This is a genomic window from Flavobacterium sp., assembly GCF_043722275.1.
Taxonomy (GTDB): domain Bacteria; phylum Bacteroidota; class Bacteroidia; order Flavobacteriales; family Flavobacteriaceae; genus Flavobacterium.
Map to the genome: position 1 here is coordinate 1 of NZ_JAYSPC010000134.1, position 57,671 is coordinate 57,671.

Annotated in this window: 33 protein-coding genes and 1 pseudogene (1 of these 34 running past the window's edge); 8 read left to right on the forward strand and 26 right to left on the reverse strand. The window is 34.2% G+C overall.

Features of this window, described 5'->3' with window-relative positions:
* Positions 1-33: 33 nt before the first annotated feature.
* From ACHZDT_RS16380 to rhaT, 4 genes are all read right to left on the reverse strand, one after another.
* Positions 34-1,395: an FGGY-family carbohydrate kinase gene (locus ACHZDT_RS16380; RefSeq protein ID WP_394775698.1), complete on the reverse strand. Its 1,362-nt coding sequence runs from the start codon at positions 1,393-1,395 to the stop codon at positions 34-36.
* 175 nt (positions 1,396-1,570) lie between these two features.
* The gene (locus ACHZDT_RS16385; RefSeq protein ID WP_394775699.1) at positions 1,571-2,845 is read right to left on the reverse strand and encodes a TIM barrel protein; all 1,275 of its coding nucleotides are present in this window, start codon (positions 2,843-2,845) and stop codon (positions 1,571-1,573) included.
* A 199-nt stretch (positions 2,846-3,044) separates the two neighbouring features.
* Positions 3,045-5,186 (reverse strand): bifunctional aldolase/short-chain dehydrogenase, encoded by a 2,142-nt coding sequence (locus ACHZDT_RS16390; protein ID WP_394775700.1) that lies wholly within the window; start codon positions 5,184-5,186, stop codon positions 3,045-3,047.
* A 24-nt stretch (positions 5,187-5,210) separates the two neighbouring features.
* The gene (gene rhaT, locus ACHZDT_RS16395) at positions 5,211-6,260 is read right to left on the reverse strand and encodes an L-rhamnose/proton symporter RhaT (RefSeq protein WP_394775701.1); all 1,050 of its coding nucleotides are present in this window, start codon (positions 6,258-6,260) and stop codon (positions 5,211-5,213) included.
* 387 nt (positions 6,261-6,647) lie between these two features.
* Here rhaT and ACHZDT_RS16400 point away from each other — a divergent pair, with 387 nt between their 5' ends.
* The 3 genes and pseudogenes from ACHZDT_RS16400 to ACHZDT_RS16410 form a co-directional block, all read left to right on the forward strand.
* Positions 6,648-7,688: a GntR family transcriptional regulator gene (locus ACHZDT_RS16400; protein ID WP_394775702.1), complete on the forward strand. Its 1,041-nt coding sequence runs from the start codon at positions 6,648-6,650 to the stop codon at positions 7,686-7,688.
* Positions 7,689-7,988: 300 nt separating this feature from the next.
* Positions 7,989-8,366 (forward strand): hypothetical protein, encoded by a 378-nt coding sequence (locus tag ACHZDT_RS16405; RefSeq protein WP_394775703.1) that lies wholly within the window; start codon positions 7,989-7,991, stop codon positions 8,364-8,366.
* A 106-nt stretch (positions 8,367-8,472) separates the two neighbouring features.
* Positions 8,473-8,928 (forward strand): annotated as a pseudogene (locus tag ACHZDT_RS16410) (transposase); the annotation flags it as partial.
* Positions 8,929-8,970: 42 nt separating this feature from the next.
* On the opposite strand, the gene ACHZDT_RS16415 reads toward ACHZDT_RS16410, so the two are convergent.
* From ACHZDT_RS16415 to ACHZDT_RS16425, 3 genes are all read right to left on the reverse strand, one after another.
* Entirely contained in the window at positions 8,971-10,821 is a 1,851-nt protein-coding gene (locus ACHZDT_RS16415) for a rhamnogalacturonan lyase (RefSeq protein ID WP_394775704.1), read from the reverse strand.
* 306 nt (positions 10,822-11,127) lie between these two features.
* A complete protein-coding gene (locus ACHZDT_RS16420; RefSeq protein WP_394775705.1) occupies positions 11,128-13,257 on the reverse strand; it encodes a hypothetical protein in 2,130 nt (709 codons plus the stop codon).
* A gap of 372 nt (positions 13,258-13,629) precedes the next feature.
* Entirely contained in the window at positions 13,630-16,983 is a 3,354-nt protein-coding gene (locus ACHZDT_RS16425) for a DUF4450 domain-containing protein (protein WP_394775707.1), read from the reverse strand.
* 458 nt (positions 16,984-17,441) lie between these two features.
* On the opposite strand from ACHZDT_RS16425, the gene ACHZDT_RS16430 reads away from it, so the two are divergent.
* A complete protein-coding gene (locus ACHZDT_RS16430; RefSeq protein WP_394775708.1) occupies positions 17,442-20,303 on the forward strand; it encodes a glycoside hydrolase family 2 TIM barrel-domain containing protein in 2,862 nt (953 codons plus the stop codon).
* A 316-nt stretch (positions 20,304-20,619) separates the two neighbouring features.
* Positions 20,620-22,116 (forward strand): rhamnogalacturonan acetylesterase, encoded by a 1,497-nt coding sequence (locus ACHZDT_RS16435; protein ID WP_394775709.1) that lies wholly within the window; start codon positions 20,620-20,622, stop codon positions 22,114-22,116.
* A 140-nt stretch (positions 22,117-22,256) separates the two neighbouring features.
* On the opposite strand, the gene ACHZDT_RS16440 is transcribed toward ACHZDT_RS16435, so the two are convergent.
* The 7 genes from ACHZDT_RS16440 to ACHZDT_RS16470 all read right to left on the reverse strand — a co-directional run bounded on the left by ACHZDT_RS16440 (position 22,257) and on the right by ACHZDT_RS16470 (position 33,274).
* On the reverse strand, positions 22,257-22,433 hold the full coding sequence (locus ACHZDT_RS16440; protein WP_213294129.1) for a histone H1: 177 nt from the start codon (positions 22,431-22,433) through the stop codon (positions 22,257-22,259).
* A gap of 317 nt (positions 22,434-22,750) precedes the next feature.
* Positions 22,751-24,079, reverse strand: a complete 1,329-nt coding sequence (locus ACHZDT_RS16445; protein WP_394775710.1) for a glycoside hydrolase family 28 protein — start codon at positions 24,077-24,079, stop codon at positions 22,751-22,753.
* A gap of 564 nt (positions 24,080-24,643) precedes the next feature.
* Positions 24,644-24,973, reverse strand: a complete 330-nt coding sequence (gene rhaM / locus ACHZDT_RS16450; protein ID WP_394775711.1) for an L-rhamnose mutarotase — start codon at positions 24,971-24,973, stop codon at positions 24,644-24,646.
* Between the two features lie 175 nt (positions 24,974-25,148).
* Positions 25,149-26,219 carry a glycoside hydrolase family protein gene (locus tag ACHZDT_RS16455; protein ID WP_394775712.1) on the reverse strand — a complete coding sequence of 357 codons (1,071 nt, stop codon included), beginning with the start codon at positions 26,217-26,219 and terminating at the stop codon, positions 25,149-25,151.
* Between the two features lie 544 nt (positions 26,220-26,763).
* Positions 26,764-28,296: a sialate O-acetylesterase gene (locus ACHZDT_RS16460; RefSeq protein WP_394775713.1), complete on the reverse strand. Its 1,533-nt coding sequence runs from the start codon at positions 28,294-28,296 to the stop codon at positions 26,764-26,766.
* Positions 28,297-28,597: 301 nt separating this feature from the next.
* Positions 28,598-30,124, reverse strand: a complete 1,527-nt coding sequence (locus ACHZDT_RS16465; RefSeq protein WP_394775715.1) for a RagB/SusD family nutrient uptake outer membrane protein — start codon at positions 30,122-30,124, stop codon at positions 28,598-28,600.
* A 6-nt stretch (positions 30,125-30,130) separates the two neighbouring features.
* Positions 30,131-33,274 (reverse strand): SusC/RagA family TonB-linked outer membrane protein, encoded by a 3,144-nt coding sequence (locus ACHZDT_RS16470; RefSeq protein WP_394775716.1) that lies wholly within the window; start codon positions 33,272-33,274, stop codon positions 30,131-30,133.
* A 590-nt stretch (positions 33,275-33,864) separates the two neighbouring features.
* Here ACHZDT_RS16470 and ACHZDT_RS16475 point away from each other — a divergent pair.
* Together ACHZDT_RS16475 and ACHZDT_RS16480 are read left to right on the forward strand one after the other, a co-directional pair.
* Positions 33,865-36,663 carry a glycosyl hydrolase gene (locus ACHZDT_RS16475; protein WP_394775717.1) on the forward strand — a complete coding sequence of 933 codons (2,799 nt, stop codon included), beginning with the start codon at positions 33,865-33,867 and terminating at the stop codon, positions 36,661-36,663.
* A 23-nt stretch (positions 36,664-36,686) separates the two neighbouring features.
* Positions 36,687-37,808: a glycoside hydrolase family 88 protein gene (locus ACHZDT_RS16480; protein WP_394775718.1), complete on the forward strand. Its 1,122-nt coding sequence runs from the start codon at positions 36,687-36,689 to the stop codon at positions 37,806-37,808.
* An 85-nt stretch (positions 37,809-37,893) separates the two neighbouring features.
* Here the strand turns inward: ACHZDT_RS16480 and ACHZDT_RS16485 are convergent, their stop codons facing one another.
* Together ACHZDT_RS16485 and ACHZDT_RS16490 are read right to left on the reverse strand one after the other, a co-directional pair.
* Entirely contained in the window at positions 37,894-38,340 is a 447-nt protein-coding gene (locus ACHZDT_RS16485; RefSeq protein ID WP_394775719.1) for a hypothetical protein, read from the reverse strand.
* A gap of 182 nt (positions 38,341-38,522) precedes the next feature.
* A complete protein-coding gene (locus tag ACHZDT_RS16490) occupies positions 38,523-39,065 on the reverse strand; it encodes a YcxB family protein (RefSeq protein ID WP_394775720.1) in 543 nt (180 codons plus the stop codon).
* Positions 39,066-39,470: 405 nt separating this feature from the next.
* Between ACHZDT_RS16490 and ACHZDT_RS16495 the strand changes: the two genes are divergently transcribed.
* A complete protein-coding gene (locus ACHZDT_RS16495) occupies positions 39,471-40,562 on the forward strand; it encodes a sensor histidine kinase (protein ID WP_394775721.1) in 1,092 nt (363 codons plus the stop codon).
* A 971-nt stretch (positions 40,563-41,533) separates the two neighbouring features.
* Here ACHZDT_RS16495 and ACHZDT_RS16500 read toward each other — a convergent pair.
* The 10 genes from ACHZDT_RS16500 to ACHZDT_RS16545 all read right to left on the reverse strand — a co-directional run.
* A complete protein-coding gene (locus tag ACHZDT_RS16500; RefSeq protein WP_394775722.1) occupies positions 41,534-42,277 on the reverse strand; it encodes a rhamnogalacturonan acetylesterase in 744 nt (247 codons plus the stop codon).
* Positions 42,278-42,702: 425 nt separating this feature from the next.
* A complete protein-coding gene (locus ACHZDT_RS16505) occupies positions 42,703-44,052 on the reverse strand; it encodes a glycoside hydrolase family 28 protein (protein ID WP_394775723.1) in 1,350 nt (449 codons plus the stop codon).
* Between the two features lie 234 nt (positions 44,053-44,286).
* Positions 44,287-46,293: a pectate lyase gene (pelA, locus tag ACHZDT_RS16510; RefSeq protein WP_394775724.1), complete on the reverse strand. Its 2,007-nt coding sequence runs from the start codon at positions 46,291-46,293 to the stop codon at positions 44,287-44,289.
* A gap of 401 nt (positions 46,294-46,694) precedes the next feature.
* Complete coding sequence (locus ACHZDT_RS16515) at positions 46,695-48,293, reverse strand: glycoside hydrolase 43 family protein (protein ID WP_394775725.1); 1,599 nt, start codon at positions 48,291-48,293, stop codon at positions 46,695-46,697.
* Between the two features lie 73 nt (positions 48,294-48,366).
* Positions 48,367-49,593 (reverse strand): glycoside hydrolase family 105 protein, encoded by a 1,227-nt coding sequence (locus tag ACHZDT_RS16520; protein ID WP_394775726.1) that lies wholly within the window; start codon positions 49,591-49,593, stop codon positions 48,367-48,369.
* A gap of 22 nt (positions 49,594-49,615) precedes the next feature.
* Positions 49,616-50,851, reverse strand: a complete 1,236-nt coding sequence (locus ACHZDT_RS16525) for a glycoside hydrolase family 105 protein (RefSeq protein WP_394775727.1) — start codon at positions 50,849-50,851, stop codon at positions 49,616-49,618.
* 298 nt (positions 50,852-51,149) lie between these two features.
* Positions 51,150-52,115 (reverse strand): DUF4861 family protein, encoded by a 966-nt coding sequence (locus ACHZDT_RS16530; protein ID WP_394775729.1) that lies wholly within the window; start codon positions 52,113-52,115, stop codon positions 51,150-51,152.
* Positions 52,116-52,125: 10 nt separating this feature from the next.
* A complete protein-coding gene (locus tag ACHZDT_RS16535) occupies positions 52,126-53,061 on the reverse strand; it encodes an alpha/beta hydrolase fold domain-containing protein (protein ID WP_394775730.1) in 936 nt (311 codons plus the stop codon).
* A 96-nt stretch (positions 53,062-53,157) separates the two neighbouring features.
* The gene (locus tag ACHZDT_RS16540; RefSeq protein ID WP_394775731.1) at positions 53,158-54,795 is read right to left on the reverse strand and encodes a RagB/SusD family nutrient uptake outer membrane protein; all 1,638 of its coding nucleotides are present in this window, start codon (positions 54,793-54,795) and stop codon (positions 53,158-53,160) included.
* An 11-nt stretch (positions 54,796-54,806) separates the two neighbouring features.
* Positions 54,807-57,671, reverse strand: partial view of a SusC/RagA family TonB-linked outer membrane protein gene (locus tag ACHZDT_RS16545; RefSeq protein WP_394775732.1) — the 3' portion only. Its footprint extends 255 nt past the window's final position; the window shows 2,865 of its 3,120 coding nt (coding positions 256-3,120); the start codon falls outside the window, past its right edge; the stop codon is at positions 54,807-54,809.

Sequence of the window (57,671 nt, forward strand, 5' to 3'; positions counted from 1 at the left end):
TTTAATTTTTAATTCTAAATTTTTAATTCAAACCTAGTGTTTGTAAAATTTCAAATCGATCAAATCATTCTGGATTGGTTTAGGGTTCCAGTTTTGATGAATTGCTAATGCGGCGCCTAAAGCACTTGCTTGTGCCATTGATGCGGCGTAAACTTCTATGTCCGGAAAGGCTTCGGCTAATAAATTCATGAAAATAGAATTTTTACTAAAACCACCGTCGACAAAAATTTTCTTTACCGGACTATTATGAATTACTAAATTAGTCGAAAAAAACTGTTGTTCTACGATGTCGAGCATCAATTGATGATAGGCAATTTCGTAGCTTTTGAAATTATTGAGATCTCTTTTTTGAAATGGACATTCTTTCAGAATATCAAAATCATATTTCTTTGGATAAATAATCTGAAAATTTAAGGCTCGTAGATTTGAAATTATCTTTTTATCAAAATAAACTTCTTTATAGGTATCAAACAGAACTTTAAAATGTTCTGCTAATCTTTTGGTTTGTATTTCGTGCTCATTGCCTGAAAACAATCGGGCTGCTTTTACGGGTTTTTCTGTGTATTGCATGTAACACAAACAATCGTGTTGCAACTCTTCAAAAGTCAATTGTTTATTATTGAACGGATTGAGCGAAATGCTCCATGTCCCTGTAGATAATAAAACAAAAGGTTCTGTAAAGTTTATCGTGTACGGAATTATTGCCGATGAACTGTCGTGTAAACCAACGCCAATGGCTAATTCATCTTGTTGTTTGATGATGTTTTTTCCGTAATGAAGCGGTGGAATTTTAGCCGAAATATTTTCGTTTTTGAGCCATTTATGATACTTCATCTTTTTGAAATTCCAAAGATTGGTATGGCATCCAATACTTGTAATGTCTGAAAAAGCTTCGTTTGTTAATAGAAAACTCAAATATTGCGGTAAATGTAAACAGTATTTTACCTGATTGAATAATTCCGGCTGTTCTTCTTTGAGTCTGTAAATTTGCATTCCTGAATTCAGACTTCCTAAAACGGGTGAAGCGGTTTTGACTGCAAAAGCTTCCTTCCCTTTGTATTTATTATAAAAGTCGTTTTTTAATTCCTCCGAATATTCTTTTAAATAATTATAAAGAGGCGTTAAAACTTTTCCTTTCTCATCAATGTAAACAAAACTGGCGCCATAAGTACTAAAATTGATGGCTTTTAAAACGTAATCTGTCAGGCTTTTTATTTCTGATAATCGTTCGAAAATCCAGTTTTTGAGGACTTCTATATCTTCGCAGGGAAAACCATCTTCATCGACGGTTTCGTCAAGATTTACTGATTTTTCCCAAACAATTTTATAGTTTTCATCAAATAAAAATACCTTTTTGTTTGTTTTACCAATGTCAAAAATTGCAACTACGTTCATTTCTTTAATTATGAGTTTTGAATTATGAATTATGAGTTGTGAGTTGTGAGTTATGATTTTTGCTTACGGATTCAAAATGTTATTATGCTGTGCTTTTTTGTTTTCACATCAAACACCATTATAACAACAATAGTTTATGAACTTATAACTCATAATTCATAACTAATAACTCAATTTATAGTCCTGTTGCCATTGTTTTTAAACCTCTTTCGCCTATTAGATTTTTTCTGACACTCAGACTGCGATACAATTCAACCGGATTTAATGCCGCGCCGGAACGCAAACGAGCTTCGGCAACTAAGGCACGAACATCTGTACGGAAAGCGTCCTGCAAAATTTCCTGCGCTTTTACTACATCATTTTCCTGCTGTGCAATTTCTAATGCTTTTCTGTTTACTAAAAGTGCCTGAGCATATGCAATCATAATCGCTTCTACAGATTGTAATAAATCTTCTAAAGGATCTTTTATGTTGTGCGATGCATCGATCATCCAGCCTAAATCTTTGGCGTGATTCATTCCGCGAGCGTCCATTCCTTCAACTAATTCATTAAAAATCAGGAACAATTGATATGGTTTTAAGGCTCCGGCGGTTAAATCGTCGTCTCCGTATTTTGAATCATTAAAGTGAAAACCTCCCAATTTTTCTTCCATTAATAATAAGGAAACAATTTGCTCGATATTAGCATTTGGCAAATGATGTCCTAAATCAACTAATGTTTGCGCTTTGTCGCCTAACTTTTTAACGTACGAATACGATTGTCCCCAATCTGCTACAGTTGTCGAATAAAAGTTAGGTTCAGCACATTTATATTCTAAAAATAATTTCCAGTTTGAAGGTAATGCATCATAGATTTCTTCGAGACTTTCTAATGTATTTTGGTATGCTTTTCGAAAGTTTAATTGTCCCGGAAAAGATGATCCATCTGCTAACCAAACCGTTAATGATTCAGATCCTAATTCGATTCCGTGTTGAATTACTTCTATATTATGAGCAATTGCCTGTTTGCGAACTGCTTTGTTTACGTTTTGTAATGATCCGAATTTATATGAATTTTCCTGACCTGCCTGATCCTGAAATGTATTTGAATTCATGGCATTAAATCTTAAATTGTGTTGTGCGGCAAGGAATTTTATTGCTTTATAATCCTGTGGAATATCCCACGGAATATGCAATGAAATCGCGCCCGAAGCATTGTTTAAAGCATGAAGCAAACCTACATCTTCGATTTTTTCTTCGATAGAACGTGGTTCTCCACCTCCGGCAAAACGTCCGAATCTGGTTCCGCCTGTTCCTAAAGCCCAGGATGGAATGGCGATTTGAAAATCGATTAATTTTTGAATAATCGATTCTGTTTCACCAATTTCTGATACTGTAAAAGCAAATTTATTTTGATGTTTTTTTAATAAATCTTCGTTGTGAGATGCTATATTATTTGATCCGATTAACATATTATTTATATTTTAATAGAGATTACAATATATATATAATTTATATAAACTGAACTCTGGTTTAACTTTACTATTTTATGCTATTATGCGCTTATTATGCGATTTGGAATGTCTAAAAAAATCTAACGTCCGAATGATATCGAACGTTAGACCACAAAAAACCACTTTTGCTTTAAACAAACTTAAAAACTTAACAATTCTATCTGTAAAAGCCCATTGATACGCCGCCATCTACGTTTAAGGCGTTTCCTGTTGATTTATCGAGTAAACCACCAACAAAGGCAAAACATGCGTTTGCAATATCATCCGGCAATATAATTTCATTCAATAATGTGCGTTTTGCATAATAAGCCGGTAACTCTTCAACAGTTATTCCGTATGCTTTTGCACGACCTTCTGCCCAACCTCCTGACCAAATATTTGAATCTGAGATTACTGCGTCAGGATTTACAGTGTTTACACGAATTTTATCGGCCCCTAATTCGGCAGCCATTAATCGTGTTAAATGTGCCTGAGCTGCTTTTGCTGAACCATAACCAGGATTATTTGGTCCTGCAACAACTGCATTTTTAGAAACAATGTTTACAATATCTCCGCCAAATCCCTGTTTGCGCATTACTTCAATTCCGGCTTTTGAAACAATAAATTGCCCTTTTACCAAAATATTGTATAATCTGTCCCATTCTTCAAGCGTGTGTTCTGCAATAGATTTAGAAATACTAATTCCTGCATTATTCACGATAATATCTGCACCTCCAAAAGCCAAACAAGCTTCGTCTAATGCTTTTTCTGTGCTTTTTTCATCTGTAACATTTAATAAAGTACTTGTAACAGCATCTTTACCAAATAATTTAATAAACTCAGTTGTAGCTTGTTCTAAACGCTCTTCGTTAATGTCGTTGATGACAATACAAGCGCCTTCCTGAGCAAATTTTTTCGCAATAGCTTTACCAATTCCGCCTGCAGAACCTGTAATTACAGCAATTCTTCCTGACAAAGCTTTTGGTTTAGGCATACGTTGCAATTTTGCTTCTTCCAATAACCAATATTCAATATCAAAAGCTTCCTGACGGGGCAATGAAGTATATTCTGAAACTGCTTCGGCGCCTTTCATCACATTTACTGCATTGATATAATATTCTGATGCCAATCTTGCCATTGTTTTGTCTTTGGCAAACGTAAACATACCAACTCCCGGATATAAAATCACAACCGGATTTGGGTCGCGCATTGCCGGCGAATTTGACTTTTTACAAGTGTTGTAATAGTCTTTGTACATGGCGCGATATGCCTCAAAAGCTGGTGTTAATTTTGCTTTGATTGCGACAACATCTGATAAATCTTCGTTTGGTTCTAAGGTTAAAACCAAAGGACTGATTTTGGTACGTAAAAAGTGATCCGGACATGAAGTCCCCAGCGGAGCCAGTTTTGATAAATCATTAGAATTTGTGAATTCCAAAACCCTTGCATCATCTGTATAATGTCCAATCATTTGACGCTCTGATGAACAGAAACCTCTTAAAATTGGGGCTACTTTTGCTGCTTTTAATTTACGATCTTCGACAGGAAGACTTTCTATTTTTTTACCTCCAAAAACAGGGCGTTTTTTCCCGAAGTTATTTTCTAAATATTCTGCACATTTTTCGATTACTTCAAGCGTGTTAACATAACTTTCATATGCAGTATCTCCCCAAGTAAATAAACCGTGAGAACCTAACATGATTCCGCGTAGTTTTTTACCTTTTTTCTCGGCTTCTTCCAGACAAGTTCTTAATTGAAGTCCTAAGTCAAAACCCGGACGCTGCCATCCTACCCAGCCAATTTCGCCGTTGAATAATTCGTCGGTAATTTTAGCTCCGTCTTTTGCCGCTGCGATTGCAATTGCCGCATCAGGATGTAAGTGATCTATATGTTTAAAGGGTAAAAAACCATGTAAAGGCGTATCTATAGAAGGTGCTTTTGATGCTAAATCGAAGATACAATGATTGAATAATTCGACCATTTCATCCTCAAAATCAATTCCTTTGTACACATTTTCAAGATTGCGAAGTCGGTCAAGATAAAGGGCCGCACAACCTGATTTTGTCAATGTACCAATGTCTCCACCAGAGCCTTTGATCCACATCACCTCAGAGCTCGCTCCGGTTAGCGGATCTTTATCAGTAATTTTTACTGACGTGTTTCCACCGCCATAGTTAGTCAATCTTAAATCAGCTCCTAATAAATTAGAACGATAAATGAAAAGCCCCACTTCATCTCCTGCCAATGCTGCTGCCTGAGCCTCATCCCAAAGATAGCTTACATGCTTAAAAGTCATATTATTTATATTTATATTCGACATTGTTGTTATGTTATTTCTGTACGTTTATAATGAATTTCCAATTCCAACTAAAACAATTGACAGCATGATTAATGCAATTCCCCAGGCAAATGTTCTAAGGGTTCGTTTAGAAACTCCCGCCCATTCTTTCAAATAAAATCCCCAAAAATTTGCTGTCAGAATTATGGTTGCCATGTGTAAAATCCATGAACTTGCACCGTTTCCTAATTTGCTTTCTCCCATTCCGTAAAAGAAAAATTGTAAAAACCACATTGTTCCCGCTATTGCCGAAAAAAGAATGTTTTTTGAAATTGGTGTATTTTTATTGGTATAATCTGAGAAGGTTTTATTTTTGAAATTAAGATACATACACCAGATAAAATTGGTCGTTAAACCTCCCCACATCAAAACGATATAAGTAACATTATTTTGAAAAAGAGGATTGCAGCCGTAGTTTACTGCTGTTTCTGCCATTGGTTTTCCGGCTTCGATTCCGTAATTAAAAAAGGAACTCAAAATCCCTGAAATCACCGCGATAATTAGTCCTTTTGTTAAACTAAAATCCTTGTCTTTATCTTCGTGTCCTGTGGCGAAATCTCTTTCTTTAAGGATTCCGGCTTTTCCAGAAATGGCAATTCCTAAAAGGCAAACCGCAACTCCTGCTAAAACCAGTTGTCCGCCTGGATTTGAAAGCATATGACTGAATGAAATTTTTCCCGCTGTAGGATATAAATCATAATAAACAGAAGGAACTAAAGCTCCAAAAGCGGAACAAAATCCAAGAATAATGGAGTTTCCTAATGACATTCCTAAATAGCGAACGCCTAAACCGTATGTTAATCCGCCAATTCCCCAAATCAATCCCATTGAAAATGTGAATGCTTTTATTGATGGCGAAGCTGTGGCAATAATTTCAACAAAATTTGGAATCGTTAAATAAGCTGCGATTGGCGGCACTATTAACCAGGAAAAAAAACCTCCTACGATCCAGTAGCTTTCCCAAGCCCAATCTTTTACTTTTTTAAATGGCATATAAAAACTACCTGAAGAAAAGCCTCCGATAGAATGAAAAATAATCCCTAATAATGATTCCATTAATAATTTATTTTGTGGTTATTGTGATAGTTAATTTTGTTTTGTAAAATAATAGAATGTAAAAAAGAAAACTGTCCTGTACTATCCTTTATAGTTTTGTTATTTATGTTAAAACTGAAGATTATTAAGAAGAACTACCGAATAATATTAGAAATATAAATTTTAAATTTCTATTTTAGCAATCGATTTCGTAATTATTATATCCTCAATTTGCCAGAAACAAACAAATCAGCAAAAAATATAAAATAAGCCTTATTTAATTTTAAAGCTTTTGTGAGAAAAGTACCGAGCAGGTTCATTTTATAATTTTCAGATAAAACTTTTGATACAATTATGATTTAAAAATATATCGTAACCAACTGTCGCCTAATTTACAAGCCAAAAAAAATGATTAAACTTATTAAAATAGATGAAGATTCAAGGGTTCCTAAATACAAACAAATTGTAGACTCAATCCTGCAGAATATTGTAAACGGAAATTTAAAAATAAATCAAAAAATACCTTCCATAAACAGCTTTAGCGAAGAATTTTATATGTCGCGAGATACAGTTGAAAAGGCATATAATATTTTAAAAGAGCGAAAAATAATATCGTCCATTCGAGGAAAAGGATATTACATTACCCGAACAAAACTTGAATCTAAAGTAAATATTTTGTTTGTGCTTAATAAACTAAGTGCCTATAAAATGAAAACCTACAACTCATTTATTAATACCGTTGGCGCAAATGCTCATGTTGATTTGCATATTTATCATTGTGATGAAACATTGTTTCTCAACTTATTAGACAAATTTGAAGGCGCTTATGATTATTATGTAATTACAACGCATTTTAAAACCGATGAATTAAAACATTTAAGTTTTACTGATGAAGTTGCAAAGGCAATCCAGAAAATTCCTGATGAAAAACTGGTTTTGATGGATAATATAAAACTGGGAATGGATGGTGAAATCATCAAAATTTATCAGGATTTTGAAAATGATATTTACAATGCGTTAAAAGAAGGACTTTCGAAAATAAACAAATACAAGAAGTTAATTTTAGTTTATCCTGACAAAGCGGTTTATCCTTATCCGCGCCGAATTTTACACGGATTTAAAAAGTTTTGTGTTGAACACGAAATCAATTTTGAGATTTTAAGTGAAGTTTACGACGATATGATCCTTAAAAAAGGTGATTTATTTATTACCATAGAAGAATCTGATTTGGTGAATTTAATGAAACAAATTCGTGATGAAGAATATGTTTTGGGTAAAGATATTGGCGTAATTTCTTATAACGATACGCCCTTAAAAGAACTTTTAGGAATCACAGTAATGTCTACAGATTTTAATGTGATGGGCGAAACCGCGGCAAGAATGATTTTGAATAAGGAAAAAGGACAAGTTAAAGTACCATTTAATTTTATTGATCGAAATTCGATTTAGCTTTAAGTCTCTTTTTTAGTTTTGGAAGGTTAATCTTTCTTGTGATTTATTGGAACGGGCACGGAAAGAATTTCCGCGCTATCGTTGAGCATATCTAAGGCATGAACTTAACATAAGAAGATTCTTTACTTTTTATTTCAATTTTTACGGAATTTCACAAACTTTTAAAAAATAGAAAATTAACAACAAAAAAATAAGTTTCAGGTACGGATTGCGGATAATTAAATAGAATCATATCTATAATTTTGCTCAAAATCCAGAATAAAGGATTTGCAAAACCCTAAAATACCCTAAAAACTTATGTCTGATTTTTTAAAACAATTTGGAGAAGATCTAAAAAAAAATGTACCTGGTTTTATCGCAGTTTCGGTAGCTGAAGTAAAAAGCGGAATGTCATATTATTCACAATCTGTAGTAAGTGAATTTGATCCTGAATTGGCTTCTGCATTTAATCTTGAGGTTGTTAAAGCAAAAATGAATGCTATCAAAGCATTAAATTTACAAGGACAAGCTGTTGATAATATAATGATTACGCTTACATCTCAAATTCACATTATTGATGTATCTGATAATGGAGAATATTTTATTTATTTAGCGGTGGATTCTACAAAAGCTAATTTAGGAATGACAAAATCTATCCTTAATAAATACAAAAAAGAGATAGCAGAAAAACTGTAATTTCATTTTTTATAATTTTAAAAAGAGAATATTCTAATTGAGTGTTCTCTTTTTTTATGCTCTTATTTATGGATGAAGGATTCGTTTATTATATTTAACCAAGAAAATAGTAATAATGGAATTACGGGAGTATTTCGAAAAATATCAAAACGAAGAAAACTGCATTGAGGAATTTAAAAACAAACGTTTGCAAAACGGTTTGATTTGCCGGAAATGCGCGCATAACACTCATTCTTTCAGAAAATCTGATTTAAAATTTCAATGTAAAAATTGTAAAAACAGAATCAGTCTTCGTTCCGGTACAGTCATGGAAAACTCTAATTTACCTATTAAATACTGGATGATTTGCATTGAATTAATGACGCTTTCAAAACGAAGATTCTCTATCCTCCAAATTCAATATCTATTAGGACACAAACGTTACGAACCGATCTGGTTAATGGTGCATAAAATTCGTTTTGTGATGCAAAAAAGGGATCAAAAATACACTTTGCGCGCTTATACTGAATTTGATTCTGAATTTTTAAACGAAATAGGAAAACATACTTTTACTAAAAGTAAAGGATTGGATAGTATTGAAAATTAAATTATTTCAAGTCTTCAACTATTTTTTTACTTTAACCAAAACAATATCAGGTTTAGGCGCTGGTTTCATACCTGTTCCCATATAAAAACTTGTATGCGGCGGCTGATTATATCCTACATTTTGCCACGCAACACTTAATCGATATTGCGGATCATGCATCAAAGTATATTGCCTGATTTCGGTAGGAATCGTGGTCGAATAAATTCTTAGTTCGGTATTATCTTCAGATCTTAAAATTAATTCCTCACGCCAATCTCCAAGAATATCTGCCGAAAGTGCCGGCGTTGATTTCGTTCCATTATTAGAAACTGCTCCTGTTGCTGTAAACAATCTGCCAGCATTGTATTTATCAATATAATTAGAATTAAGCAATTCTCTGGAAGAATCTCCATCCCAATAAATTAAAAAATTCGTCGAAGTTGGTGCTTTTCCTATTTCATTTCCTTTCATATCATGTAAATATGGCGATCCTGACCACCAGCATTGTGCACCTTTTCTGGTTGGGTCGATATTATCTGCCACGCCACGACCAACATCTTCGTTAAGAGAACCCGTAAATAAAACTTTACCGTCAGCGGCTGAAAATAAAGTAACTCCCGGACCCGTTGTTCCGTTTTCTATTTCATGGATTCCGAAAACTTCCAAACCCGGAATATCCAGATCAAGATCAGAAACATGCAAAGCATCACCGTGCCTGAAACCAGTTGTGTACAATCCTTTTCCGTTATCGTCGACGCACATTGATCCGTAAATAATTTCATCTTTTCCGTCATTATCCACATCTGCAACCGTGAGTCCGTGATTTCCCATTCCGGAATATGGATTTTCCGCATTTTTACTATCAAAAACCCATCTCGAAATGAGTTTGTCATTTTTAAAATCCCAAGCAGCCAAAACCGTTCTTCCATAATAACCTCTGCACATTATAACGCTTGGGTGAATCCCGTCTAAATAGGCAATACAAGCTGTAAAACGATCGATTCTATTTCCTTTAGTATCATTTCTTCCGCTTCCGCCTCTTCCGCCCCAACCTGCAAGATCACCACGTTCGGGGATATATTCTGTAGTTGTAATTATTTTTCCGGTTCTTCCGTTAAAAACCGAAAGGTATTCCGGGCCTTTTAGAATTTTTCCATAAGTGGGCGAATCAGGATCAATATCGCGCCAGTCTTTTGAAACATCGCCAACAACATTATTCTGGTTATCAGTTGTTCCGTCAGCGGTTTTACACACAAATTCCGAAATTCCGTCGCCATCTAAATCATACACCATAAACTGAGTATAATGTGCGCCTTCACGGATGTTTATTCCGAGATTAATTTGCCATAAAAATTTCCCATCTAATGTATACACCTGAAATATAGGCGCATCTGTAATTCCTTTAAAAGAATTGTCTAAACTTTTTCCTGTCATATGCACAATCAAATCATATCTTCCGTCGCCATCTAAATCCCCAACCGAAAGATCATTTGGGATATATCCTGCAACTGGTTTTAGCTTTATTGCCAAATAATCTTTATCCGGACTTTGTGCAGGAATTGTAAAACTTCCCTTTGCATCAGTTTCTTTTCCTTTAAAAACAGTTTTTACAAACCATGTATTTTCTTCCTGAATATTGGCTTTTGCATCAATAAAATTTGTTGCGCCAAAAATTGGTTTGTCATTTAGTTTTACTGGTTTTTTAGTTCCGCTTTTTCTATATAAATTAAAACCCAAATCATCAGAATCTATTCCTAAAACACGCCAACCTACAAAAAACTGATTGTTGTTTTTTACTGCAATAACGCCTCGGTCAAGATTTTCCATTTGTCTTTGTGCGAATGAAAGTAAACCTGATAAAAGAAATAGTAGTACAATTTTATTTTTCATAATTTTTTATTTTTGTCATGGCGCACGGATTGTACGGGTTTAAACGGGTTGTCGCTGGTTTCTTTTAAGCTTTTTTATCTGTTGAATTTAAATAATCTCGCAAAGTTGCAGAGGCGCAAAGTTTTTGTTTTTTTTCTTTTGTTTTTGAGACAAGTTTGTCATTTCGACCCAAGGGAGAAATCACTCTCAACTCTACAAAGATTGGCGACATTCTATACGGAGTTTCTTGTGTGATTTCTCCCTTCGGTCGAAATGACAAAAAAAAACTTAGCAACTCAGAATCTTAGCAACTTAGAACCTCAAAAACTAAAACATCTTCTTAAACCCTTCACTCTGTACTTTCCACGTTCCATCTTTTGGAAAGCCCGGGTTTTGTTCCGTGCTTCCGTCCCAACCTGCGCACATCATGGCAACGGCGGTTAATAATCCTCCGTTTCCGGGAAGATAAAGCGTTAATCTGTCTGACTGATAATTGTGTCCGTTTTTTAAATATGTATTCGTTGTTACATTCATAAACAAGGCATCAATGGCTTTTTCCGGCAGTTGCAAACGTGCTGCGGACATTGCAGTCATCGGGAAATCCCATCCCCACGTTTTATCCCACGACCATGTTTTCCAAACCAAATCAAACGTATTTTTCATGATTTTTTTATCTAAAAGTGACGTTTCAGGAAGCATCCCAAAAGTCCCCAAAACTGACGGATGATCTGTTTTAAATTCCGGATTTGTATAAGAATCCGTCGCACTTTCTGTCGCCAGATAAACCTGATCTGCAATTGGTAACGGAGATAATTTAGCCAAAACTGTTTCCCATTTTTCAGGTACTTTTTGATTCAATTTTTTCTTCCATGCAATCGCCGTTTTCAAAGCCCAGTTCCAATACGCCAATTCATATGTCGGGTTAAAAGTTTCCATCGCCTTAAAGCGTTCCTGCGCCGGAATAACTCCTGGTCCTAAAACATAACGATCATTTTTAGCATCATAATTCGCAAACGAAGCCATGAAATTAGCGGTTTCAAAAACACGTTCGCTGTATAAATTTAAAGTTTCGTTGGTTGGTTTTGCACGATAAATTAATTCTGCATAAGTAATAAAATGTGGCTGTTGCCAAAGCAAAAATGAACCTACAGATGACGGACTTTCATTACCGTCCGGATCTGTCATTTTTTGCCATCTTGCGCCTTCAAAACCTTGTCTTTTTGCAATATTTTTGGCTTTATCAAAAACCTTTTGATACCACGGAAGACTTTTTTCCAATAATTCAGGTCGGTTCCAAAGCGCAAAATGAACGCCGTGCCACCAATGCATTTCCAGGTGCGGTTTTCCGTACCAGCTATTATAGGTTAGACCCGTTTCCTGTGGCGGAACTTTTCCTGTACATTGTACTTTGGTCAAATATTGCGAAAGGATAACTCGTCGTTCTAGTTCTTTGGCGCGAGGATCTGTACTTCCAGAAAAATCTACCGCTGCGCCACTTTTCCAAAATTGTTCCCACCCTTTTATACTACTGTTTTCAATCTCGGTAAATGATGAATTTGATGGTGATTTTTTATCTGCTAAAGCAAAAAGACAACTCAATTCTAATGTATTTGTATTTGATGCTTCGACCACAAAATAGTGATCAGAAACTTTTTTTATCTGCGCATTTCCTTTCCAATTCAAATTGACATTGTATGAAATACTGTCCATAACATGCGTTACAACGGCTTCTGTTTTTGACTTTTCAAACAACGTGCTTTTATAATCTTCTTTTCCCTCCCATTTTGTTCCCATGTCAGCCCAATCACCTGTTGGAAACGGAATTCTTAAACTTATTTTCAAGCGTTTTTGCTGCAATAAATCCGATTTGACTTTTACGCCAATCGCGTCTTTTTCCTGATGTGAAACGGTCAAAACTGTAACTGGAATTCCTTCAACTTCAAAATAACTTTCGATTTCTCCTGTCCAAAGATTCAATTTTTGAGCAATTGATTTAATGTCTTCCGGTTTTGCGATGCTTCCGTCTTTCTTGGTAATTTCAAAACCTAAATTTCCCAATTGCAATAAATGCGGATTCTGACGAAACCAATTCACCGCTTCTACTTTTCTCGCTGGTTCTTTTATTTGTACCGTGTATGAAATATCTCTACCATATTGTTTGTAATCTCTTAAGGTTTCTGAGAATTTATAGTTATTAGTGTTTTTATAACTGTCCCATCCCCATTCTGACTGTGTTCCTAACGGAATCCCGTTTTCGTGTTTTTTAGGAAATGTCTGCAATCCCGTCGCATCAACCGTAAAAGCAAATGCACCGTTCCCAACCGTCAGCGAAGCCAAAGTATCGATAGCTGTAATTTGAACATTATGTCGCGTTACAAGGGCTTTACGATCTATTTTTTGCTGTGCGAAAATGGAAATTGAAAAGAGGAATGCAGTAATTAATTGATATTTTTTCATTTGGGTAAATAATTTATGATAGTTTCAGGTTGAGATGATAAAAATTAACCGCAAAGCACGCAAGTTTTTACCAATATTATTTGTAAAACATAAGTTCGCAAAGCTTTATCAATACAAAGCTTTGCGAACTTTGCTTTGTCACAAATCACGCAAGCATAAAAAACTTTGCGTGCTTTGCGGTAAAATTTTAAGCGGTTTAATGTTTTTATTTTAATAGGTTATCTAATTTTTTTATTGCCCGATTTATATGTCGTCCCTACGGGACTCTGAAATGTGGGAAATTGATTTTTTTTTTGCTACCAACATTTAGCTCCTAACGAAGCATTTTTACATTTAGATTATTTCTTATTGACACATTTTCTCATTGACACATTATCTAATTAAAGTAACACTCATCAACCCAATCACAACATCATTTGCAATAGTTTTTAATGTCAAACTCTTCAATATTTTATTTTTATTCAATGGCAAATCTAAAATAGTTCCTGCGCCGCCATCAATTCCATAACTGGTGAATCCTTTTATGGTTTTAAAATCCTTAAAATCTCTTGTGATTTCTCCTGTTTTAAAATAAATTCTTGGCGGTTTTGGCGCGTTGGTTGTAAAAGCAAGTCCGTCAATAAAATAATCCTGTTCTATTGGCCACCAGTTTTCGGGATTTTTTAGAGGCAGAATATCTGATGTTCCATCGGTGTAATTTACTTTTATTTCACCATTTGTGATTCTGCTTTGCATTGGGTTTGTGGTTCCGGCGAGCATAAAATAAGCGTGTGAAGCTTTTCCGTTTAACGGAATATCGATGCTTTCGGGAAAATTATCCCACATTGATGTGAAAATGATATTCTTTTGATTTACATCAGAAGGTGTTTGAAACGGAATCCCGTTTGGCGTTGTAATTTGTCCGTTTGATTTTGCCTTTTCGCGTAAGCCAGAATCATCAATTTTTACGGAAATATTGGGATAACACCAATTCCCAATTCCTTGTTTAGGAAGTTGCAATGTTACGGTTTGTGGTCTCGGAGAAAGATATTCATAATTGAAAATATCGGTTACTTTTGAATTAAAAAATGACGAAAGCTGAATTGTTTCTGGACGTTTAGATTTATCAAGCGGAAGATCCCAATTTGTAATTGCTTCATTTGATTTATTTTCACACTTTACATTTATATGAATGGGTTGCCACCAGGATAATTCGCCTTGTTTTAATTCGACAAAAAAAAGTTTATTTCCAATAGAATTTACTTTCGCCGTGAGCGAATTAGCTGTTTTTGAAATTTCAGTTAAAACAAATTGCGGATCATAAACCGAAATTATTTTAGCTTTAAGAGTTTTCAAATCTAAAATTTCATTTGATGTATAATTTTCTTTAGAGTGAATTTCTTCTATAGGATTTCCTTTCCATTTAATTGAAATATCATAAATGGAATTGTACGGAACTTCAATACTTATTTTTGGTTTTCCGATGTTTTCGGGAACAATTTTCCACGAAACTGATTTTCCGTTTACAGTAATATTTTCTACAGTTTCGAAGGAAGAATTCACAACTAATTTCAAATTCATTTTTGCCGAAAACTGATTTTTGATTACATATTTTTCTTCTTTTTTTTCTCTTTTAAAATCAATTGAAACATCAGGAATTTCTAAGGAAGCCAGATTCCATTTTTCAGGAAAGCCTGGTTTTATCGTTAATATTTCTGCCAAAGCATCTGGTTGAATCCCAAAAAGTCCTTCGACTAAAGTTCTTGAAGCCATACCAATTGGATCGGCAAAATCGCGATACAATTCGCCTCGCATCGCATCCTGATACAAAAGCTGCTCGAAACCTCCCGGCGAAGCGCCCAAATACATACTTTCGACCAAAGCACTTTCCCACATTTTAAACGCATTTTCAGATTGTCCGCCTTGCCAGAAAGCCAAAGAAGTATGTAATTGTTCGGCTAAAGCAACATTATTTGTCGACCAGGTATAAGGCTGCCAGTTTGTTGTGCTAATTACATAAAGGTCTTTTTTGTCCAGTCCTTCTGCCGAAATTGGGATATGCGGAATCTGATTGTTGACGTAATCCAGCATTTGATAACTTTCAAACGGATTCGATAATTCTGAATCTATCGTGTGATAAATGCTCCAAATTCCGGGTGAATCATGTAATAATTTATTTCCTAACGCATCTTTATATTCAGCAAAAATTCCTTTATTAGGGACCCAAAGTTGGCTGTTTGTCGCCTTAAAAATTTTATCTGCTTCTTTTGTAAACGGGTTTTCATCTTCATTAATTTTCTTTGCAATTTGTGCTACGGTTTTATTCGCATAATAATTATAAGCTGATGAATGTATGACGCCGCCACCACTATATTGCAAAGCATCGCTCGCCCAGATTGATGCATAAGCATCATATAATCCGTCATTATCAGGATCAAAATTTCTTTTTTCCCATTTTAAATGTCTTTGAATTGTGGGCCACATTTCTTTTATAAAAGTTGTATCTCCCGTCCATTTAAAATGTCGTAACATTTGATCTATAAAAACCAAATTCATATCATAATGATGTGCGATATTATTTTTGTTCGGGCTTCGGCTAATGTATCCGCTGCTGAACATTGAGGTTCCAATTTCTTCCTTTTGTCGGGCTAAATTTCGTTCTTCATCTAATACAATTGGACCCGTTTCCGGACTTGTAACCTGAGAATTGCTATAACTTGTAAAATGAGTTTTTGCGCGATCGTGCCAGCCTAAAGGATCAGCCGTATAAGCACCGCGCCAGGCATTGAGATACATTCGCCACGCAATTGCTCCGTGAAGATAAGCGGGACTTTCCCAAATTCCGTCAGCAGCGATTGAAAGTGCAGATCCCAGTGTATTTATGTACGGATCAGGAGTTGAAACTTTTACGCGATTCGCTAAAATTTCTGTTTCCTGAACTGATTTTTCATAAAGCTGTGCTATGTTTTTTTGATTATAATTGATTTTTGAATCTTCCGAAAAGAACAACCAATAAGATGCTTTTTTAGTAATTGATTTTATTTTTCCTGTAATTAAAATCAGTGATTCGGGATTTGAATTAAAAAGTTCTAATGGCTTGTTTTGCATTTTTGCATTGGCTAAATGCGTAACCGATTCGGGAAAAAATCCGGTAATATTTCTATTATTTCCTGTTTTTTGTTTGTTGCTTTCTGAACCATATTCTAATAAAAATGATTCCTTTTTTATGGTGTATTTATTATTAATACAATATTCCGGCTGTAAATAAAATACCGATTCCGGATCTGCGCCAATGTCTCCGTCACGACTGAACTTTTTTCCTGTTGCTCCGCCAAAAGCCCATATTAAACTGGTGTTTTTTGAGATATTATTCCCGTAGACTTTTACAATAAAACCTTCACTTTCTTTTAAAGCTACAACATCTATGAACAATTTTCCGTTTTCTAAAATAGGATCTTCGATTGTATAACGCATTGTTCCTGAAACATATCGCGTATCAATTTTTGTGGCTTCGGTGATCCATTTACTGTCTTTTCCGTTAACTAAACCTAGCTTGAAATTTCCTCCCATTCCGGGCATATACATTGCAAATTCAGGCAAATCGCCAGTTTCAACCCTAAATCCTGTGTTAGAACCATATAAGGCTCTGTTGAATTTTCGGGTGCCATTTTTCAAAACGAAACTATTTCCTTCGGGCGCATAATGTATTTTACGTATGGCTTTATTTTCCTGTCCAAATGTTGCCATTGAACAAATTAAGAATAAGCCAATAAGGATTTGAATAGATTGTTTTTTAATTTCCATATTATATAAAAAATGAATATTCTTAAATTTTAAAAATACAACTCATTGGTTGTGATTAATTTAACAGAAACATAGATTTTCATCTCTTAAAAAGGCGTTTCATTTATTTTAGATGTAAAAAGTAGCTATCTGAAAGAAATATATTCTTTATCGCATTCTTTTTTTGCACTTAAAATCTATGTTTCTATGTGTTTAGTTTAAATTTTAGAAAACCATAATTCTGTATTATTATTAATTCCTAAATACAGATGCAATTTCTATGTTTTTTTATGGGATAGTATCCTGTACCTACCTGATTTTTGTAAAAATGATAATTTATAATATTTCAATATTTTAACATCATAGTACAGGATACTATATAAAAACAGAAATCATAGTTTTGAAATAACATAAAATTAACTATGCTGTCAATAAACATTATACAAAAATATCTTATTGTTCTCGTGGTCATTTTTTTTCTACAGAAAAGCAATGCGCAACAAACAGATAAAATTTATCTCTCAGGAAAAGATTTTGAAAATCCTGTACAATGGGATTTTTATTGTACGGGCGGAAATAACAGTAAAGTCTGGTCAAAAATTAATGTTCCATCTCAATGGGAATTAGAGGGTTTTGGTGAATATACTTATGGGCGATGGTATAAGGAATTGAACCAAAAAGAACCAAGTAAGGAAGAAGGCTTGTACAAATATGAGTTCGAAATTCCGACGGATTATAAGGATAAAGACGTTCTGATTGCTTTTGGCGGCGCGATGACGGATACTGAAGTGAAAGTAAACGGAAGGTTAGCGGGAGCGATTCATCAGGGCGGATTTTATGAATTTAAATATGATATTACTTCTTTATTGAAGTTTGGCGGTAAGAATATTTTAGAAGTTCGTGTCTGGAAACATTCTGCTAATAAATCAGTAAATGCGGCTGAACGTCGGGCAGATTGGTGGTTGTTTGGCGGCATATATCGTCCGGTCTGGTTAGAGGTTTCGCCCAAAACTCATATTGAAAATATTGCCGTGAATCCTAAAATGGACGGTTCTATTACGGTTGATCTGAACTTGAAAAATATTCCAAAAAATACTATTCTCGAAGCCCAACTTAAAGGTTTGAATGGAGAAAATTTCGAAACTTTTACTTTTCCGCTTAAAGCGAAAACTACGGCAGCATCAATTGCTGCAAAATGGAAAAACGTAAAACCGTGGAATCCTGAAACGCCTAATTTGTATGAATTAGAATTAGTCTTAAAACAAAACGAGATTGTTGTTCATCAATATAATAAGCGAATTGGTTTTAGAACTTTAGAATTTAAAAAACAGGACGGAATTTATGTAAACGGCACAAAAATTATCATGAAGGGAATTAATCGTCATTCATTTTGGCCGGAAGGCGGACGTAGTACGAGTAAGCGTATCAGCGAATTAGACGGAAAATTATTGAAGGATATGAATATGAATGCGGTTCGAGGGCATTATCCGCCTGACGATCATTTTCTTGATGTTTGTGATTCTTTGGGACTTTTTGTTTTGAATGAATTGGCGGGTTGGCAAAATTCGTATGATACTGAAACAGGAACTAAATTAGTGACCGAAATGGTGACGCGCGACGTAAATCATCCATCGATAATTATTTGGGATAACGGAAATGAAGGCGGCTGGAATTATAATGTTGATAACGTTTTTGCCGAAAAAGATCCTCAAAAAAGAATTGTGATTCATCCGTGGGCAGATTTTAATGGCTGGGATACGCATCATTATCCAACTTATTTAACGGGAATGCATCGTTTTAATTCGGGTGAAAATGTATTTTTCCCTACTGAATTTATGCACGGAACTTATGATAACGGACACGGCGCGGCGTTAGAAGATTTCTGGAATAGGTATAAAGAAAGTCCACTTTTTGCAGGTGGTTTTATGTGGGCGATGCTTGACGAAGCGGTAAAAAGATCGGATTGGACAGGTGATGTAAAATTTGACTCAAAAGGTTCGCTTGCCGCGGATGGAATTCTTGGACCTCATCGTGAAAGGGAAGGAAGTTATTATACGGTTAAGGAGGTTTGGGCGCCAATTCAATTCCTGCCGAAACAAGTTACTGAGGATTTTGACGGATCATTTTTAATTACAAATGATTATCTTTTTACTAATTTAAATTCCTGTAAAATGAATTTTAAAGTTTTAAAAGCAGATAATAATGTTCTTTATACAAACGGAAATTCTCCAGCAATAAGTTCTGGCAAAATTGAAATCCCGAGTATTGATCCCGGGGAAACCCGCAAAATTAAACTTGATGTTCCGGATAATTTTACTGAAGGTGATATTTTATCGATTTCGGCTTTTGATCCCTTTGATAAGGAAATTTATACCTGGACGTGGCCAATTCATAAAGCGAAATATTATGCTGCTAAATTTTTAAAGGTTGAGGATATTAAAGGGAAAGCTTCGGTTACAAAAACGGCTAATGAAATCACTTTAAAAGGGAATAATGTCACGGTTATTTTAGATGTTACATCTGGAGAAATTTTATCTGTTAAAAATGGAACTTCGATAATTCCGCTTACAAATGGTCCGCGACCAATTGGGATGAAGGCTAAATTAAAGGATATTCAGATTTCGCAAGAAGGTGATAAAGCGGTTTGTACGGTTAACTATTCGGGTGGATTATCTTCTATAAAATGGATTATGGAACCTGACGGACGTTTCAAAATGGAATTGCTGGCGCTGAAAAATGCTTCTGGCGGTGAGGGTTTTGACGGTGCTTTTTTTGAAGATAAAATCAACGCTTTTGGGATCACCTTTAGTTTTCCGGAAAAAGAAGTTACGGGTATTAAATGGTTCGGAAGAGGTCCGTATCATGTTTGGAAAAACCGAATTAAAGGAACAACTTACGGTTTTTGGGAGAAGGATTATAATAACACAATCACGGGTGAAAGTTTTGAAAATTTAATTTATCCGGAATTTAAGGGTTATCATGCGAATTTATTGGGTGCGAATCTAAAAGCTGGAACTTCATCGTTTAAGGTTTTTAGCGAAAATGATAATTTATTCCTGAGATTATTCACCCCTGATTTGCCTAAAAATGCTTTCCCGGGAAGTTATCCTCAACCGGAATTTCCGGAAGGAGATATTTCGTTTATGTATGAAATTCCGGCAATGAGAGATTTTAAACCTCTTGAACAGCAAGGGCCGCAAAGTCAGCCTACGAATATCAGGATTAAAAGCGGTGATGACGGGATTAAAATGAATTTGTGGTTTGATTTTAGGGAGGAAATTTAGTTTCAAGTTATAGTTTTGCATATTCTTTAAACATTCTTGACATAAAGAATTAAGAGAGATTCATTTACATCAAGTAACCACAATTATTGTCATCCCGAGGAACGAGGGATCTCCGTAAGAAACTAACGCAAAGTATTTTTCCTAAATTGTCGAGTTGCTTGCGGAGATCCCTCGTTCCTCGGGATGACAAAAATGCGCAGATTACTTTGAAAATATTCTTTGTCTAATTTTTTTATACCTAAGAGGTTTTAAAAACCTGTCAGGTTTATTTTTTTTTTAAACTTTAACAAAGCTTGACATTTACACATCAAAAAATATGCAATCAATTAAAATATTTTCAGTCCTTTTATTAGGCTTTCTTTTTTTCAACTTCACTACAAAGCAAGACACTAAAACAACGGTTTTTATGGTTGGTGATTCTACAGTAAAAAATGGCAAAGGCGATGGCGCTGGCGGACTTTGGGGTTGGGGAGATTTTATTGGTCAGTTTTTAGACACTACAAAAGTTAATATAGAAAATCACGCTTTGGGCGGAACGAGCAGTCGGACTTTTCAGGATAAAGGTTTGTGGAATGTGGTTTTGAATAAACTCAAAAAAGGTGATTATGTGTTGATTCAGTTTGGGCATAATGACGACGGACCTTTAAACGACAGTCTTCGCGCACGCGGAACGATTAAGGGAATTGGAAACGAAACTCAGGAAATAGATAATATCTTAACTAAAAAACACGAAACTGTTCATAGTTACGGCTGGTATATTCAGAAAATAATTCGTGAAGCAAAATCAAAAGGCGCGATTGCTATTGTTTGTTCTCCAATTCCCAGAAACGACTGGAAAGACGGAAAAGTGCCTCGCAATAATAAATCATACGGATTATGGGCAAAACAAATTGCGGATAAAGAGAAGGTGACTTTTATAGATTTGAACGATAAAATGAGTCTTGAAATGGAAAAATTGGGTGAACAAAAAGTGACCGGAACTTATTTCTATAAAAGGGATCATACGCATACTTCGGCAAAAGGTGCTGTGCTTTCGGCTTCGGTAATTATCAATCAATTGGAAGAGAGTAAAAACTCATTGAAAAATTATATTTTAAAAGATCCGAAAATTGTGTTTCCTAAAAAGAAAAAAGTGTACTTAATTGGCGATTCGACTATGGCAAACAATAATGATGTAAATGCTGTGGGTTGGGGAGTTGCATTTCCTGCTTATTGTGACACAACGCAAATTGAAATTATTAATAAAGCCCGAGGTGGCCGAAGTTCAAGAACTTTTGATCATGAAGGTCTTTGGGATGAAGTTAAAAATCAATTGCAAAGCGGCGATTTTATATTGATTCAGTTTGGTCATAATGATGCCGGAGCGATTGATAAGGAAAAATTCAGAGGTTCTATTAAAGGAAATGGTAACGAAACGCAGGAAGTAATTCTCGCAGATGGCTCTAAGGAAACGGTTCACACTTTTGGTTGTTATATGGAAAAGTTCATTCGTCAAGCGAAAGAAAAAGGCGCAATCCCAATTGTTTTGAGTCAGACTCCAAGAAATGAATGGCCAAATGACAAGGTAGAACGACGAAATGATACATACGGAAAATGGTCAAAAGAAGCCGCTGATAAAGAGAATGCATTTTATATTGATCTTAACGAAATCGTTGCGCTTAAATATGAAGAATTGGGCAAGGAAAAAGTAAAAGTATTTTTTCCAAAAGATCATACGCATACGGGATCAGAAGGAGCTGCTTTTAACGCAAAAACTGTGGCGGAAAATATTAAAAAGCTGAAGGATTGTGGGCTTAAAAATTATGAGTTATGAAGTATGAGTTAGATGCAAGATTTAAGATTGTAAATTACCTTTCACTCATAACTTCTAACTCATAACCCCTAACTCCTCTCATAAATAAAAAAACCTCGTTTAAACTGAATTAAACGAGGTTTTATTTTGACTAAAAAATATTATTTTTTTGATTCTTCGATAGAAACTTTTCTAAACTCTTTCAAAAGTTTTTCAATTTCTAAAGTAGCTTTACGAGCTCTTGCTCCAGCAGCTTTAACTCCTTTTTCTGTTAAAGAGTCAGCTTCTGTTTTAAATGTTTCAATTTCGGCGTTGATTTTTACTAATAGATCTTTCATGCTTATAATTATTAAATTAAGGCGCAAAAATAAAAGTTTGAACGATAGCTACAACATATTTGACGTTAAAATTATCGGTGTTTTTTAACGTTTGATTTAACATTAAATTTACCTCACTTTTTTTCTTCTTCAATAAAAGAACCAATCAACTACTAATCAAGTACTTATTTTTATTTTTCAAAATAGTAAGGCTTTACAAGGTGTTGACAGATGTCGAAAATAATTTTATTTATTTTCATAAATCACCACAAACAGTCAGAAATTTTACACTTTAGAGCGAAGAAAACAAATAAATGGACTGAGAATATGCGTAAAAATCACTCAACAATTTGCTTATTAACATACACATTTTTAAAATTCACGTTTGTTATTAAGCTTTTATCAATATTTGTTTTTACGGCTTCTATTTTTAAATTCTCAAATGTAAAATTGGATAAGCGAACATTTGGATCATTTTCTACTCCGTAAAAAGTATCGCATTTTAAATCGATATTTTTAAGGGTAACATTGTCTCCATATGATAAGGGAACATCCGGACGTCCTTTCATATCAAAAAATTGTTTCCACGCAAAAATTGCCAGACAGGTTTTTGCTTCGCCTTTAATATCTTCTACTCTTATATATTCGTATCGTTGTGGCGTATCAGGTCGCATTTTTAGCCATAATAATCTCGAAGCGCCATCGATTTTGCAATTGCGCATAATTATGTTTCTGTTATGTATAGATTCGCTCCCGTTTGTAAGTGCAGAATGACAGAACCCAAAATTGCAGTCTTCTATGATGATATTAGCATTTGGTCCGTTGTTTGAATCCTGATCTGCGTAGGGTCCTTTGCCTCCTTTTAAGGCAATCGCATCATCATTGACGGACATATAACAGCCTTTTACTAAAAAATTGGTGCAAATATCAATGTCAATTGCATCTGTGCTTGGTGCTTTTATGCTAATATGTGGTGAAAAAATATAAAGATCCAATAGTTTTACATTATTGCATTTATAAAAATGATTGGTCCAGAAACCTGAATTAATCAGTTTTACGTCCTGAAACTGCACATTATTAGAGTTCCATACAAAAATCAATCTCGGTCTTGAAACTTCGAGATTAGTACATTTTGGATTTTCTTTTCGACGTTCCCAGAAGGCTTCCCAATATTTTTTTCCGTTTCCATTGATCGTTCCTTTTCCCGAAATCGAAAAATTATCAACTCCGTATGCGTTTACCAAAGCCGGGAAATAATCTAAATTTTGTCCTTCCATTCTTGACGGCATTATTGGAAAATCGGCAATATTATCAGATCCTTTTAAAACTCCGCCTTCAGAAACATATAAAGTCGTTTTAGGTTTAAAAAATAAAGCTCCGCTCAGGAAAACTCCTTTCGGAATCACAATTACTCCTCCTCCATTTGCTGCGGCTTTATCAATCACTTTCTGAATGGCGACGGTTTGAACTTTCGTACTGTCTTTCCCTACTTCAAAATCTGTAATGGTATATTTTTTTCCGAGATCTTTCAATTGAATTTTAGAATAATCTTTGAACCAATTGGTGATTTCGGTTCCGTCAGGGAATTTATCGTTTTTGTAATCCTGAGAATATGAGGATTGCGAAAAAACGAGTACGCAGATTAAAATTTTTAAGATATTTTTCATTTTGGGTTTGTATTAATATAAGTTGTTTTGCTATTTTTTCAACACAATCATTTGCGGTCAATCATTGTCGAGTTTCTTGTGTGATTTACTTCGTCTGTTCGCTATCGCCCGGGTCTCATTCTTCAAAATGAACAAAACTGTGTGGTTATTTTCTTTTTTTCAATACAATCATCTTGTCATGCTAAAGCTGGAAGGATCGTACCCAATGTCATTGAGTTAAGCTTTTTTAAGATCATTATGACCAAACAATTTCAGGCAAAGTGTTTCCACGTTTTTAAAATGTTTATTTTATTGACTAGCCTCCAGCTTCAGCTGGAGGTGTTTAATAGGCACAATAGGATGGCTTTAGCCAAATCACGTTTTTGGCTAAAGCCACTCAGATTGATTTTATATAAACTCCAGCTAAAGCTGGAGGCAATTCAAACTAAACTTTGCGAGAAATTATAATTTAAAAAATCTTAACTCAATGACATTGGGATCGCACTTGAAACTCCGCATGCTAAATCGCCAATTTTTACCGACTTTCCAGTGTGATTTATTTCGTCTGTTCGCTATCGCTCGGGTTTAATCTAAATGAAAAACTTCTTTTAACGGGTTTGCTACGGGCGAATTATCCGGATTTGTTTCCATAATATCTGCCATGTAATTCCACCATTTTTTTACAATTGGATGATTTGGCAACAGATTAGTGTCAAATTCTTTACTTACCTTTTGGATCGCGAAAAGCGTTAAAGTTTGTTCATCTAAAAATATACTATAATCTTGTATGCCGCTTTCCGAAAGTAATGTTTGCAATTCCGCCCAGATTTGGTCGTGCCGAATTTTGTATTCGGTTTCAAAACCTGGCTTTAATTTCATTGTAAAAGCATTTCTGATTGTGTTATTATTTTCCATTATTTTAAATATTTTTTTTGTTGAGTGTTTTTTTTAAACACATAGAGACATAGTTTATAGAAATCTTAAAAGGCGTTTCACTTGTTTGAATTTACATAGCTTTGCCCCCTTTGTTGCTTTGTTGCTTTGTTCCTTTGAACCTCTGCACCTTTGTCCCTCTGAACCTTTACACCTTTTAAACTATTTTAAAAATAAATGCCGAAGCTGTTTCATATTTTCCACCTTGCGAAGCGGTGAATAAATAGGTCGGTTTTCCGTTTTGAAACAATAATTGCGGACGTTCGACTCGTCCGTATCTGTTTAAATGTTTTGGTGCTTCGGGTTGATTAATGTATTTATTTAAGGGCTGATAGGCAATTTGAGGATTACTCCAATGTTTGCCGTCGTCAGAATCCATATACAAGCCATAATCGATCCCGAAAACGCCCATATCTCTCGCCAACATTTTGAATTTCTTGTTTTCGTACCATACAAAAGCGTCTTCACATTGTTTGTTATCTCCTAGTTTTGAGAAATCAATTACGGGATTATGCTCGTATTTTTCATAAGGTCCGTGGAGTGATTTTGCGATTGCTAATCCGTATTTTCTATTGCCTTTTACGGGAAATTTTGGATGTTCATAATTTTCTGTATCCAATGATTTATAGTAAAGCCAATATTCGCCGTTTGGATGTTTTAAAAACGACGGATTTGTGGTTAAAAGATCATCCCATGAACCTTCTTTTCCGGGCAATAATAAGGGTTGGTCCGGTCTTTCCCACGGTCCGTAAAGTGTATCTGAAGTCGCTAAACCAATTCGTTTTGTATTCATTTTTCCGTTTGAATTTCCCATAAAAAATAGGGCGTATTTTCCATCTACAAAATGAATACTGGGATTATGGCAGGTTGTTGCATCCCAAAAACCTTCACCTCTGGGTGCTAAAATTGTGCTGATATATTCAAACGGTCCTTCGGGATTATTAGCGACGGCGTGGGCAATCTCTGAACTGTTGATCCATCCGCTCATTCCTTTTGCTTTTAGCCATCTTGAAAAAAACACGTGAATTTTTCCGTCGGGACCTTCTATTGGGCTGTTGCACCAAACATAATAATCTTCAAATTCTAATGCACGTCCAACTGGTCGAAGTCTTTTTTCGAAATCAGATAACTTGGGATCATCCATAAAGATATTTCCCTTAACGGAAAAAGGAAGACACAACGCCAGAGCTGCAAGTGAATTTCCGATTATAAATTGTCTTCTGTTCATTTTATTGTACTTAATTTTCTTAAAGTTTTAGCATGCTTTTTTTTGCCTCTGATTAGAAAGATTAAAAAAGATTAAAATAAAAATCTGCTCAATCTGCCAAATCTGCGTGAAAATATTTTTAACGCATAGAAACATAGATTTTCTTTATCAAAATCGTCAATCTTTGACTCCCGAGTGTGATTTCTCCTTCGTCGAAACGACAAGATTGTGTAAAACTCTGCGTGAAAATATTTTCAACACATAGTCCCGATAGCTATCGGGACATAGATTTTTTTCTATGTGTAAAAAGAATATTAATAAGAAACTATTTTCTTTAACATAGCTTGCGCTTTTTTGCCACCGATTAAAAGGATTAAAAAGATTAAATTAAAATCTGCTTAATCTGCGTGAAAAAATATTTTCAACACATAGAGACTCATCAAGTAACTCCGCAATCAACATCGCCAATCTTTGTCGAATTCCGCTTGGGATTCTCCTTCGTCGAATGACAAGATTGTGTATAAACTCTGCGTGAAAAAAAAATAAATCGCAACGTATTTAAAACTTATTTTTTCTCCGGATTCGCGACCCAATCATCTGTTCTAAAAGGCGAAGCCGGTAAATTATCGTTGTTAAATAAATTAGGTTCGGGAACGGCTTTCCATGCAAACCGAACCGCAACTGGTTCTTTTACTTTTGACGAAGAAACTATAATTGTTTTCCCATCAATTTTGGCTTCGGCGGGATAGAATATCTGGTCGTTTCCTGCAATTTCAAATTCTTTTAGTGTTTCTCCTTTTTTCTGAAAACCTGAATCGGCGTAATCAAAAAACAATTGTGCTTTTTGTTTTTTGACTTTCATATGATTAAAAATGGGTCCTGAATACACGAGTTTATTTTCTCCGTAGGTTTTAGCGCGGGCAATTAAAGATAATCTGTAACCTACGGTTTGTTTCTCAATTGGGTGAATGTTTTGCGCATCACCAACATCTGTTGTTACGACCATTCCGCTGTTTGGGATTGTTTTTAGTGACATTAATTGTGCTTCCCGAATGTCTGGATTTTGTCCTTTATTAGGCGTAATCTGAACGTAGTAAAAAGGAAAATCGCCTTGCTTCCATTCTTGTCTCCAGCTTTTTACCATTGCGGGAAATAATGTTCTGTATAAAAAGGCTTTTCCTGAATTGCTTTCGCCCTGATACCAGATTACGCCTTTTATGGTGTAATTTACTATTGGGTGCAACATAGCGTTGTACAAAACACAGGATGTTTTATTGGGTTCTTTTTTGGGCTTTTTTAATTGTCCTTTTGGCGCATTTTCGGCACTTGCAATTCGTTCGTTTGTGAGGTTTAGATAATATGCTTCTAATTTTTCCTGATGTAATTTTTCGTTTTTTGCATCTTCTTGTAAAATCGGTAAAAAGGCAACATCTTCTTCTAAAATGCTTTGTGCTGTCCACGCTTCTGCTTTTGTTCCTCCCCATGACGTTGATATTAATCCGATTGGGACGTTTAATTTCTGATATAAATCTCTACCGAAGAAATAAGCAACGGCAGAAAATGTCTGAATACTTTCGGGCGTGCATACTTTCCAGTTTCCGGTAACATCTTCCAGCGGACTTTGTGATGCATTTAGGGCAACTGTAAATAATCTGATATTGGGGAAAGAGGCATTTTTGACTTCTTCTTCGTAATTTTTTACTCCGGTTTTCCATGTTTTATCTTCTCTTCCCACAGGAAAAAACATATTCGACTGACCGGAACAAAGCCAAACTTCACCAATTAAGATATTTCTTAAGGTGATATTGTTTGAAGCATTTATTGAAATTTCATATGCTTTATCACTTCCGTTTGGCGTGTTTACGGCTGTTTTCCAGTTTCCATTAACATCAGCAATAACTTCAACGGGAATGTTTTCCCATCCTAAATTAATGGTTATTTTTTCGTTTGGAGATGCCCATCCCCATAAATTCACTTTTGCATTTTGCTGTAAAACCATATTATCAGCGACTAATGCGGGCAATTTTATTTGTGCAGCTATGGAAGTTATTCTTCCTAAAACAAATAAAAATAAAAGAAGTCTTTTTAAGTATATCATTTGGAATATTTTTAAATACTAAAACCCGGTTGGGTGCAATTTTTAACACATAGAAATATAGATTTTTTAGCTAAAAAAAGGCGTTTCACTTATTTAAAATGCGCAAAGCCAGTTCTCTGTTTTCTATGTGTTTAATTGAACTTTTTTTAAATAAAGACAACGGTTACTAAAACTTTAAATTTAAAAAAGTTAAACGGTAAAAGCATCCTGTGCTTTCCTGTTTATTCTGAATTTGAAAAACTACAAAAAGCTGTCTGAAAAGACAGCTTCTTCTAAAAACAAAAAATAAAATTACCAATAATTAATCGTAACCCGGATTTTGATCGTAAAGTCCGGGAACGGCTAAAATTTCTGATAGCGGAATTGGATATAACAATGAATTATTTTCAATTGCTCTTATTTTTCCTCCTGTATCTTCCGCAGCTTTCCATGCATTCATGATGGTTACGGCTTTTCCTGATCTAATTAAATCAAACCATCTTGTTCCTTCTGAGAAAAATTCTTTTCTTCTTTCTTCAAATAATTGATCTAAGTTTATGTTTGCAGCATTTGCCGGAACTCCTGCTCTCGTTCTTACTTTGTTTACAATATCATCAACTTCGGCTTGTGAACCTCCGCCACCGTGAAGTGTGCATTCGGCCATCATCATTAATACATCTGTGTAGCGTGTTACCATAAAATCTACTCCCCAGTCTTCACGACCGTTTCCGTATCTTGTGGCATCTATGTATTTTTTGAAAACCGGTAATGTATAACTTCCTTTATATGTTCCTGTTGCCACTGTATAACTTGTCGCAATTCCGAATATTTTTCTTTTATCAGTTGCAGCAAATAAGCTTAAAAATCCCGTCGAAATTGGTTTTGCTTCTAAGGCTCCTTGTGCTGATAAATTTACGGATGCAAAATAGGGTTCGTAACCCAATTCTACCATAAAATTTCCTCCAACTGCTAATGGTAAACTTTGTGTGTATGGAATAGTTAGTACATTTTCAAGGTTTGCATTTCCTTCGACTTTGAAAATGGCATCATAATCTGTTCCAAATTTATATAATCCGCTTAGTTTGATATCGTTTAATTGTTGGTACGCTTTGTCCCATTCGTTTAAACCAAGAGTTGCGCCGTCGATTCCGTAAGTTGGGCTTGAACGTGTCATGTAAACCAAACCTAATAATGCTTTTGCTCCGTATTTAGAAACTCGTCCGTAATTTGCTGTATCATAGAATGACGCAAGATTGGGAATTGCCTGTTCCAGGTCTGAAATTATCAATTTATAAACATCAACAACGGGAGTTCTTGGTATTTTTGCGGCTTCGGTTGCTGTCATTGTTTTATCAATTAACGGAACTCTGCCAAACCATCTTACTAAATCAAAGTAACAAAATGCTCTTAAAAAATGTGCTTCGGCTGCGATTGCATCTTTTTCAGCAGGATTGGTAAAAATCTGATCTCCTTTTTCGGCTATTTTCTCCAGTAATTGATTGGCTTTATTAATGGCATTATAATTACTGATATAAGCTTCTTTTACAAATGTATTAGAACTTATATTGGTGTAAAAACTATTAATTCCTTCCCAATCTCTTGAAGCTTCTGTTGTTGCGAGCAAATTATCTGATCGTACTTCGCTTAAATTCAACACTCTGTTTGCATATCCGTAAGTTCCCATTCCGTGAAAAGCTACTGAATATGTTGCATTTCGAGCCTGAACAAAATCTCCCGGTGTCGCATAGAAATTTTCAATTGTTCCTTGTGACAAAGGCAATTGTTCTAACTCATCATTGCAAGATGTAAATGCAAATAGTACTGCGAGTAAATAAATATATTTTTTCATTTTATTTTAATTAAAATTAATGTTAAGTCCTATCACTAAAGATTTTGCAAGAGGTGCTCCTCCATAATCTACCGGCACAGAAAAATCGCTGTTTGAACTTGCTGATGTATTTACTGCTTCGGGATTAAAACCTACTTTATATTTGTTCCAGTAAAACCAGTTTTCACCCGTTACATACAATCTCATATTGTCAATTCGGCTTAAGCCTTTAATCGCTTGTCTTAGATTATATCCTATTGTAATATTTCTGATACTTACATAATCTGATTTGTACAACCAATCTGAATTTGCCTGATATCCAAATGATGTTCTCCAGTTTCCTCTTACGGCTGGATCTACATTTAGAGAATTTTCTACAGATCCCATTCCGGTACGGTCAATTGCTCTACCGGTTAATCCGTAAACAGTTCCGCCATTTTGTCCCTGAACTAATACATTCAAATCAATGTCTTTGTATTTGAAAGTGTTAGTGATTCCCCACGTATATTTTGGAGTTGGATTACCCAAATCAACACGATCGTCTGAGTTTATTTTTTTATCGCCGTTTTGATCGATATATCTCGGATCTCCTAAAACCAGTTTATTTCCTCCTATTGTTGTTCCGCCCGTATCAATATCTGCCTGGCTAACTACGCCATTTTGTTTTAATCCAAAGATGGTATACATTGGTTTTCCAACTTCTAATTTTACAAAAGGAACCCCTCCGTCATACGCATTGCTGATTTCAATTTTTGACTGATCTGGTCCTAATGCCAAAACTTTGTTTTCGTTATGACTGATATTTGCTGATGTTCTCCATTCAAAACTTGGTGTTTTAACATTTAAAGAACTCAATTCAAATTCCCATCCCTGATTTTGTACTTCTCCCACATTCGTCAAATAACTTGTAAATCCGGTTGCGCCTACAATTGGAACTCTTAAAAGTAATTCACTATTGTTTTTTCTGTACACTTCAAATGTTCCTGAAAGTCGGTTTTTGATGATTCCAAAATCCAAACCTAAATCAACACTTCGTGATTCTTCCCAGTGTAATGATGGATTTGCAATTGATGATGCGCCTTGCCCAATTGCTGCTGCTCCGCCAATAGAATAATTGTAAGTGGCAAGTGTTGCGTAAGATGCATAACTGCCAATATTGTTGCTTCCGTTAAGTCCGCCGCTTGCTCTTAATTTTAATTCAGTAAGCCAGTCGACATTTTTCAGGAATTCTTCTTGTTTAATTCTCCATCCTAATGAAACTGACGGGAAAACTCCCCATTGTTTATCAGATCCAAATTTTGAAGAACCATCACGTCTCACACTTGCAGATAGTATGTATTTTTCTTTGTAATTATATTGTAATCTGGCAAAATATGAAAGTAAAGTACTTTTTTCAGCATTTGTAGAACCAAGTGATCCTGTTGGCAATGTTTCAACTGTTGAACTGTTGTAAAGTGCGCCCGAAGACAAGGTTGATCTCATGATTTCATACGAACTGAAAGACTGTCCTAAAAGCACATTGATATTATGATTTCCGAATGATTTGTCCCAGTTCAGCGTATTTTCGTTTACTAAATTTTGTCTTCTGTACGTATTATATGCTCCTCTAATACTTGCCTGAACATCGTTTGGCGTATAACTTTCGTTTGTATTGTCTGAGTTATCAAAGTTTAAAGTACTTTTCCATGTAAATCCTGTAGCAAACTGATAACTGGCATATGTCGAAATCAAAGTTCTGTACATCGAGTTTTTTCCTGTTCTTGCCAATGCATTCAACATGTTTGTTGTGCTGCTTCCCCACGCATATCTTGTGGTATATTTTTCTCCGGCTGCATTTGATGCGCTTTCAAAAACCGGTGTTGCCGTAAGAGCTTTGAACAAAGTATTGTCTTTTCCTTCAACTCCCGGATCATTTTTAATCGAATAGGAAGGCGCGATATTGATTCCCATTTTAAAGCTTTCTGATAATTTTACATCAACATTTGCTCTTGCCGAAAACAAAGTATAATCGGTTCCAATTATGTATCCTGTATTTTTTTGATAATTAGCAGATACGTAATAATTCACGACATCTGTAGCTCCTGAAGCTGATAATTGATAATTATTAAATTCTCCTGTACGGAAAACTTTATCCTGCCAGTCAATATAATCTAATCCCGGATGTCCTGGCATATCCCATCTATCATCATACAAATAAGTGTAATATCTGGTATTTGCGGTATTAAGCGGTGCGGTTGGATTTTTTGTATTATAAGCGGCAATTCTTTGAGCAGTATTTTGACTTGCCGATGCTCCTGCAATTCCAGATCCTACCCATTGTGAATCGATCATGGTTTTTGCTCTGTCAATCCATCCTTGTGATGATAACATATCGACTCTGTTGGCTTCTTTATTAACACCACCGTAGGTATTAAAAGTAAATTTTGGTTTTCCTTTTTTTCCTTTTTTGGTGGTAATTAAAACTACTCCGTTTGAGGCTCTTGATCCATAAATTGAAGCTGCTGCTGCATCTTTCAAAACTTCAATCGAAGCAACATCATTTGGGTTCATATTGTCTAATGGGCTTCCGCTTGAAAATGCTCCGTTGCTGTTTGATCCTTCGGTATAAATAGGGAATCCATCAACAACATAAAGTGGTTCATTTCCTGCCGTAATCGATCCCGCTCCTCTTATTTCGATACTAAAAGGCTGTCCCGGTAATCCTGTAGTTTGTTTTACACGAACTCCGGCAACTTGCCCAATTAAACCCTGATCGATTCTTGAAATAGGTCTTTCGGTAAAATTTTCTGTTTTAATTCCGGAAATTGCGCCCGTGGTTAATTTTTTCTTCTGAGTTCCGTAACCAATTACGACAACTTCATTTAAGTTGGCACTTTCGGAATCTAAAGAAACATTATAAGAGTTTGCAGCACCTATTTTTATTTCTTTTTTTATAAATCCTACGAATGAAAATACAAGTGTTTCTCCTTCAGAAGCTTTGATTGTAAATTTTCCGTCAAAATCTGTACTGGCTCCTCTATTAGTTCCTTTAACAATTACGTTGACTCCCGGTATAGAGAGTTTCGCCGGATCAGTAACTGTTCCTGTAACCGTTTTTTCTTGTGCATAACCTGCTGCATTCAGTAATGCAAAAAAGGCCATAATCAGCAGAAGATTAAGTTTGTTTTTCATAAAAGTTAAATTTTGGTTAGTTTAATAGTTATTCCAAATTTATCCAGAAGTAGTTGTCACAGTATCCTGTAGTATCCTGTTAGATTTCAATAGCTTATACTATTTTTTACATTTATTTTAACATAAAATCCGCACAACTGCTTGATTTACAAACCCTAAATCATTGCGAAAACAGTAAATATCATATTGGAAAAATTAGTAAAATATTTTTTAGTATTTCTTATATATTTATATAAAAATATATGAATTAATAAGTAATAACGCATATTTGATAATTATTTTATTTTTAATATAGTTTATAAAACAGGATGCTACAGGATAGCATTTTAAAGGACTACTTATACTTTTACTCTATCGAAAGAAAACTTGTGTGCTTTTTTCAACACATAGTACCGAAGCTTCGGGATAGATTTATAATCTTGAAAAAGGCGTTTCACTTGTAATTAATTATACATAATTTGGTATCTGGAAGAAATGAGTTTCTATCCTGTTTTTTCCATCTAAATCTGTTTTTATGTGTTAGTTTTTTTGAGATAAATAAAATGCAAGAAGTGATTAATTAGTAACAACTAAAACCTGTGAATACTATAATGAAACAAACTAAATTGATCTTTTTTATTTCCTTATTTTTTTCTTGTGCTTTTAGTTCATTTGCACAAGAGGCGATTTCTCCGTGGCCAAAATCTACTAATATCAATCAACCCTGGACGCGCTGGTGGTGGATGGGAAGCGCTGTTGACAAACCCAACCTTAAAAAAAGCCTGATCGATTTTCATAGAGCCGGAATTGGCGGTGTTGAAATTACGCCAATTTACGGGGTGAAAGGCGAAGAGAATAATTTTATCGATTATTTGTCGCCAAAATGGATGGAAATGCTGGATTATACAATTCATGTTGCTGACAGTTTAAACATGCAGGTCGATATGGTTTTAGGAACCGGCTGGCCTTACGGTGGTTCTCATGTTACGCTACAAAACGCCGCTACAAAACTGATTGTAGAAAAATATTCGCTTAAAAAAAATGAAACAATCAATAGAAATATTGTTCTTGACAGCACTAAGGAAAAAACTCCGGCTGAACTTTTATACGTTGTAGGGTATGGAAGCGATGGCTCCTATGTGAATTTGACAGATCAATTAAAAAAAAATAAGATAAATTCTAAGGATAAAGGAATTGAAGGAAATCACGTTGCATTACCCAATATAACCGAACCCAATAAACTGAACTGGAAAGCCAATAAAACCAATTATACGATTTATGCGGTGTTTAGCGGAAAAACGGGTCAACAGGTAAAACGTGCTGCTCCCGGAGGAAAAGGATATACATTAGATCATTATTCTCAGGAAGCCTTAAATGCTTATGTAGTTCCTTTTAATACTGCTTTTAAAGGTCGTGAAGGTAAAATTCGGGCTATTTTTAATGATAGTTTTGAGGTTTACGGAACTGATTTTACGCCTGATTTTTTTGAGGAATTCAACACTTTACGAGGTTATGACCTTAAAAAAGAATTACCGCTTTTACTGAATGAAACCGATAATGAAATTGGTAACAGAATTCGAAGTGATTACCGGGAAACCATCGCCGATTTACTTTTGAATCAATTTGATAAATCGTGGACAAAATGGGCAAATTCTAAAAACTTTAAAACGAAACTTCAGGCGCATGGATCGCCGGGAAACCTGATCGATTTGTACGCTTCTGCGGATATTCCTGAATGCGAAACTTTTGGTTCAATGCCATTTGATATTCCGGGTTTCAGACGAGAGAAAGAGGACATTCGCGAAGGTGACGCTGATCCTGTAATGCTGAAATTCTCGTCGTCTGCGGCACATATTTCAGGAAAAAATCTGGTTTCATCTGAGACTTTTACATGGTTAAGGGAACATTTTAAAACGGCATTATCACAATGCAAACCTGAGGTTGAGGATTTGATGTTAAACGGTGTCAATCACGTTTTTTTACATGGTTCTACTTATTCGCCAACAAGGGCTGCATGGCCTGGATGGCAATTTTATGCGGCAGTAAATTTCAATACCAATAATAGTATTTGGGAAGACGCTCCTGCCCTTTTCTCTTATATTGCCAATTGCCAGTCGTTGTTACAACAAGGTAAATCTGATAATGAAATCCTGCTTTATTGGCCTGTTTATGATACATGGGATAAATATTTAAAAGGGAATTTGTTTGTACAGTTCAAAATACATTCTCTATCAGAATGGCTGTACGGAACCTCATTTTATGATACAACCAAAAGTTTAATGAATAAAGGATATGGCGTAGATTTTATATCGGATAATTTTATTGCCGAAGCAAAAGTCGTAAACGGAAAAATTATTTTGCCCGGCGGTAGTTTTAAATCGCTGATAATTCCGTATTGTAAAAAAATGCCACTTGCTACTTTGCAAAAATTAATCGAGTTGCAAAAAGCTGGCGGTTCCATTATTTTTCAAGGTTTACCGGAATCTGTTCCGGGTTATTATGACTATAAAAAACAGGAACAAAAACTTCAATCGATATTAGCACAAAATAAAGATTTAGTTAAACCATCCTCTGATATTTTCAAAGCTCTGGAAAATGCTCAAATATTTCCTGAAACTCTTGTTTCGACAGGTTTAAAATTTACCCGAAGAACTATTGACGGCGAAAAAATATATTATCTGGTGAATCATACTCCTAAAACAATCGATGCATTTGTTCCGTTGCAAATTGGCAATAAAGAAGTCGTGATTTTTGATCCGTTAACCAGAGAATTCGGGAATGCAATTGTGACTAAAAATGCTAATACAACATCAGTTAAACTGAAAATTGAACCGGGACAATCTTACTTTCTAAAAACTGAAAATTTTGCTTCACAAAAAAATTGGAAGTATTACGAACCTCTTGCTGAAGCTATTCCTTTAAAAGGAAAATGGAATATCACTTTTGATAAAGGCGGTCCGGAATTACCAAAAAGTGCGACAACTTCTACCTTGGAATCATGGACAAATTTAAGTCCTGAAGCAGCCGCTTTTTCAGGAACTGCGACTTATACGTTAGAATTTGAGAAACCAAATGCGACAACAGAACATTGGAATCTGAATCTGGGAGATGTCCGCGAAAGCGCAAAAGTCTGGCTGAATGATGAGTTTATTGGTACAACGTGGTCAGTTCCTTATCAATTAAACATTGGAAAACTAAAATCAGGAAAGAATATCTTAAAAATTCAGGTGACAAATCTTTCGGCAAACAGAATTCGGGACAAGGAATTAAAAGGCGAAGAATGGAAGATTTTTTATGAAATAAATATGGTCGATAAAGATTATAAAAAATTCGACGCCACAAAATGGAATCTTACTCCGTCAGGTTTATTGGGTCCTGTTACGCTCACGCCATTAAAACAACAAAACTAACTACCAACCAACGAATATTAAAAATGAAGAAATTGCTTTTATTTTTCGCTATCTGTCTTTCATATACTTACTCAAATGCACAACAAGCATTTGACAGGAAATTAGTGCTGAAACAAATGATTCTTGCTAATGATTATTTCATGCAAAAATGGCCCGAAACCGGCAAAACAATTATTACGAACAAAGAACGTCCCAGTAATATCTGGACACGTGGGGTTTATTATGAAGGGTTAATGGCTTTGCATGAAATTTTCCCTAAAGATGTTTATTATGATTATGCTTATTCGTGGTCAGAATTTCATAAATGGAGTTTCAATAGCAGCAACACGACCAGGAATGCTGATAATTATTGTGCTGCGCAAACTTATATTGACTTATACAATTTAGAGCCCGATCCTAAAAAATTAAAAAATACAAAAGCGAATATCAATATGCTTTTAAACACATCACAACTTGATGATTGGTCATGGATTGACGCGATACAAATGGGAATGCCTGTTTTTGCAAAGTTGGGTGTTTTAGAAAATGACAATCGCTATTTCGAGAAAATGTATCAAATGTATATGTATTCCAGAAATAATCATGGCGATCACGGACTTTTTAATCCTAAAGATGGTTTATGGTGGCGTGATGCGGATTTTGATCCGCCGTATAAGGAACCAAATGGCGAGGATTGTTATTGGAGCCGTGGCAATGGCTGGGTAATTGCTGCTCTGGCAAAAGTGTTGGCGATTATTCCTGAAAATGCGCCTCACAGAGCTCAATATATAAAAGATTTAAAAGCTATGGCGGCAGCTTTATTGCCCATTCAAAGAGCTGATGGTTTCTGGAATGTGAGTTTGCATGATCCAACCAATTTTGGCGAAAAAGAAACTTCAGGAACTGCTTTATTTATTTACGGAATGGCGTACGGAATCAACAGCGGAATTTTGAAAAAAGAAACGTATTTACCTGTAATTCAAAAAGCATGGAATGCGATAACCACAGAGAGTTTACATAACAATGGATTTTTAGGTTACATGCAATCAACAGGAAAAGAACCTAAAGATGGTCAGCCATTATTATATGATAAAATACCTGATTTTGAAGATTACGGATTAGGCTGCTTTTTACTGGCTGGTTCTGAAATTTATAAAATTAAATAAAAACTAATTTATTGCTGTAAAATAATAAAAGGTAACATACACGACCACAGTGTATGCTACCTTTTTTTTATAAGTATATTTCAACTTACATCATAGAAAATATAGCCTTATAAAAATTGTTATATTTAGCTGATATTTTTGAAGTTGGAAACCTTATTACCGGCGTTTCATTTACAAAACTGCATTTCCAATTAAAATATAACTTTAATTCCTTAATCATCTCTATTCTTGTTTGATTACAATCTAATAAATTTAAATTTTTAGTTTCTTCTAAAAAAAACAAACTATCGTATAATTGTTTATTAAATAAGCATACTAAAACATTTGCTCCTTTATTATCTAATGCTAAGAACTCCATTAATTCAAACTTATCATAAATAACAAATATAGAACGATCAAATTCTTGTGATTCATTTTCATTTTCATATAAAAAGGAGCGTTCATGAAAATCAAATTCTTCTTTGAAATTTCTTTTAAACATTTTTAAAAAAGATCCTTTATTATCCTGCACCAAAATTCTTTCTTTTACCATTTTTAAATTTCTTTACAAGTCTTTAGAAATTAGCTAATTATTGTAAAATCATCTTTACGGGACGATCTACATTCACCAAAAAATCCAATACTTTAATAAGATTACAAAGGTAAATGAGCTACAATCATATGATATAACACTAAAAGTCATATTATGATCAAATTAGGGTTTTTTATGGTCTATCAGACTTTAGTAATTTGAGTTACATTTCGTTCAACAAAAGCAATCAACTCATTAATTTTCCGCCTTTCGCTATATTTATTCGAAATTGAAATTATATATCCGTTTCTGTCTTTTACATAAAGAAAGAAAAAATCCTTAGTCAAAATTGCTTTTTCAATTTGCCCCCATTTGTGCACAACTTCACCTAAAGGCGAACGAACGTAAATACCCGAAGGGCTAAAATTAAATTTGTACCTTTTATTATACCTTTTATATGTAGCAAACCTTTTAGTGAATTTAAAAATAATTGCACTTAATGTATCCACAAACGAATATTGAAAAGCTAAAAATAAAATAACAAAAATGAGATTACGAAGTATCCACTTCATAAAATCAATATCATCATTTAAATCGAAAAAATCAAAAAATATAGCGTACAGTAAAAAGATTCCCGTAAAAACAGTTACTCTTTGCTTGTACAGACTTTTAAAATACATTTTATTCAACTTTTGTATTTCGCCTATATTTAATTCGAACTCTAAAAAAAAGCCGGAGGTATTCATTTGTTTTTGGATTGCATTATATAATTAAAAATTCCTATTGTGAAAAAACGGCAATAAAAATAAAGACAAAACTAGGGCAAATACAATTCGCGGACTTGCCTATCAGGATATCAAAGTATCAAAATAAGACTTTTAACACATTGCAAATAAAAATGAAATCTGCAAAAAATAAATATAATTTGAATAAAAACAAATTCTTACAAAAAATTATACTTTTTAATAGCTAAAATAAATATATAAAACTGCCATTAAAAGGTATTAATGTATTAAAATAAGACTAATAACAGGCTCGTATTTATCTTTATTTCAAATAGTTAAATAAATACATAAAAAATATTTTAATATTGAATATTTAATTACTTTTGACTTCAATTTAAATTAATTATAAATAATTTCCTACGCAAGATGAAATTTATTCCTACAGAAGAAAGACTAAGAGAAAGAGTTAAAGAATTAACTTGTCTTTATGAAATTTCACAGACAATATCACGTGCAGACTGCATTCATAGATCTGTCTTTAAAAAAATAATTTCAAGCACAAAAAAAGCATGGAAATATAACAAAGATGCAAAAGTAACAATACAAATTCCGGATTATATTTTAGCAACATTACAAGAAGACGAAGAAACAGTTTATCAATCCAGTACGATCTTTGTTTCTAATAACAAAGTTGGTTACATAAAAGTGCATTATCCTGAAGCTAAATATACTATACGTGATTTTTTACAAGAAGAACAAAAACTTCTGGATACTATAGCTTTAGAAATTGGCAACTATATAGAAAAGTTTCAAAATCTTGAAAAAAAGCAACTTTTAATGCGAACCTTAGAACGAATCGACAGATTATCAATTCTGGGTGAAATGACTGCAGGAATTGCACATGAACTCAATACTCCTTTACACAACATTTTAGGCTATGCTGAACTTATTAAAAGCAGTAATATAGATCCCGAAATAGATGATGATATTTCGACTGTGATCAACTCAGTCATTTATTCTCGTGAAATTGTAAAAAAAATCCTGAATTTTTCTTGTGAAATGCCTCAGCATTTAGAATTAAAAGAAATTAAACCAATTGTAACTTTTGCTTTATCATTTCTTAATCAGAATTTCCAGGGAAAAAGCATCAAAAGCCAGCTAATTTTTCAGGATGATACAATTACAGCCAAGGTTGATTCTGTACAATTGACACAATTACTGTTCAATTTAATTCTTAATGCAATACATGCGTCTCCGGAAAAAAGTACTATACAAACTATTATTGAATGTGATGATCAAAATTTATTTATCACAATTGCAGATCAGGGAAGCGGGATTCCCGATGCGATAAAGGAAAAAGTTTTTGAGCCGTTTTTTACCACAAAAACCGCAAATAACGGCTCTGGACTTGGACTAAGTGTGGTTCACGGAATCGTTAAAAATCATCAGGGAGAAATTACAATACTCGATAATAGTCCTTCCGGAACCAACTTTATAATACAAATACCTTTAAGCTAAAAAAGAAAATGAGGAAATCAAAGTTTCCTCATTTTTAAATGAATTATTAATAAAAGTGAATTCAAAAAAATACACGTTAATTAGTACTTTATAAAATAAACCATTTTTTTAAATAAAAAAACAAATTCTATTATTGGCTATAAGTTTTAAAAATTATTTTGAAAAAAGCTGGATTAGATTTAGGATTAATAAAATTATAATTAAACCATACAACATTAATCTGCTACCGTGCCAAATTGTATTATGATCATCTTTCATAAAATTTAATTTTTAATTTAATTTGTTGGTTAGGCAACAGTAGTATCCCACATTCAATTAATTGTCTAATTTCTATCCTACTATAAATTAAAACAAAATAAAGAGCTGCCTAATCCAACAAAAAATAAATACTTGAAAAAAAACTTTTTGATCTAAATAAGCTTTATAAAGCTCTCAGTACAAATTCAACTTCTTTAAATCAACAAGTCAAATATATTTTATAATCACAATCTATTTGTCCTTTAAAAGTTTTTTAAATAATACTTTAAGACATTTTTTAACTTAAAAATTCCCTATTATCTACAATTAAAACCTATTATTAGAAAAACAACTTAATAAACAAAGCCGATACAAAATTTTCTATATCGGCTTTATTTAGTATAAATTATAACGCTTTTTAGTGGTAATTATTAATTCTATCACAAATTATAATCCATTACTATTTGTAAAATATTTTTTTTTAATGCACTATTCTAAAACGTAATTGCAATATTTCCAAATTCCTAACCATAAAAAAAAGAGAGAACATAAGTTCTCTCTTTCTAAAATAATCATCAAAATATTTAAAATAGAATATTAAGAATATACAAAAACAATTCCCTACTAACAAAAGTTCTTAATATCTATTGCAAAAATAGACATCATAATAAAGGATTTTTACCCGCAAAAGATTTTTAAGTGATAGTTTAGGACATTTTTTTAAAGAAGTCTTATTACTTAATTCCCTTTTTAAGTTTTTCTACGGAAGGATCTTCTAATTCTTTAATTTGATTTACAACAATTTGGGCAATTTCCGTAGCACCTTTTAATGATAAATGCGTATCATCGTTCTTATCTTTATCATAATAAGCGTTTTCTCCTGCTTTAAAGTGTAAATGTAATTGTTTTGATTTTTCAGGTCCATACGATTGCTCTAATAGTTCGGTATAATATTCTAAATCAATAAAAGGAACTTTATATTCGTGAGCTGTTAATCTGGTTTCCAGCGGATAATCTCCATGAGTAGGAACAAGTACACCTTTTTCATTAAAATTACGTCTCGCAATAGAAGTCAGTAATATAGGAATTGCTCCTTTTTCGCGGCTTTCTTTCACAAACTTTATGAGATTGTACCTATAACTTGTATGCGGATTTGTATATCGCGTTGAATCTTCTATTTTTTCGTCATTATGTCCAAATTCGATAAAAACATAATCGCCTTTTTTTAATTTTTTACAAATCGAATCCCATCGTTTTTCATTGATGAAACTTTTAGTACTTCGTCCATTTACGGCTTTATTTTCGATAACAAAATTATCCTTGAAAAATGGCTGTAAAACCTGCGCCCAACCATGTTCAGGATTTTTATCCGGATCTTTTTTATTTGCCATTGTTGAATCGCCAATGGTATAAATAGTTGTTTTTTGAGCGAAACAAGTTGTACATATTAGGCAGATTATTAATAGATAATATTTCATTTTTTAGATTGTTAGATAATTCGACTTTAGAATTTTAGATTGTTAGATTTGCTTAGATTTAGAACATTATTGTGGTTGGTTTTGTGGTTAAATAGCACACAGATTTTCACTGTTTATTCTTTTATTCTTTTATTCTTTTATTCTTTTATTCTTTTATTCTTTTATTCTTTTATTCTTTTATTCTAGTTACTTGTGTGTCCTTCGACTTCGCTCAGGATGACAAAAATTGGTGGCAACTTTATGTTTTAATGGCGCACAGATCCTTCGACTTCGCTCAGGATGACAAGATTGTGGTTGGTTTGTCTTTTAAATGCTGCATTAACTTGAAACCTAAAACAACTTTAACCTTGTCTCTTTGAACCTTTGCTTCTCTGAACCTTCCTCAAAAAACTTAGCAACTCAGAACCTTAGTAACTTCAAAAAACCTATTTTGCGGCCGTAGGAACTGTTGCTTTTTCTCCTATAAAAACCTCGTTTAAAAGAACATTTTCAGCATTGGTACTTGAAATGGCATTTTTTGCCCATTTGATATCAATGTTATTTAAAGAAATATTCCTCACTTTTTTATCTGCAAATCCCTGAATTACAATTCCTGATGCTGTGGCTTTATTGCAGGTAATATTTGAAAAAGAAACATTGGATATATCCGACTGAAATCCTTTTCCTTCGCCGTGATAATTCGCCGTGATGTACAAACAATCTTCTACCTCATCGAGTGTTATATTCCGAACAAAAATATTCCTGATAAATCCGCCGCGATCGGCATTGGTTTTTAAATAAATGCCACGTTTTAAAAACCCAACAGTTTTGCAATTTTCAACATATACATTTTGAACTCCGGCTGACATTTCACTTCCTATAACAACGCCGTGAAGTCCTTTGAAATTGCAATTTCTTATTACAATATTTTCGCTTGGCGTTGCAGAATTTGCTCTTCCTTCATGATCTCTTCCTGCCTTGATTGCCACATTATCATCACCATTATCGAAGGTTACATTTTCGATTAAAACATCTTTAGCATATTCAGGATCAATACCATCGTTATTATAATTTAATGATTTATAGCTTATTCCACGAACGGTAATATTTTGTGATTTCAATAAGTGCAGACACCAAAAAGGTGAATTTTCGATACGCACATTTTCAACCAAAATATTCCTGCAATTGAAAAACTGTATCATTTGCGGACGTAAAAAATAACCGCTGCCTAATTTCCTGTCTTTCACCGGAACATTATTATGATTCATTTCACGGCTTAATTCTTTGCCTTTTCCTTCATTGGCTTTAAAACTTTTCCATGTCTTTCCTCCTTCTCCATCAATGGTTCCTTCGCCTGTTATTGCAATATTTGAACATTCATAAGCGTAAATTAACGGGCTGTAATTGTAAAGCATCGTTCCTTCCCAACTTGTTAAAACCATCGGCAAATAATCTTCGGGTTTATCACTAAATTTAATTTTTGCTCCTTTTTCAATTTTAAGATTTACGTTACTTACAAAATGGATTGGTCCATTGATTTTATAAATTCCTTTAGGCACAATTATAGTTCCGCCATTGTTCTTTTTGCAAAGCGCCATTGCTTTGTCAAACACCGCTTTATTGTTGGTAATTGAATCTCCATTTGCTCCTATTTTCAATACATTTATTTGATACGAAGGAAACACAGGAAGCTGAATTCTATTAATAATTGAATCCACTTTTGCTGTTGGAAATTCACTATTCTGAGCAAATGAAGTCCATGAAACTAATAGAAAAATGAAATATTTAAAATTCATAATGTATATTTTTAATGTTTTTTGCCCACTGGTTTTACGGGTTGAACTGGTTGTCGCTGGTTTATTTTTATACTTCAAAAAACCTGCTTAATCTGCTTAATCTGCGAAAGATTTTTAGCTCACAGGTTTGAATAAAAAAATCTGTGTAAATCCGTTTAATCCGCCAAATCTGCGGGCAATATAAAAAAACCGGTGTAAATCAGTTTAATCCGCCAAATCCGTGGGCAAATGATTTTATTTTGAATACCAATTCGCTATATCATCTTTTAGAATATTTTCTATTGTGTATTTTTCAGCTTCTTTCTTTGTAAGTTGCTTTGACCATGTAACTCTTTTTGTGGGTTGAAATCCTTCTCCCTTACAATTGTATTCTGCATAAAAAGCATTTTTTTCTGCTTCGGGTTTTGACCAGTTTTCCCAGCCTTCGGGTTTAATATGTTTTCCCATATCGCAATTGATGTAAACAGTTTTGGCATAAAGACGCCACGGCCTGCCCAAATAAACTGCAGTTACAGCTGGTTCTGCAGTTAGTTTACAGTTTTTAAAAACAAAGCCAAAAGTCGTATCCTGAGGAGTTGAAGCTGCCGTAATATAAGAGTTTTTTATGCTGTGAATCTCGCAGTTTTCAAACAAAGCAGTAGCACTTCCAAAAATAAAATCGGTTGTTCCTTCAATATAACAATCTTTAAAATATTGTTTTCCGTTTTTTCCTGACAAGTACAAAGTATCCTGATTTCCTAAGATATTACAGTTTGAAATCTGAGCGCGATTTGCCACTACAGATAATGCAATTGCCTGACCATTATCGCCCGAAGCATTTTTAATAGTTAAATTTGATGCCGAAAAATCATCGCCTTCAACTAAAACTGTATAGGTATAAAAAGTACTGTTTCTGCCTAAATTGATTTTGGAGAAGTTATTATCAAAAGTAATAATAGTTTTTTCTTTGCTTTCGCCGATTAAAGCCAAACGTGTGTTCCATTCCGGAATTCGGATTTTTTCATTGTAGATTCCGTTTTTCACTAAAACCGTAACTTTTTCATATGGAAATGACGGACTTGCATTTATGGCCTCCTGAATCTTGGTAAAGTCGCCGGAACCGTCTAAAGCAACAGTAATAAAGTTAGCTTTTTTTTTATCCGAAGCAGCTTCCGAAACTTTTACTCCGTTTTTCATCGCCCATTCAGGATATTTTTTTAGCACTTCTTTTGGCGCATCAGAATACCATGAATAACCATTTCGTCTTTCTGAACCAATTTCATCCAGTGATTTTTTCCTGATTCCGTCACGGTCACAAAAGAAAGGTTCGTTGTTATCGAATTCCATAAATCTTGCCCAGATTGGTGCTGCATTTTGAGTTGGAATCATTTTCTTGTCTATGATTTTTCCGGCGTCGTTTAAAACTCGTTTCTCTTCAAGATTGGTAATTTTTGTTTTTTCGAACCAAACCTCAGCACTTTTAACTGCTTTAATGACTTCAGCCGAAGGTTTTTCAATTGACATTAATAACAAAACAATTTTAGCCGATTCATATCCGCTTAACGATGCCAGTTCAAAAGCTCTTGCATTGGCTGGAGCCAAAGTAAATTCGTCGTGTTGCGCACACCAAGCTGTCAAAACTCCGTTTTGTTTGTACTGTGTTTTTAGGATACAATCAATTCCTTTATCAAAAGATTTCTTTGCTTTTTCTACAATTTCCTTTGATGGTTTTATGCTATAAAAATCAGTTTGTTCAGTGATTTGTTTTATGATGTTCAGAATATTTACCATCGAATCATCATTGTATGTAATGTGCGTGTAATATCCTTTTTTTAATGGATAAAATTGCGGCCATCCGCCATTATCATATTGTGCTTCTAACAAATAATTTAATCCTTTCAGGAAAGATTCTTTGTAACGGTCATCTTTAATCTGAGCATACATTTTAGACATAAAAAGCATTTCCTGACTTGTGGCTCCGTTATCTGTTGTAACTTCTTTTGTGGAGTTTTTTATGGCGATTAATTCCTTTTTTTGCTGAGGAGTTAATTCCTCTTGCATCTGGATATTTTTTGGCCATCCGCCAATGTCTCTTTGATATAACAAAACATTTTCGGCTATTTTTTTAGCTTCGTCTGTGCCAAACCAATTTGCATTGTTTTTACGAATAATATCCGGCCAGTTTTTATAGGTATTCTGGGCATTTACGCCAAAACAAATACTGAAGAAAACTAATAGTATGTACTTTTTAAATAGAATCATTTTGTATGTTTTTATTGTCGTTGCGCATGTTTTTTTTCGCACATAGAGACGTAGGCTTTGTAAATGTTAAAGTCGTTTTACTTAAAGTAAATCTCATATACTGTGTGTTTATTTTTCACGCAGATTTAGCAGATTTGGCAGATTTTTTTTAATCTTTATAAATGAAATCGTTTTTTTTATTTTTTTTATCGCCACGAATTTCACAAATTATCACGAATAGTTTTATGCCACAGATTAAACTGATTTCATGACTATTCTTTGCATAAAATTATCACGATAGAATTAGTATAAATTCGTGAAATTCGTGGCAAAAAAACCTAAAGCATTAATCATTTTAAACTTTGTCTCTTTGTCCCTCTGCTACTTTGTCCCTTTGCTACTTTGCACCTCTGTACCTTTTTTTACTTAGTAATTCTAAACCAATTTACGGCTACATTTCCCGAATCATTTGTTACTTTCCCGCTCAAGGCAAAAAGACCTACTTTTGCGCCAATCCATTTTCCTTCTTTCGAAACAAAATCAGATCCTATTGACTGGTATTTTTTATCATCTATACTATAAAAGAAACTGCAAATACCGCCTTTTTTCACTTTTACTCTAAGGTAAATTGTATTGTTTGCTATTTGAATTGGCGTTGTTTCTGACTCTGAAATTTTTTTATCAAAAGTTCCTGTTTTCTGGTTCAGATATAATTTTCCGTTATCGTTTTTAAAATTCAAATAACTATAATCCAATCCCATTATTATAAGTCCGGTTGATTCTCCGTTTAATCTTGTATTAAAAGTCATTTTAGTTGTTACTGTAAATTCTTCGGCAGGAAATTTTTGTAACAATAAATTTGGTGCATCAAATATTTTCTGATTGTCTTTTAAAGTCGTTTGACAAAACAAATTGAAATATCCTAAACTCGTTGGAAATCCCCAATTGATTTGAGAATTTGCCTGCCATTGCCATTGCAAACCTAATTTTGGTTCATTGAATTCATCTGATTCTGCCGGAGTTTCTATTGGATGTTTTTTGCCTACATTTGGCTTTTTGAATGTTGTAACAGGTTCGCCAATTCCGTTTTTATCGAAATCCTGTCCCATAACCGGCCAGTCTTTTTCCCATTTCATGGGCTGAAGATGTACGATTCTGCCGTAAGCACCTTTATCCTGAAAATGGATGAACCAATCTTCTCCGGTTTGAGTTTGCACCCAAGCTCCCTGATGCGGGCCGTTTATTGCCGTTTTACCTTGTTCGAGAACTTTTTTAGTTTCATATGGACCAAATACATTTTTAGATCTTAAAATCGTTTGCCATCCTGTGGCAACGCCGCCCGCAGGGGCAAAAATGTAATAGTAATTATTTCGCTTATAGAATTTAGGACCTTCAATTGTTCCTTCGCTTTCGTGTCCGTCAATTACCATTACTTCGTCATTATTGACAACAGTTCCTTCGGCATTCATGCTGCAAACTACTATAAGACTTTTTATTTGTGCGCGGCTTCCGGCAAAGGCGTGAACGAGGTAAACTTTCCCGTCATCATCCCATAACGGACTGGGATCTATCAGCCCAATTCCTGCTTTTACCAAAAGTGGTTCTGACCAAGGCCCTTCTGCTTTTTTGGCTTTTATCATGTAAATTCCAAAATCAGGATCAGGATAATAAATATAAAATTCATTGTTATGATAGGTAATACTTGGCGCCCAAACGCCATTGCCATGCTGTACTTTGTTAAAAGTCTCAAACGGAGGTTGTTTCGCCAATGCATAACCAATAATTTTCCAGTTTACCAAATCTTTAGAATGTAAAATAGGCAATCCAGGAATACAATTAAACGACGATGCTGTCATATAAAAATCATCTCCCACACGAACTGCATCAGGATCTGAATAATCGGCATGAATTATAGGATTTGTATAGGTTCCGTCTCCATTATCAGATACCCAAACCTGAGCAAAATTCTCTTGTATGGTGAATATTGATAATAGAAGAATAAGGGCTTTTAAATTTTTCATTTTTGGTAATAAATTACTTTTTGGTTAAACCCGACAGGTTTTTAAAACCTGTCGGGTTTGTCGATAAAACATATTATCTATTCAATTCTAAAGCAGCTAAAATAAAAGGTCCGGTTGCTTTAGGATCGTTGTCTTTTTTTCTTTCGTTTACGTAATATTCATATGTTCCATCGCGATAAGGAGTTCCGCCTAAACCTGCAACCTGACAGGCTTGTGTCAATGTAATTCCGCCATCAGCGTCAACTTTTGTGATTAGTTTTGTTGTTAAACCATCAAAAGCTTTATTGGCAAGTTTTTTATATTTTGCAGGTAAATATCCTTTGTTGGCTCCTTTTGCAAAAGCATACGCAAACATTGATGATCCTGATGCTTCAAGATAGTTTCCTTCTTTTGCGCCTTTGTCTGTAACCTGATACCATAACCCAGTTTTAGCGTCCTGAAATTTAGCCAAAGCAGTACAAGCATTGTTCAAATACTTTACTAATTCTTTTTGTTTTGGATGCTCTTTTGGCATATAATCCAATACATCAACAAGTGCCATAACGTACCATCCTAAAGCTCTTGACCAGAAATTTGGTGAATTCCCTGTTACTTTATTTGCCCACGGCATTTGTTTGCTTTCATCCCATGCATGGTACAATAATCCTGTTTTAGGATCTGTAGCATGTAATTGAATCACTTCGAATTGTTTTGCGATATCATCAAAACTTTTTCCATCTTCAAACGTCAGTGTATATTGTGCATAAAAAGGTTCTCCCATATACAAACCGTCCAACCACATTTGATTCGGATAAATTTGTTTGTGCCAGAATCCTCCGCTTTGCGTACGTGGCTGTTCTGAAAGTTGTTTGCGTACTAATTGCATTGCTTTCAGGTATTTTTCGTCTTTTGAAGTCGCATAAATATCAAAAAGCAAACGTCCCGGAACCACTAAATCTATATTGTATTTGTCGAATTCATACGTTTTAATCGTTCCGTCATTTTGTACAAATTCATCGACATAACCTCTTACATAAGCTTTGTATCTGGGATCCGGATTTTTTTTGTCCAATTCTTCAATAGAATGTAAAACCAAAGCGTGAACATAATCCCATTTTGGTTTTTTAGAATCGTCGATCATATAGGCTTCAGGATGACGTTTCATTAAGGTTAAAGCCATTTTATCAGACCATTTTAAATCCTTAGAAATTACTATTTCGTTCTTTGCCGGTTCTTGCGAAGTCACTTTGCAACTTGTAAAAACCATCAAACAAACTAAAGCAACCGATGCGAAATAACCTTGTCTTTTATTATTTTTCATTTTAAAATATATTTAAATTCAACTATTTATCTAATTCAATTGCGCTCAACAAAAACGCTGCTAAAGCCGGCGAACTATTGTCTTTTGCTTTACTATTAATATAATAATCATTTGTTGCATCACGAAATGGTTTTCCTCCAAGACCAACATTCGATGAAACATTTGAAATTATTATTTGCCCATTATCCTCTTTTTTCACAAACTCTTTTAAGTAAGAATCAAATGATTTTTGAGCCACTTTTTTATAACTGGAACTTATATATCCTTTATCTGCGGCTTTTGCCAAAGCATAAATAATCATTGCCGAAGACGACGATTCTAAATAATTCCCTTTTAAATCCGGTTTGTCTGCAACCTGATACCATAAACCCGATGCACTTTTATGTTCAACAACACTTTTTGCAATTTGATTTAAGTATCCTATAAGCGTTTTATATTTTGGATGTATTTTAGGATAATAATCCAATGTTTCTAACAAAGCCATCATGTACCAGCCATTTCCACGTCCCCAAATTGTTGGAGAAGTTCCCGTTTCCGGATTCGCCCATGCAATTTCCCTGCTTTCATCCCAAGCCTGATAAACCAATCCTGTTTTTTTATCAACAAGATGATTTTGAACCAATTCAAATTGTTTGGCAATATCATCCAACGCTTTTCCTTTTTCATATTTAACGGTGTATTCCGTATAAAAAGGTTCAGCCATATACAAGCCGTCAATCCACATTTGGCTGGGATAAATTTGCTTGTGCCAAAATCCTCCGCTTGCCGTTCTGGGCTGACTTTCAAGTTGGGTTCTCAGTTGCTGTATCACTTTTAAATACCGATTATCTTTCGTTTCATCGTATAAATTAAACAGCAATTTCCCCGGATTTGCACAATCAATATTGTATTCGTTTATATCGTATTTTTTGATATTTCCTTCAGCATCAATTAATTCATCAGCATATTCTTTAATGTAATTGAAATACTTTTTATCGTTTGTTTTTTGATATAATTTTTCAAAAGCAGATAATACCAATCCCATTTTATAATCCCACTTCGGTTTTTCGGTTCCGTCGATCTGATATGCTTTTGGGTATTTGTTCAAAATGGTAATCGCTGTTCTTTCTGACCATTTTAATTTATCAGGAAGTACGGTATTTTCATTTGTCTGCGCGATTGTTTTACTGCTAATAATTAGTAATAAAATGATTAAGTTGATATTTTTAAAAGCCTGTTTAGACATATATTTTATAATTGTATGTTGCTTTTTTGCCACAGATTAAATGATTTAAAAAGATTAATTATGGCACGTTTATTATATTTTTTCACGCAGATTTAGCAGATTTTTTTAATCTTTTTTAATCATTTAATCTGTGGCTATTTTTAAAAATTGAGCAAAATTTATGTTTCTATGTGTAAAAAATAATTTTTTCACGCAGATTTTGCAGATTTAGCAGATTTAGCAGATTTTTTTTAATCTTTTTAATCATTTAATCTGTGGCTATTTTTTAAAAATTGAGCGAAATCTATGCTCACACAAGTAGATTTTTAATTTTTAATTTGCTTTTAGCCTTTTAGATTTTTCCTTTTTTGTTCAAAACCTCCAGTTTTTCATCTAAATATTTTACAAATTCATCTTTTGTTTTAATACCATTTGGTTCTTGTTCCCAAGCGCCTAAAAAGTAAAAAGAAGTCGCTTTTGTTGTTGGTTTAAAAACTAAGAGATAATCTAAATCTGTGTCCGCAATATTTTCAATTGTTTTAACTTCATAAAAAATAGCCATTCCTAATTTGTCCGGAACAAGTGATTGTTCACCGTAAGTCGCTAAATAAGCCCATTTTTTATTTTTGCTTTCTTTTTTAAGCAATTCCGTATTTTTTTGCTTTACAATTCCGGTGCAAATTCCTTTAATTTCTTTAGATGCCTGAATCGTGTGTTGCGTATAAAGCTGATCTGGTTTTATCGTTAACTCAGATGTAAAATTGATTTTATCAGTTGCTGTTTTCCATCCGTAATAATTTACTTTTACGCCAGATTCATTGGTTTTATTTACTACAGTTGCAATTGTTGAATCAACTTCATGAAAGTGTAATTTTTCATTGTTTAAATAGCGGTCAATAGAACCAATTCCAATTCCTTTTCCAGCCTTTAGGATATCCGCTCCCCAATCGCTCATTTCGTGGTACGAATCAAAATTATCCTGTCCCACTAATGGCAAAATATTAGCCGTAGTTTTCTTTCCGAAAATATCAATTGCATTTCTCCAGTCCAGATACAAACGATAACCAATTCGGTTACTTTCCCAACCCGGACCTTCGTAACGAATATCAAAGGAATGATCTGTGTGTTCCGGAGCCAATTTTAGTCGGTCAACATTTTTAAAAACAGTTCCGCCTTTGTATTTACGGCCTTCCCATTTTCCATCTGTTTTTGCAGATATTTCGGCATATGTTTTAGCTGTTTTTATATCGTATTTCTGAGCATTAACTGCCGTAATACCAACTAAAAGTAAGGTTGCGAATGTGATTTTTGTTTTCATTTCAATGTAATTATTTAAATATTTTGTCTAAAAATTTTGTTGTGTAAAGTACTGTTTCATCAAACCAGGGTTGAAAAAACCAAAAGGAATGAGGCGAATCCTGAATTGTTTTTACCTCATTATAAATCTTATTCTGATTTAAAATCGCAATCATATCCTCTCTTCCCGCATGAAATCTGTCAAAACTGCTGTTTATAAACAGAGTTGGCGGTGTGTTTTTATTAGTATGGCTTAATGCCGATGCTTGTTTCCAGTTTTCAGGATTTTCGTCGTAAGAACCTCCAAGCCAAAACGATGCCATTTCTCCTTCACTTGATTCCGGATGTTTAAAAGCCAATATTCCGTCTACATCAATAATTGCCTGAACTTTTGAAGAGGATTTGCTTTTGTAATCTTTGTCTTCAAAAGCTGAATCTTCATTTGTTGTACCAATCAAAGCTGCCATTTGACCTCCTGAGGAGCATCCTAAAACCGCAATTTTGTCCGGATCAACATGAAACTTTTTCGCATTATCTTTTATGAACTTAATAGCGTTTTTTACATCATAAATTGCTTGGGGATATTTTGCTTCAAGCGATAATCTGTATTCAATTGCAAAACAAGAATATCCTTTTGAGGTGATTTCCTGCGCCAAAACCTGCATTTGATTTTTATTTCCAGATCTCCATCCACCACCGTGAATCATGATTACAGCCGGATTTCTTTTTTGCTTTTTATTAAAATAAGCATCTAAATGTAATGCTCTTTTTTCATCTTCATAATATATTACATTTTCAATCTGAGTATCATTTATTGCTTTATCAGCTTCGGCAATTTTTATAAAAGGATATTTCTTAATTAATTTTGCATAGGTACTTTTTACGGTATAGGACGTGTCAATATCGTAGTGCTTTTGCGCTATACTAATTTGAGAAACAAGTAATAAAACAAACAATATTCTTTTCATTTCCAGTGAACTAATTTTAGTTAAAGGAATCCGATTCAAAACCGAACTCCTTTTTAACTTCTTCAAAAAATAAAATCTCAAAAAACTTTCAAATTACTAATAACCAGGATTCTGAGGGAAATCTTTATTTTGGTTTAAATCCAATGCTGTTTGTGGAATTGGTCTTAAAATTTTAAGCTGACCGCCTACTCCAACAAAATTTGCTGCCTTAATTTTGTAATTATAAGCCGAAGCTCTCGCCACTAAGGTTCCTGTACGTTTTAAATCGAACCAGCGTTTGTATTCACCCACCAATTCTCTCGCTCTTTCATCTAAGATATAATCTATATTGAATTCAGGCGCAGTGGCATTTACAACTCCGGCTCTTCTTCTCACTTCGTTTAAGCGGTCTAAACCTGTTGCAGGATTTCCAGCTTTCAAATACGCTTCGGCAGCCACTAAATATGTTTCTCCAAGTCTTGCCACAATAATATCTCTGGTACTTACAGGACCTGTACTTGAAGGTGTAGTTACTTCAGGATCATCAAATTTCTTTACCGGAATAGTCTGATAATCAATATTTTTAGTCAATGTATATTCTGCAGAATATTCTCCCCAAGGATGATAAACAAATCCTGTTGCTAATTTTGCGGTTGCTAAATAAGCTGTTTTATCAGCTGCCGTAAACCATTTAGGGGCATAAAAATGTTTCACTTTCAAAGTTGTTTTATCGGCAACTCTAAAAAAGTCATAATAGTTTTCATAAACTTCATTCATAAAAGTACCGGTCCATCTTTTATCATCTTTAGTATATAATCCTAACGTATAACCTGTTGGAAGTAAATTATAGCTTCTTAATGGTGCTCCGCCTTTAGTTTCGCTTCCGCCTAAATAAGAACTGAAATAATAAAACTGATTGTTTCCTAATGTTGTAGGACTTGTACTTGTTGAGTTTTTATCATATTGAACAGAGAAAATAGTTTCAACATTCAAATCATTTGCAGGTTTAAATAAATCTGTAAAAGCAACATTTAAAGCTTGTCCTGCAATTGCTGCATCAGCATAAGCAGCTGCTTTTGCAAAATCATCAGCTTTACCAAAAGCTTCGTAACCTCTTGTTAAATATACTTTTGCCAATAAATCATTTACGGCTCTTTTGTTTACTTTTCCTGAAGCTGCATAAGCTCCTATTCCCACAGTTGCAAGCGCGCTGTCTAAGTCTGCTATAATATGCGTATACACTTCTTCGGCAGTATTTCTTTTGAATGATAAAACCGGAGTGGTAATATTTTCATCTACAATTGCAACTCCACCATAGGTTTGAACCAATAAAAAGTAGGCTTGTGCTCTGATAAATTTTGCTTCGCCAACAAGAACGCTCACATTTGGATTTTGCTCTGTAACGGTTGAATAATACACCGTTTTATTTACAGATTGTATTGCTAAATAACATGTATTGTACAATTGCTCTACTCCTGTTGAGGACGGAATCAATAATGTATATTGGCTTAAACCAGCCGGTTCTGCGGTTCTTCCTTCGGCATACATATCCGTTCCTGCTTCAAACAACCACGGATCGCCTCCATAAATTGCTTTTAGCCTTGCATAGTCTGAGTTTACCAACAACTGAAATCCTGATGCTGTTTTATAAGTGGCATCTGCAGGAACATTTGAAAGCGATTCTTCTTCGATATAATCACTGCATGAAGTGAAAGTAGTTACGATTATTCCTAAAATTAATATTATCTTTTTCATTTTGTATCTTATTAAAATTTAACACTTAAACCCAATTGCGTTGTAACAGATGCCGGACGGTTAACTCCAAAAGCTGAACCTGCCCATTCCGGATCATATCCATCGAAATTTGTAAAAACAAACGGATCTAAAACATTTACATAAATTCTAAAATTACTCATTTTCAGTTTTTTAAGTAAGTCTGGCTCAAATGTATATCCAAGAGATATATTTTTAATTTTTGTGTATGATGCGTCTCTGTAATATGCAAAACCAGATGACCAATACGCTCCTGCACCAGTCGCTACAGGACCTGGTCTTGGATTTTCGTTATTTGCATTAGCCGGAATACCTGTACCATTTGTAGGGATAAAATAGTCCATCGCTAATTTTTGACGCCCTCTGTCACTTACATCTGTAAAGTTTTGATGAAAGCTGCTCAAAACGGTTTGTCCCTGACTTGTGATTACAGAAAAACTAAAATCAAACTGACCGACATTTAATTTAGAATAAAAACTTCCTTGCCATTCCGGATTTGGATTACCAATTACCGTTCTGTCATCCTGATTAAATTTACCGTCACCGTTTAAATCTTTAGGTCTTGCCTGACCCGGAGCTTGTCCGTAAGAAGCTGCCTGAGCTGCTTCACTTTCCTGCCAGACACCATCGTAAACATAATTATAAGAGTTAAAAGCCGGATTAGGAAGCGGAGATCCAAGTATCAATGCGTTTCCGACATCACTTACTTTATCCTGATTGTAAATAGATTCTAATTTATTTACGTTTTTAGTGAACGTAAAAGTAGTTTCCCAGGTAACCATTTTTGATCTGATATTTTTAGTTGTCAATAAAATCTCAACACCTTTATTACTCACAGATCCTACATTAGAAAAAGTATTGTTATATCCTGATTCTAATGGTAATTTTTGTTTGTAGATCAAATCATCAGATAATCTGTCATAGACATCAACGCTACCGGTAATCCTGTTTTTTAAGAAACCAAAATCAAGACCAAAGTTAAATTCTCTGGTTTTTTCCCAAGTTAATTGCGGGTTTGCTAAATTTTCTGATTGCCATCCCGGAACCACATTTGAACCGTTTGCATAAAATGTTTGTTGGTTTAATAACGATTGCGATGTATATGGTAAAACATTATCATTTCCTGTATAACCAATACTTGCTCTTAATTTTAAGTCTGAAATTGTACTGTTTCCAGCCAAAAATGATTCTTTGCTAATTTTCCAACCCAATGCTAATGACGGGAAACTTTCCCATTTTACACCTTCGGCCAATACAGATGAACCATCCCATCTGGTAGACGCTGTCAATAAATATTTGTCTCTAAAAGCATAGTTTAAACGTACTGCATAAGAGTTCAGAGTATTTTTTGCATAAGATGATTTTACAACATAGCTCGATTGAACTCCTGAACCAATATTGTCCACGCCAGTATCAAAAGGTTGTGTATTTGAAGATAAAAATGAACTTTCGTCTTTATTAGAATAGATACTTTGCAGCAATAAAACACTAAAATCATGAACTTCATTAAAAGTATGTTTCAAATCAATTTGATTGTCCCATGTATAATTGAAGTTGTTTACATTTTCAAGAGATGAAGAGTTTTTGTTGTTCAAAAGTACACCTGCATTTGTTTGAGCTCCAAAAGATTTACCATTTTTAGCACTCAATATTCCTGCTGAAAAAGTGGTTTTGAAAGAAAGCCATTTTATAGGTTGATATTGAAAATAAATATTTCCAACAGTTTGCCATGTTTTTTCTGTTTGAGATGAATTCGCAATTTCTACTAACGGATTCACAGAACTCGTTTTGTTAATTGCCCATGAACCATCAGGATAAGTTAATTTTCCAGGTAAAAAAAACAACTCGCCTACTTTTTCGTTTCCTGCCGCATCAATTGCATAAGCAGACATCAACGGACTTAATCTGAAAGCTTCCTGCATTGCTAAATCACTCCCTAATTGTGAGTCAACATTTGCAATTGTTACATTTGCACCTGTAGAAAATTTATCATTTATTTTGTGATTTAATCCTAATTTAAAGGAGTATTTATCCATTGAATCATTATCAATCAAACCTCTGTCACCTTGCACTCCAAAACCCAAATTATAACTTAAGCCAGAATCAGAACGTCCTGAAATATTTACATAATTGTTTTCGGTCATTCCTGATTTTAATACCGCATCATACCAGTCAAAATTGTAACCGCTATTTGCTCTTGAAACTAACAAAGGACTTTGATTTCCTGCTAATGCCGCAAGTTGCGCCGGAGTTTGGGTTGCAGGCGTTGCGCTCATATAAGCCGTTTGGTGAAATTTCCACCATTCTTCACCATTCATCATTTGAGGTAATCTTGCAGCTGTTTTTGTACCATATGAAGAATCAAAAGTAACCGTGATTCCGGATTTTGCACTTAAACCGCTTTTTGTAGTCACGATAATAACTCCCGAAGCTCCTCTTGAACCATAAATAGCCGCAGAAGAAGCATCTTTCAATACATCCATTCTCGCAATATCCTGAGGATTCAAAAAGTCAATTCCGTCCGTTGGCACGCCATCAACAACATATAAAGGAGTTGATCCCGCAATTAGTGAGTTATTACCTCTAATGACAACATTAAATCCATCAGAAGCTCGTCCTGTACTTGAAGTAATCTGAACTCCCGGCGTACTTCCCTGAATCGCTTCTAATGCACTTGTTGTATTTCTTTCGGTAATAGTTGCAGCACTAATAGTACTTACAGAACCCGTTAAATCTGTTTTTTTCACAGATCCGTATCCCACAACAACAACCTCATTAAGTGAATTTGATTGCTCAGCAAGACTAACATTTACTTTAGATTTTCCTGCAATACTAACTTCCTGCGTCTGAAAACCTAA

Coding starts and splice junctions, on each gene's coding strand:
- ACHZDT_RS16380 (WP_394775698.1), bottom strand. CDS start 1,395: ATGAACGTAGTTGCAATTTTTGACATTGGTAAAACAAACAAAAAGGTA.
- ACHZDT_RS16385 (WP_394775699.1), bottom strand. CDS start 2,845: ATGTTAATCGGATCAAATAATATAGCATCTCACAACGAAGATTTATTA.
- ACHZDT_RS16390 (WP_394775700.1), bottom strand. CDS start 5,186: ATGTCGAATATAAATATAAATAATATGACTTTTAAGCATGTAAGCTAT.
- rhaT (WP_394775701.1), bottom strand. CDS start 6,260: ATGGAATCATTATTAGGGATTATTTTTCATTCTATCGGAGGCTTTTCT.
- ACHZDT_RS16400 (WP_394775702.1), top strand. CDS start 6,648: ATGATTAAACTTATTAAAATAGATGAAGATTCAAGGGTTCCTAAATAC.
- ACHZDT_RS16405 (WP_394775703.1), top strand. CDS start 7,989: ATGTCTGATTTTTTAAAACAATTTGGAGAAGATCTAAAAAAAAATGTA.
- ACHZDT_RS16415 (WP_394775704.1), bottom strand. CDS start 10,821: ATGAAAAATAAAATTGTACTACTATTTCTTTTATCAGGTTTACTTTCA.
- ACHZDT_RS16420 (WP_394775705.1), bottom strand. CDS start 13,257: ATGAAAAAATATCAATTAATTACTGCATTCCTCTTTTCAATTTCCATT.
- ACHZDT_RS16425 (WP_394775707.1), bottom strand. CDS start 16,983: ATGGCAACATTTGGACAGGAAAATAAAGCCATACGTAAAATACATTAT.
- ACHZDT_RS16430 (WP_394775708.1), top strand. CDS start 17,442: ATGCTGTCAATAAACATTATACAAAAATATCTTATTGTTCTCGTGGTC.
- ACHZDT_RS16435 (WP_394775709.1), top strand. CDS start 20,620: ATGCAATCAATTAAAATATTTTCAGTCCTTTTATTAGGCTTTCTTTTT.
- ACHZDT_RS16440 (WP_213294129.1), bottom strand. CDS start 22,433: ATGAAAGATCTATTAGTAAAAATCAACGCCGAAATTGAAACATTTAAA.
- ACHZDT_RS16445 (WP_394775710.1), bottom strand. CDS start 24,079: ATGAAAAATATCTTAAAAATTTTAATCTGCGTACTCGTTTTTTCGCAA.
- rhaM (WP_394775711.1), bottom strand. CDS start 24,973: ATGGAAAATAATAACACAATCAGAAATGCTTTTACAATGAAATTAAAG.
- ACHZDT_RS16455 (WP_394775712.1), bottom strand. CDS start 26,219: ATGAACAGAAGACAATTTATAATCGGAAATTCACTTGCAGCTCTGGCG.
- ACHZDT_RS16460 (WP_394775713.1), bottom strand. CDS start 28,296: ATGATATACTTAAAAAGACTTCTTTTATTTTTATTTGTTTTAGGAAGA.
- ACHZDT_RS16465 (WP_394775715.1), bottom strand. CDS start 30,124: ATGAAAAAATATATTTATTTACTCGCAGTACTATTTGCATTTACATCT.
- ACHZDT_RS16470 (WP_394775716.1), bottom strand. CDS start 33,274: ATGAAAAACAAACTTAATCTTCTGCTGATTATGGCCTTTTTTGCATTA.
- ACHZDT_RS16475 (WP_394775717.1), top strand. CDS start 33,865: ATGAAACAAACTAAATTGATCTTTTTTATTTCCTTATTTTTTTCTTGT.
- ACHZDT_RS16480 (WP_394775718.1), top strand. CDS start 36,687: ATGAAGAAATTGCTTTTATTTTTCGCTATCTGTCTTTCATATACTTAC.
- ACHZDT_RS16485 (WP_394775719.1), bottom strand. CDS start 38,340: ATGGTAAAAGAAAGAATTTTGGTGCAGGATAATAAAGGATCTTTTTTA.
- ACHZDT_RS16490 (WP_394775720.1), bottom strand. CDS start 39,065: ATGAATACCTCCGGCTTTTTTTTAGAGTTCGAATTAAATATAGGCGAA.
- ACHZDT_RS16495 (WP_394775721.1), top strand. CDS start 39,471: ATGAAATTTATTCCTACAGAAGAAAGACTAAGAGAAAGAGTTAAAGAA.
- ACHZDT_RS16500 (WP_394775722.1), bottom strand. CDS start 42,277: ATGAAATATTATCTATTAATAATCTGCCTAATATGTACAACTTGTTTC.
- ACHZDT_RS16505 (WP_394775723.1), bottom strand. CDS start 44,052: ATGAATTTTAAATATTTCATTTTTCTATTAGTTTCATGGACTTCATTT.
- pelA (WP_394775724.1), bottom strand. CDS start 46,293: ATGATTCTATTTAAAAAGTACATACTATTAGTTTTCTTCAGTATTTGT.
- ACHZDT_RS16515 (WP_394775725.1), bottom strand. CDS start 48,293: ATGAAAAATTTAAAAGCCCTTATTCTTCTATTATCAATATTCACCATA.
- ACHZDT_RS16520 (WP_394775726.1), bottom strand. CDS start 49,593: ATGAAAAATAATAAAAGACAAGGTTATTTCGCATCGGTTGCTTTAGTT.
- ACHZDT_RS16530 (WP_394775729.1), bottom strand. CDS start 52,115: ATGAAAACAAAAATCACATTCGCAACCTTACTTTTAGTTGGTATTACG.
- ACHZDT_RS16535 (WP_394775730.1), bottom strand. CDS start 53,061: ATGAAAAGAATATTGTTTGTTTTATTACTTGTTTCTCAAATTAGTATA.
- ACHZDT_RS16540 (WP_394775731.1), bottom strand. CDS start 54,795: ATGAAAAAGATAATATTAATTTTAGGAATAATCGTAACTACTTTCACT.